Source organism: Pseudomonas sp. D3-10, assembly GCF_051132175.1.
In the GTDB taxonomy this organism is placed as follows: domain Bacteria; phylum Pseudomonadota; class Gammaproteobacteria; order Pseudomonadales; family Pseudomonadaceae; genus Aquipseudomonas.
In genome coordinates this window covers 1,937,344-1,991,884 of record NZ_CP071668.1, presented here as the reverse complement: position 1 = coordinate 1,991,884, position 54,541 = coordinate 1,937,344, and the positions used below count along the sequence as shown (strand labels likewise).

The following is a 54,541-nucleotide window of genomic DNA, read 5'->3' as shown; positions in this document are numbered from 1 at the left end:
GGCGGGAATATTTCGCATCTGGCGAGACGGCTGGGAGTCAGCCGCAATACCTTGTACAAACGCCTGCGGCAGCTGGAAAGCTGATACAAATCCTGTGGGAGCAAGCTCACTCCCGCAGAGGGAAATGCGCTACCCGAGAACACCTGGAAAAAATGTGGGAGCGAGCCTGCTCGCGAAGGCGTCGGGTCAGCCAACCTCAATGCTGAATGACACACCGCTTTCGCGAGCAGGCTCGCTCCCACAGGTTTCATTTCCTAACTGGAAGCACCGGCTCAGTCGAACGCACCGTTGAGCACTTCATAAATGATGCCAGTGGCAATCGCCACCAGGATCAGGTCCGAGCCGACCTGCTGCCATTCATAACCGTCATAGTGCGGCAAGCGTCCCAACAGCCGGCCATCGAGCTTCTTCGCAATGCCGGGGGGCAACGGCTTGCCTCGGGCCAGGTTTTTCTGAATGCCCGGCGGCAATGCCGGGCCGGGGCTCCAATAATCGCGATAACCGCCAATCACACCCAGGATGCCGCCACGATCGATGCTGGGGCCGTTATGCCAATCGCCACCACCTTGGTTGCCCTTGTTCCCAGGATTCCCTTGCCGCCCCTTGTTGCCTTGCCCGCCCTTGCCTCCTTGCCCTTGACCGGGACCTTGATCAAATTGAGCGTTTCCCTTGCCGTTTCCCGGGTCCGCGACAACAATGCCAGGGCTGGCCGCCAGGGCGAAACAGGTCACTGCGGCAATCAACGAGCGCGATTTGAACATGGCAGTTCTCTCGAAGAAGGGACATCCCCTGTAAAGATATAGAGACTGACGGTGATATTAGTTCCATATCACGCCGCGCGTCGCTTGCCTGGACCGGACAACCCCTGAACACCGCAATCAAGGAGCTTCATGCGCAAGGATTACCTGGCTTTTTTCGTCTCGATGTTCCTCTCGCGGTTGGCCGATCAGATCTTGCTGTTCATCGTCCCGCTGATTGTCTTCCAGACCACCAACAGCGTCTCCTGGGCGGGCCTGGCGTTCTTTGTCGAATCCTTGCCACGCTACCTGGCGTTCCCGATCTGCGGCGCGCTGTGCGACAAGTTTCCGCCGATTCGCATCCTGCACATCAGCCAGGTCTATCGCGCCGCAGCCTGCGGCGTCGCAGTCTTGCTCTATGGCGTCTTTGGCGGTGTCTATTGGATCGTGGCCCTGTCGGCCCTCTGTGGCGTGTTGACTACCCAAGGCATCATGGCCCGCGAAGTGGTCATGCCTTACATCTTCAAGCACTACACCTACACCAAGACGCTGTCCTATTCGCCAATCGCCGACCAGACCGGCTTGGTACTGGGCCCGCTGGTCGCAGCGCTGCTGCTTGAAGTGTGGGCGTGGCACTGGGTGCTGCTGGCGATCGCCGGACTGTTCCTGCTGGCAGACCTGGCCATGTTGTACTGGCAACGCACCAGCTCGGTCACCCTTGAGTCCTTCGAGCAACACCACGACCTCTGGTTGAACCCGTTGCGCATTGCCCTGGGTCACATCCGCAACTTGGCGGAACTGAAAAAAGTCATCAGCCTGGCGGTGGGCGTCAACCTGATCATCGGCGTCACCCTCGCCACGTCGGCGGCCATGGTCATCGGCCACTATGGCGCCGGAAAAGATGATTACGCCGGGCTGCAGGCGGCCGGTGCCGTGACCACCATCGTCATCCTGTTTCTCCTGGCCCGGGTCACCTTGCCTTTGAAACTTCTCGGCGCCCTCTCCTACACGCTGATTGCCCTCGGCGCTTTCATCACCGCGCTCAGCCCGAACATCTGGGGCTACGTCGTCGGTTTCCTGCTGATCGTCGGTTTCGACAAGATGTTCAACGTGTACATGCGCAGCATCCGTCAGCAGGTCATTCCCCCACAGGACTTTGGCAAGACCGTCGGCGTGATTACGCTGCTCAACAACCTGTCGCAACCGTTCGCGGGCTTGCTCGTCGCGGTGTTGGCGGCACCGGTTGGGACGCAGGAGGTGATTGTGCTGCTGGCGGTGGTCACCAGCCTGATCGGCGTCGGTGTGGTCGTGATGAACAGGCAATCAGCACAGGGGACAAGCGTCTAGCGCACCGATTCAGATTAACCCCGCCGGAGCCTCGGCTTGTATTATCAGTGACTTATTCTTGAGGCATGGTTGCATCGTTGCCAGCGTCGATGCGCGTCTACCCACCATTCGTCACCTGTTAAATGTTGGAATCTACAGGCGGCCATGTCTGGCTCAGGGTTTGCACTGGCCTGTCTCAGCAGCCAAGAACGACATGATTCTGACGCGGCAGCACATTTATCAATGCTTGGTCAGCAAACGGAGATGTACCGTGTCAACTCTCAACGAAATCGCAGCGAACCACGCGAGAATGGCAAAGTTAAAGGAAGAAGAGTCGATGCGGTTGAGTGCGCTTCAGGGACAGGTGGTGGGAAGTTTTGAAATTCCGCCCATCGAGGCGCCACAGGAGATGTCGCTGCACTTCATTACGGGTATACAGGATCACTCGTTCGGGGAAGCGGCTGCGCTGAGTTTTTGACTGTTGACAGGGCGGAGTCGCCCGTTTGTAAGCGGGCGACTCGGCCGTTCAAAACTGTCTGGCTAAAGCCGCTGCAAGTATGCCGGCTGCAATTGCCGGCAGCGGTTTTTTCAGTGTCAGCATGACGATTGCCGTGGCCAGCAAAGCCAGGCGTGCGCCGTTGTCACCTTTAACCGCCAGCGGAGCCAGCACCGCCACCAACACCGAGCCGGACATGGCCGTGATGAACTGCTGCACCCGATAGTTGATCGGCACGAACGACATCACAAAAACACCGCCCCACCGAGTGGCCAAGGTTACTGCGGCCATGATCAAGATGACAAGCAAGGTGCCATAACCCGCCGTTTCAATGTTCATTGTTGTTTCTCCATCCACACTGCGCCCAGAACGCCCCCCGCCAGAGCACCCACCACGACATGGCTGTTAGCCGGCAAATACCAGTAGGCCAATAGCGATGAGCATGCCGCCACGGTCCAGATGATGAACATGCGCAGGTTCTTCTTCCCACCCACGACCATCGCCAACAAGAAACAGCCCATCACCATATCGAGCCCGAAACTGACCGGGTTCTCGATGACGCTGCCAAAATGAAGTCCCAGCCAACTTCCCAGGATCCAAGTGATCCAGAGTGCAATGCCGCCACCGAATAAAATCCCCAGTCCCGGCTTGCCCCGGTTGAACGCCTGCATCGCCATGGCCCAGTTGGCGTCCGAAACAACCAACATGACACCGTATCGTTTGGCAACGGGTAGCTCCCGTAACCACGGATAAAGCGTCGCGCCCATCAACAAATGCCGGGCGTTGATGGCGAAGACAGTGATCATCAGCGGAACGACCGGCACCTGCTGGCCCCACTGATCCAGCGCGGCAAATTGAGAAGCGCCGGCAAAAACCAGCGTGCTCATGAGCACGGCTGACGTGTCACTCAGGCCCGTTTGTGCAGCCGCCAGGCCGAAAGCAACACCGAACACGACGACAAAAAGAGAGATGGGGATCAGTTGCTTGAAACCGTCATAAACTTGCTTCAGCGTCAGCTCATACAGATGGGATTGATCGTTCGACAAAACATCGCCTCTTCTGGTTTTCCACGGTGTAAAACTGGGAGTATGAGGCTGATTTTCTATGCCGAGAACTTTTTAGCGGGCAATCCAGCAAATCAATAGAGTGAAGCCCGTCACAGACCAGGCGACCGCATAAGCGGCCAGTGCGGAATGTTCCACACCTCCAGCCATAAAGCGGCAAAATTGGCGCCCTGAAGATTCACACGCGTTCTTCGACAAAAAACCAAAGCAGCCAATGCTCTAAACCAGAGCACAGGATTTCTTGGAAGAAAGAAAAATTAATTATGGAAAACAGGAGCCTTGAAAATGAGCACGACTGAACAAGTACAAAGCACTGGTAAATACAGCACCAAGTGGCAGGAACGCTTCGACTTCTTTAACACCTACGGTGCGCCAAGCGACCCGCGCTACAAGGAAGCCTTCAAGGCGCTGCCTGGCTTCAAGAGAAAAATACTGATCAATGCAAACGTGATCGCATTTTTCTTCGGCCCTATCTACCTGTTCGTCCTGGGCCTCTGGAAGAAGAACCTGGCCCTGCTGGGTATTTTCCTGGCGATCAACATCGCCTTGAGCGTCATTTTCGCCATCATTGGGATGGAATTTCCGCGGCCGTTGAGCACGGGTCTGAGCATCGCCATGTCGATGATGTATGCGCTGATGACCAACTACGCGTACTACCTCAAGGAAGTGAAAGGCGAGCAAGGCTGGAACCCGTTCAAAGGCATGCGTCTCTGAATGCAGGCTTGGGTCTCAAGAGCCCGCGCCTCGTTATGAGTGTGCGGGCTCTTTGTTTCCGAGTCGTGGAAATTTGGGCAATTTTATTGCGCAGATAGCGCCTCCCAATTGTCTACCCCATGTCGCCTGGCGATACCAGGCCTTACATAGGGAACTCGACAATGGCAGATGACCTGAGCAACCGCGGGCCGCAGGACAGGAACCGCATCAACATTACCGAAGCTTGGGAGTTGAAGTACTGGGCGAATGAGTTCGGGGTGACTGAAGAAGTACTCAAGGCAGCGGTGAAGGCTGCTGGGCCGATGGTGGCCGATGTTCGCGAACAACTTAAAAAATGATGCATTGGCCCTACGGTGCTCCGTAGGGCATGCGTTGGCTACATATTGAGTCTGGTTAACACGAGTCACTTTAAACCACAGGCTGATGCCCAACCATGCGCCAATCACCGGCGTGAGGATCAGCGTCAAGCCGCCTTCAAATCCAAGGGAATGCAGCAACCGCCGCTGCCAGTTGCGATGGCGGCTGGGTTGGCGGCGCTCCCACTCCGGACTACCTCTCCTACAGAAAACCGAGACCGAACGAAACTCAATCGGTGGCCTTATCAACGGCCAAAGCAACCAACGCAAACGGCAACAGGGCGATGACGAACACAGTCATCCCGACGGCCCCGTAGGCATCGTGGATCTTATCGCCCAGGCTTCGTTTCGAGGGAGCGGCGACGGTGTCCACGGACACGATCAGGGCATAACGATAGGTTTGGGATTGATCATACCGGTCAACATTGCATTGCGTGGTGCTCAAGCTGACATAACGATCACCCATCACTGGCGTACGGTCTTCGTGACTGGCAAGGAGCTGCTTCAACTGGGCGACCTGTACCTCAAATTCAGCCTCACATTCAGGCTGACTGACAAAAGCACGACTCGCCTTCGTAATGAGATCTGGGCGAATCTGATGATCGAGGAAGACCTCGTAGGTATCGCCTTGCTCATCGACGCGCTTGTAAATCTTGGAGCCCGTGAGCGACTCGCCTCCGGTAGCGGAAAGCGCCTTGAACTCATCGCTGGAAAGCGGCTGACCCAAGGTATAACCGTAAATCTGGGGCGCTTTAAACGGTTCCTTTACAGCTTGTGAGGCGCACCCGGCAGATGACGCAATAATCGAAAGACTCAGTGCGGTACAGAGCGTCCTGTTCATGTCTCTTCCTTGAGTTGCGTGGGTGATCCGGGTTCCGGCGTGAAAGATTATCGGAAATAGACAGCGACCGCCGCTATTGAAGGCTTTTTTCATACGCGCTGGCGTAGAAAGCAGAAACCGCAAGAACGATCAAATGTTCTCCCCATGCATTTGATAACGTCGCTCCAGCATTCATGGAGATCGTCATGCTGAGTATCGAGAGGGCCCTGTGGTACATCGGATTGGAGCTGGGATCCCAAAGACCAGGTAGCGGCCATTCGTGTAGTTGTACGGCATTAACGGTCCTCATTCCGAATAGACATCGGAACACATGGTTTGCCCATTCAAACGGCCCATTCATGGCCCTTTTACACGACGCTATCAGATCACGGACGTCCCTTGTTTATGCTTCTCACGACCTGGATCGCCACGGTGGGAGAGCCCCTTCGAAAAGTGAAAAAGCTCGATGCACGAAACGGTTGAAACGAGCGGCATCGCGCCGCAGCCCTGCCTGTTGCCCCCCGATCAGGCACAGGTGGGCCACCTGCCCCATCACTTCTGCTTCGCCTGGCCTATGGGCCAAGCGACGACACGTCCGTATCGCGAAGTCCAATCGTCGTGTGTCTACACGCTGCTGAAACTCGGCCACCAACGGATCGTGCAGCGACCAGGCTCGGATGGAGACTTCCCGCCCAGGTTGTTTCTCAGCGGCAATATTCAAATAGCGTTTCAAGATTTCGCCCGCGCTACGACCCTGGGCCGCAAAAGCGAGCATGCGCTCCGTGTAGTCTTCTTCCCAAGCGGCCAGCAAGGTGCGGACAAAATCATCGCGATTGCGGAAATGGTGATAGAACGATCCGCGGGTCACATTCAAACGGCGCGATAGACTCTCGGCTGACACGCCAATATGCCCTGTCTGATCGAGGGCCTCGAAACCTGCCGCGATCCAATGGTGACGCGTTAGTTTTTCCATTCGTTATTTCACTCCCTATTTAGCACCATACAGACTGTGTATGGCGCGCAACCGATAGATACCCTGCGAACACCAGCAAAGATGGCCGTTGCGTTTTGCACGCCAGCACTTTTCATGGAGCTCGCCTTGAAGAAAATCGTCCTGGTTGCTTTCGACCAATTCACCGATATCGACCTATTCCTGATGTGGGACATCTTAGGCCGCAACACCGAGGACTGGCACGTCCGAATATTGGGTTCCAGCCCTGTCGTACGATCGGCGCATGGCCTGCCTGTTTCGGTGCACGGTCCGCTTTCCGAGGCCAATAATGCCGACGCGGTATTGTTCGCCAGCGGCAAGGAAGGAATACCCGCCGCACTGGCCTCCCCGGATTTCCTACCGTCGTTTGAACTTGACCCGAAACGCCAGCGAATCGGCTCCATCTGCGCCGGCGCTTTCATTCTCCAACGGCTTGGGCTGCTCAGCGGCCGAGCAACGACACACCCGGATGCACGATCGGGCTTGCAAGCCCTGGGACTTGAGCCCGTGGACCAGCCTCTTGTATGCCAGGGCAACGTCGCAACCGCTGGCGGATGCCTTTCGGCGCTCTATCTGGTGGGATGGTTGGTTGAGTCCTGGTTCGATGCCGACAAGCGCCGCGCGACGTTGCTCCCTGTCCTGCCCGCCGGGCAGCAGGCGCTGTATGATGCGCTGATCGGGCTCAGTATCCGACAAGGAGAAGTGGCCGCCTCCCAACAAGAAACGCGACAAGGCATGTCATCTAATTGGTAGTTAGCACTCAGGAAGATATCTCCGATGCCCCGAGAATTTGAGCTCATTATGTCCGTGCCCGTCCCCTCGAGGTCCGGCGTCACCCACCTTTACAAGTCGACGAACCTGGCGGACGCTTTTGCGATTCGCCTCCCTGCGGGCACATCCAGCGATCCAGAGGTGCTAGCTCGATTCATCCTTTCCCACCAGCCATCCTGGATCGGATGGCTCATGAAAGTCCGAGACACTGTCGTTGCCCGTTTTGGGCTCAAGACAGCGAGGCATTTGGCAACACTTGCTCATCGGATTCAAATCTTCAAGGTCTACAGCACCGACCAGACTGAAATCGTGCTGGGAGAGGACGACAAGCACCTCGACTTCCGGATATCGATCCGTGCTCTGGAGAGGTAGAGCAGGAAGGTAGTCGCCAACTGGTTTTCTCAACCGTGGTCCAGTGTCACAACCGTCTGGGCCGAGCCTATATCTTCGTGATTGCGCCATTTCATCGCTTGGTTGTTAAGGCGAGCCTGCGCCGCGCAGCGCGCATTGGTTGGCCTTTGGCTGCCTGAGCCGCGACACCACAAACCCCGTGGCGAGGGAGCTTGCTCCCGCTAAGTGGCGAAGCCGCCCCCAAAAAGGGACGGCGAAAGACTAGGAACAGACCAGGGTTTTGAGCTAAGAAATTGGCAAAGGGGATTCATACGGCGCGAATGCCAGGATCATGTATCGGTCTTCGTAAAGCTCGCCCTGTACGTAGACTAAAGCGGCATCCAACTGCGGCCGCTTTATGTCGCATTTTCTTTAGGCTTGCCGATCGGAAGCCCTGAACTTTTGGGGTGGTAGAGCGATATGAATATGGCGAAGTTGGCCGGATCGAGCCGCTGCCGGCTCGTGATATGGCTGATCACACCCCATGTAACTCGGAAGTGTCTGACCTTTGCTAACCATGCAGACGGTAAAAACTTTAATTATCCGGTCTTAGTGCAAAAGGATGGGCTGCGAGTGCCAACTCGATATCAGCCCGCAATTCAGGATGGATTTCGACTCGAATAACCACTATCCGACTTGATCGATCAGACGCTGTGTGTTGCGGGTCGCCAGGGTGGGCCTGATTAGCGCGCTTGAGGACATTTTCAGAAATCTCCTACATCGAAGTTTTACAGCAGCGGCAAAAAAAACCGTCCCCTTTTCCCTTCCTCGTCGGCCATCGGTGTGCCCTCTCGCTCATTGATATGGGGTTGGGCAGACCATGGCGCTGGCACTTCAATCAGAACGCGGTTCGTCCCCCTGCACATCCCCCAATCTCACCTCGCGTATACCGCCGTCTGCAATGAACCGAACCACGACACCCTCTCCCCGCGTCAAGGCAAGAACATGATCGATCAACTCGCCTTGGCTGTCCGCTTGGCGGATCGGTTTGTAGCCATGGGATTTATAAAGTGTCCAACGGTCGTTCTCGAACTCGATCCTGTACACATCCACTGCCGAGCACTCCGATTGTGCGTTTTTCGGTAGATGCGCGACAGTGCTGGTGTGTTCCGGCCATGTGCTGATTGGACTGTTCGGTAACGCCCTGATCCGACTGAGCCGAAAGCGGCACGTCGAACGCTCGATCAAATACCCATTGGAAAACCAACGAATAAAAAAAGAAAAACACAAATAATCCAAGATTCGTCACCAGCGCCAACCACAGGCCGATACCCAACCAGGCTCCAATTACCGGCGTCAGAATCAGGGTCAAGCCGCCCTCGAACCCAAGGGAATGAAGCAGTCGGCGCCGCCAGTTGCGATGGCGGTTGGGTTGACGACGCTCCCACCATTCGAACAGGCCGTTGAAAAGCATGTTCCAGCCCAGCGCAACGGCGGAAATCACCAAGGACAGCAGGGTTGAATAGCCCATTCCCTGCTCATAGATAAGCGCGAGGGATGGCGCGACAAAAAGCACACCACCGGCCTCATAGAGCACGGCCTGAAGAATTTTGCGAGAGGCGCCTTGCATCGATTGTCTCCACGAATGGCGGAAGGGAACCACAGCCTGGCAAGTTGAGCGCCGGCCCACAATTGAGCTAAATTGAGCCTCGCTCAACCTGAGTAACTTCCCCGCCCATGTTCGCCAAACTGCCCCTTACCGCCTTGCGCGGCTTCGAATCCGCCGCACGGCTGGGCAGCTTCAAGGCGGCGGCCCAGGAACTGAACGTCAGCCCGGCGGCGATCTCCCATCAGGTCAAAAGCCTTGAAGCGTTTCTCGGCGTGCGACTGTTCGAGCGTTCCAGTCAAAATGTGCGCCTGAGCGCGGACGGCGAACGCCTCCAGCCCTACATGCACCGCGCGCTGCTCGATATCCAACATGGCCTGCAAACGCTATCGCCATCATGTACCGCGCAATCGCTGGTGGTGAGCACAACGCCAGCGTTCGCCAGCCTGTGGCTGATACCTCGGCTCGGAGATTTTCATCGAAGACATCCTGAGATCGACCTCAGGCTGCACAGCAGCAACGACGTGATCGACCTGCGACGTGACGCCAGCATCGACCTGGCGATCCGTGCGCTCTTCACCTCGGATCCTCAACTGCTCGAGCAAACTCTACTGGAAGAATATTTCGGCGTGTATTGCCACCCCGACTGGCAACCACCCGCAGCGGGCTCGCCCATCGAACTGATTGACGTCCCCTGGCTGAGCAGCACAAAGGTCACGGTGGACTGGGCGGCATGGTGCGCCAAGTCCGGCACCCTGGGTTGGCTGCAAAACGCGCGCCTGCGCCGCTATGACGAGGAACAGCACGCTCTGCAGGCAGCGGTCGCCGGGCATGGGCTGGTGCTTGCCAGTAATGTGCTGGTTGCGGAAGCGGTTGCACGCGGGCAACTGGTTGGTTATCAGCCTGAGATTCGCTTGGCGGGTGCGCGATATACGGTGGTGTGCGTGCCGGCGCGGGAGCGGCAGGTTGAGGTGAGGGCTTTCAGTGAATGGGTGTTGGGGCAGGATGTTGATTGAGTCGGAACGCACGAAGAAAGGAGCTATTGGCGGGTAAAGCCTGAACCAATGGGCGGACGAGGTGTTTGAACGAGCGACTCACGCCTGACGATAAAACAAAGTAGCCCGGCATCACATCAGGCCTTCAATGGAGCACTCTACGGCTTTCCCCGATTCTTATACGATCAAGGGCGAGGTTTAACGCATCCAGAGCCTTTAACAGCGCCTGTGCTTCAGCTTCCCGGCCATCTCCCCACAAGCGCTCAGCCATCTTGTTGAGCGCCTGGATAGATCGCTCGATTTCGGCAGCGCTTGCTGTCGTTTTGTTATCTGGCTGTTTCTTTGGCATGTTCATGGACGCTTCTTTCAGGGTGGTTCGAGGCCTTTTGCGTTGCGGCCTATACCACCTGCTAGCCGAAAGCGCGCATAAGCATCGAAGAGCGCGCCACTCAAGCCCAGATGGCCGTCTCTGTGTTGATCTCGGCGACAGAAGTAGCATTAAACTGCCGCTGACGGTGAAGGTCATCGCGCATTTTAGAATAATCGAACTTCTTGTTCTCCAACTCTTTGAGCACAAGACTTGAAATTTTGTAGGTGCCGCAGTCACCGCAGTCGACAAGCTCTCCACTTTGATCCGCTTCGGACCGCTTCGCTTCCATCGCGCACAGATAGCACTTCATGACTGATCTCCTGTTCAATGATGTTTAGGAGATCGTCTCGTAATGGCGGAAGTTTCAACTGGCTGACCTTCGCTCAGTAACTACGCCAAATCAATCGTCCACCCGTCAGATGATAAAAACCCGGCTCCGTGGCCGGGTTCCATGGAATCATCAGCATCCGCTGTAGCTTACTTCGCACCGCCGTTGCCACGATTCGTCTGGGCATCCTGGTCGGATCCGGGGTTCCCAGGCGGCGGATTCCAATCCTCTGGCCTCTCGCCAGTGCCCTGCTTTGGCTCAGACTCAGCCTGATCAAGACCAGATCCATGTCCTTTGCCTGTATCAGGCGCTTCCTCACTTGGCCCTGGGTATGGCGCTTCCGGACCGTTATTGTCAATCACCATAATCTCTCTCCTGTCTGCAGCGCAGTTCTGCGCATACATTTGAGAGGGCTTGCTTGGGCAGGAAGTGCTATGTCTGCGACGAGCGGATGAGCGATCAGGCCAGGACACCTCCGCTCAACTTCTTTCTGTTGCTCGCCAAGCGGCATGCCTTGGGCCCGCATCCTGGAAGAGGTCGTTCGGAAAAGGGGAAGGCTCGATATAGGAGACTGTTGAGGCAAGCGGCATTACGCCGCAGCCCTGCCTGCTGTCCTAATAAACGCTCTATGATGCCTTGACCGGGCTCAGTATCCGCCAAGGACAACCCATCCCCGTGGCGAGGGAGCCTGTTTCCGCTGGGGCGTATTCATACTCTTCCTTGAACTAGCCAAAAACGGCTTCAGCGCAGCTAAATAAATCGGCCCACGTTCCCGTATTCAGCACGTGAAAAATACATTACACCGGCTACACCACCCTTCAGCTGCGCTCCGGTTCATTGGAAAACGCAAGAGAGGATGACTCGTATCGGCAACCGTCAGGATTAGCGAGAACTTTATGTATCTGCGCCGAATTTCGTCGGCTGGAACGCTCATGCCTGCCCCATCGACTATTTGAAGAACTCCGCCTGTCACCCTGCTGTCGATCCGTTGCCACTCAAAATGCCAGCCCGTCACCCACATGAAGTCTCGAATTTGATAATCGCCGGCGGCGCTTTGGCATTGAGCGAGTTTTTTGTTAGAGACGTCAAAGACGAAAAACAGGGGGCTGGGATAGCCGAGCAGCTGAGTATCGTCCAGGCTCAAGCCTTCTTTTAAATTGATGGATGCTACAAGTGCTTTTGCTCGTCTCTTGCGCCGTATCAGATACCCTGTGGCGAGGAAAAAAATAGAAAAAGAAGCCAGCAAGAGCTGACGGCCTTCGACTGTAAGCTTATCGGGCGAAAACCGTATCATGCCCCACAAGAGTCCTATCGTCGTAAGCCCGGACACCCAAGCGGCGGGGATCACTATCCTGCGGAATATGGCTATTTGCCGTCTGCTCATTCGTTAGTCGCCGGAAAAATACATCCACCCCTACGCAATAGCGTCTTCACCTCTTCGATCGCCTGTACGGGGTTTAGGCTCAACTGTTCAAAAAGCCTGGAGCCCGGGCGCACGTACGATTGCGAATAGTGCTTGGCGCTCCACATGACGATGTTGAGCAGATTCCCTCCTCCGATTTTAGGAATTGGCCGTAGGTCTTTTTCCCAGTGAAGACGATGTCGCGGATGATCCCCGGCCAACTCACATGTCGTCAAGGCGTTCAATACCCTGTCCGGCCACGTCCTTGCGAAGAATGAACGTCTGGACGCGTTTATCGCGACGGACGATGCGAACCCCAAGGCGCTCGTTTCAGCCCTTCTCACGAGCCTCGGCCTGCGTCCGTTGGATGTCGGTGGCTTGCAAGTGGCCCAGTCGCTGGAGTGGCTTGGACTGATGATGATCGGCTTGGCAAAGAACGGTGCTGGAAGCTGGGATATCGCTATGAATGTGGATATTGGGGTCAGGTCGGCATCGGAACCAGCGGTTACATGGCGGCCATTCGCGCCATCAAGGCTCATGTCATAGATGATGAAGAAGCCTCAACTACCTGAGGTAGAGGAGCACTAATGATTAAGGAGGGGTCCAGGCTACGAATCCTGTTCTCGATATGGTAGGCCCCCCTCTCGGTGTAGCGTAAGAAACAGCGACCGCAAATAGAGCACTCAGAAATCTTGCATAGATTGTAGGGAAAGTAGAGCGGTGCAATCGGAGCATCCAACGACCAGTAATTAGTATTGCTCGGATGATACTCGATGAGTGTCATTTCTTCCTCGACGTCATACATGAGCGTACCAATATCGACTAATAACGTCTCCGGCAGGGAAATCAGAGGACTTTCCCACCCTACCAGTGCCTTTTTCGTGCAAATGCAGACGTCACGAACGGAATGGGAGCGTTCTGCTAATGCATAAAGCTCTGAATGACTTAGATATTTGAGAGTATTCAAGCTCGACCCTTTCCTAGCAATGGTTCAAAAAGCCAACGGCTACTTATTACTCAGCGACGGTGATTTCGAGAGGCCAAATGTGCTCCAGGCTGTGCAAACCAGTGCGGTTAGAGTCATGATTATTAATACGCTCCACCCTGGCAGATAACTATGAGACAAGTCCTTCAGGAAACCCAATGCGGGTGGCATTATGACAATCGCAACTTGATTTATCGCCATGGCTAAACCTAATGCGAATCCAGTCTTATCCGGTGGTGCAGAATCAGCAACGTAGGCTACCCAAGGACCATACCAGCCAAAACCGAAGAATCCGAGCCAGCCGACTAATACGCTCAACATCCAGAAAGAACGCATAGGAGCCCAAGCGAGAATGATCAAGCCAAAAATAACTGCGAGCATACAGATCAACACAGGGAAATAGCGGCCCGATCTACAGCGATCACTCCATGCAGCCAAGATGATACGCCCCGCTATGCCCGCTCCCTGGGCAATCAACAGCAATGTGGCAGCGGCAGTGATGCTCAAATCGAGCAAATCATAAAGATAAAGTGCGGTGAATATCAAAATCCCATACTGGACCGAAATAAGGCTAACCCCCGAGAACATAATATTCTTCATCGCAGGATCGTTTAGCATGGATAATCTCGAAGCCAAAACTGCTTTTAATTGCTTTCCTTCAGCTTTCACCGGCGGGGGCTTGTTAGCATTGGCAGACCGATAAAAACTTAAAAAAGTCAGAGCTCCAAACAGCGCAACAAGTCCCCCCGCTAAAAAGGAGTACTGCCACCCCCAATGGGTGGCAATGTAGGGGAGTATCGCCGCTGAAAGCGCACCACCCAAAGGCAAGCCAGCCTGGCGGATACCCATAGCAAATCCTAACTGGCTTTTTGGAAACCAGCTAGAAACGGATTTGCTGCCGCCAGGTTGCGCGGTGCTGTAGCCAGCACCGACCACAATCAAAAACATAAGCAATGACAGGTAACTGCTAGCAAGCGTTGATGCGCAAAGTGCAACCGCAACGATTAACGTTCCCACACCTACAACTTTGCGCTCTTCAAATCTGTCCAACAACTCCCCAGCAACTAGCAAGCCGAGAATGGGGACTAACTGTGCAGCTGAGACCAATAATCCTATTTGCATCGTGGACAGGTTCCAATCCTGCTGGATGAAAATAGCAATAGCACCGATACCTTGTACAAAGAAACAGGCGCTCGCTTGGGCCACCGTGGCGATCAGAAGAATAACCCAGCGATAACTGGCTTTTGGGTGCACACCGTTTACATCAGTCATTGAAAAGCTCCGGCATTTTCTGGTACGCCGAGAGGCCTTTGACGTTGTGCTGTGAGATGTTCATCCCTGACAATATCGAGCCCCATACGGTTGATGATAACTTCTGGATTAAGCTCTGGCGCCACACCATTATAGCTCATCTCTTCAAGCACATACTCCATAAGCTGTCGGTTATCACACATATGCACCTCTCCCTCCGTGCCTACACCATAGGGTGTATCTTCCATGCCTACACGCAAGATATCTACGCCACTTCCGGGTTGGCAGGCGTACGTGGCAAGCCGTCTTAAAGCGCACATCTTGGTTCCTTTCCGCAGGCCAATATCCATCTCTTGGTAATGCAAATGAGCTTGCTGGGGAATAATCGCAGCGCCGACGGTGATAGTTATCTTACGCTTCTTAATATCCGGATTGGAAATATCAGACTCCAGACTCTTGGCCACCTCTATTATGTTGCAAAACTCTTCATATGATGACGGAAACGGAAGGCGGCTGGAAAAACCAAATAACAGAATTATATTTAGCTGACCAGAACTGCCCAGCTGAAGAGATGGGTGTTCAATGGCAAACCGAGTCATGCCGTAGCTCCGGGCAAGTTGTACCCATTCGACTTCATGGAACAGCCCTAGTTGCCGGCGAGCCGAAATCGCATTCTTATATACTTGGAATTGTATTGACGGTGAAGTACTACCGTAGTCAGCCCACTTACTCGTGGAGTTTGTTTCCATGGTCGCCTGTACAACACGGGCAGACGGCACGTATTTTTTTTATATCGTCAAGAAAAGCAGAGCTGTACATATATTCAAAGTCGAGTTTTTGCGTTTTCTTTTCCAACTCACATATGATCTGCAGTTCTATCGTGGCTTGGATGGTGACGAAATGAGCTCCGCCGAAATGTAAAGGCAAAGCACATTGGCTAACCCGTTCCCATTCCCCAAAAGCCCTGATGTTTTCTTGAACCTCTTTACCGTTGCGACTAGCCCCGAAGCTCAATAGAATGTCTTTGCAGGAGCGCTGTACATTTCGGCTCACCGCCTGATAGATATCATTATCGGTGGTTTGCTCCTGCGTGATTGGGTTTCGAGCATGATAGTGATAGTAACGGCACCCGAGATCATAAAGTTCGATCGCTTCGTTAACGATGGCGTCTTGGCCTCCCTTAATAGTCATGCCTGTACAAATAGAGTCGAGAAGCTGATCCCCAGTAAGATAATGGTTGCGAGGCGTAAATTTTGCGCCCGTGGATGCGCACCCTAAGATAAGAGTGTTCTGTGGATTATTCATATTACTTCCCTGTCAAATGGCCAGATACCCTCTAATCGACTGTGCCGGTAGGCTGACTAGTACCTTGTCAGTATCGGCGTCGGCTGGGCCTTGACGTTTTATCAGTTTGCCACTTTCGCACGTTGCGGATTAAGCAAGGTTTTTTGATAAAACCTCATGCCAGAGGGTTTTTTTTGACTTTCAGACCCTGGGTTGCGCATGTCATGATACGACCACCAAAAAATTGCGAGATCAGCAACATGACGGATTTTCGGACCTTAAAGGATTTTATTGTGCTGGCCCGCGTTCGAAGCTTTTCCCAAGCCTCGATACATTGCAATGTAACAACCTCTGGCTTGAGCCGTAGGATCACCGCTTTAGAGGAATGGTTAGGTGCTTCGTTGTTTGATCGTGCACGTCACCAGCTAGAGCTTACCGATGCGGGTGCCGAGTTCCATATCGCTGCTGTCGAAATTGTAGAGCTGTTAGAAAAAACGAGAAACTCGGTTATCCGTACCCAAGAGAAGTTCAGGCGGCAAATTTCTATTGTTGCGCCACATATCATGTCGAGAGCGTTTTTTCCGGCTTGGTTGCCGAGGGCGAGCAAGCAGTTAGAGGCCACTCGTTTTTCCATAGACTTCGCCAATCTTCCTGAATGTTTCAAGCAACTAACCAATCGCTCAGTGGATTTTGTCGTCGCTTTTGATGACAAACATAATGGCATTAACGAACATCTTAATAAAACATTACCACTAGGGGAACTCGAATGCTTGAAAATTGGCCGCGAGTGGCTAGTTCCTGTGAGCGCACCTAATTTGCTAGGAGAACCTCTAAATAGCCTTGGTTCACCTAGAGGTGAAATCTCATATCTTCATTACCGCCAGGATTGCTCTTTAAGTTGGGCGCTTGAAAAAATGTTAAAAGTCGCTCCAAACTTACCAGCACTTCGTAAAATTCATGATAGCTCTCTGGCCGATGGTCTTCGTTCTATGGCGATAACCGGATTAGGCGTTGCATGGCTTCCTTTGGAGATCGTTCGGAACGATCTGGAAAGGAAAGATTTGGTTCGGGCGGGCACTGCCGATTTTGATATAGCGTTAGAAATTAATATTTATCGTCGCAAAGAAAAGCTTGGCGCGAATGCTGAGATCTTATGGGACAATCTAAGTAGCATGACAAATGATTCCAGATTTACCGTAGCGAGCCCCGGCACCTCGTACACTTCACTAAGCTAGCCAATTCCTATACGCCATTTATAAGATCAATCATCGCGCCATAAAAACGAAAAGCTGATCCACAGGTCATTAGCTGTGTCAGCACCAAGCCTATATGCGAAATGATTGCCCAGGCAAAAGCTACCGTCCCTGAAGAGCCGTTTTGAGCTTGAAGCGGCTCTTTGGTAGCTTCAGCTGCCGGCCCACCAGGGCGAGCGCCATCAGAGGTGCCAAAAACGAGTTCATAGGTCAAACCTGACTCGAGAAATGATGCTCGCCCATCCAAGAACCCTCAGCGTCTCTCGTCGACTTGCCAGTGCTAACCTCAGCCTAATTAGATTAAAGACTCCAGCATTGATCTCAACCGCGCGAGCGCCGGCATTCATCGATTTTCTTGTCGATACGTTTGGCGGTGAGCCGTTCTGGGGGATTTCGGCAGCCGGCTGAGCTCGTCAGTTTTTGCAAACCACCTGCGGAGGCGCTGCAGGCTCTAACTTTCGGGGGATCACAATTGAAGTACCAGGCAAAGTGGTAACTTCGAGAACCGCTAACACGCAGAGAAGCGCTTGCTCGCCATCTTTGTTTGGCCTGGTGCCCACCCCGACAAAAGGGGTCGGATTTATTTTCTAGCCGTGCAGCCGTTGATCCAAGCTAATCGATTAATAGCGACTCGTAATGCAGCGAAGCTAAAATAAATCTGTAGTCTTTTCTGTCGTCCCCTTTCTGCCTTTTTCTGTGTCCCTTTTTCTCCAAACCTAACTGTCAAGCAGATCCCGATCCCAGAATGGCTCACCGCCAAACGTATCGACAAGAAAGTCGATGAATGCCCGCGCTCGCGCGGTTTGATTACGCATTGACGGATGCACCGCATACATTGCGATTGGTGGTCGCATATATTGCGCGAGCACAATAGAAAGCGCTCCGCGCCGTACCGCGTCATGGGCGATGAAGGTTGGAAGTACCGCTACGCCAAGCCCTGCGATGGCCGCTTCGCGAATGGCATCGCCGTTGGCGAAGTCGAGCCGGCTGGTCACTGATGGCACGACGTTGCCGGTGAATTTCCAATAGTGAGCGTTCTCGACATTAGAATAAGTCACGCCCGGAAAGCGCGACAATTCAACGGGACTTTGCGGTGTCCCGAGGCGCTCTAGAAGTGCCGGACTGGCGACGCACACGTGCCGGATGGTAACGAGCCGCCGAGCCACGAGAGATGAGTCTGGAAGCCGCGCGATGCGGATCGCGAGATCGAAGCCGTTGCGTATCAGATCGACCGTTCGATCATCGGTGTCGATGGAGACCGAGACTGCGGGATGGCGGTTCAGAAACTGGCCTATTGCCGGTGCCAGGCAGTGCGCTGTGAATGAGACCGGAGCGGCGATACGGATACGCCCCCTCAACGCCTTGCTTGCGCTCGAAGCGGCTTCCTCGGCCTCTTCAAGCCCCGCAAGCAACTCGACGGCGCGATCATGAAAATCACGGCCCGCTTCCGTGAGCTGGACACGGCGCGTCGTCCGGTCAAATAGCCGCGCCCCAAGCCTGTCCTCGAGGTCCCGAACTCGGCGACTCACCGCCGACTTGACGATGCCGAGGCGTTCCGCGCCCGCAGCAAACCCGCCGGCTGAGACGACAGCAACAAACGCCCGCATATCTTCGAATCGGTCAGCCATTGGCGGATTGTGCGGGCCGCAGCATCAGGAATCAACTGACAGCCCGTTTATTGAATACTTCCCGATTGTGCTCCAAACGAGAACAGTCAATCCTTGGATTGGTAGTTTTTCGAGAACTGGAACTGGCGTACTTTTGCCGCAGTTCGATTTCTGCCGTCGCAAGGCACGTCGGGCAATTCACGATTCAGGGGGCTTCGTTGTTTGCCCTCGGTCAGACCGTTACGTCCACTGCTAGCGCCATATTCCTAGGACTCTCATGCCACATCCGAACGTCGCCGCGAACACCACTTCTCGACTCGCCCAAGCGGGCGCTTTGGCGTACATCATCTGGGCTCTGCTACACGTCAATGCCGCTTGGTCCATCTATCAGCTCGGCCAATCCATGGCTGAAGGCATGCCTCGGGGGCGCGTGCTGCAGGACGCCTGGAATCTCTTCTGGCTTTCAATTATCGCGCTCATCGTCGCAGTCGTCTTGAACTGGCGTAACGACGTTCGCGGGTGGTGGATCAACCTCTTGGTCATCAGCGTGGTCGATCTCGGTTTCATCTTTTACATGCTCTTTCCCGGCTATGTTTCGATGTGGCCCGGCCTGTCGGGCCCACTGTTCTGGGTTCTGGGGCTCGCACTGTCGAGCCTGGGGCTATACCGCCCGATGCGCCCCGCATAAAGCCTCGCTTTACCTGATCGCTACACCCTGAGCCGCACGGATCCAAACCGCGACCCGCCCCTTAAAAAAGCTAAAGCACTCCAAGGCATTCGACATATGTATGTCGAGTTTGGACCGGCTTCGCCTAAAGAAAACAGGCATGAGCTGATCTTCCATTTCACCCAACAAGGATAGCTATCCATGACAAGCGAAACGATGCGTAATCCACATACCGACCATCTCATCACGCCTCAGAACTCAGCACTTCTGATCATTGATTATCAGCCGATTCAGGTCTCCTCCATCCGCTCGATGCCGCGCGAGGAACTGGTCTTTAACATCACCAGCCTTGCAAAAGCGGCGGTGAGTTATGGCGTTCCAGTCGTTCATACGACGGTGAATGTCTCGTCCGGCCTCAACAAACCACCGATTGAGCAATTGCAGGACGTCCTCGGTCACCTTCCGATCTACGACCGCACCACCGTGAATGCTTGGGAAGATGTCGAATTCAAACAGGCTGTTAAAGCGCTCGGACGTCGCAAACTTATCGTGACCGCGCTGTGGACAGAGGTGTGCTTGGCGTTCCCTGCGCTTGATGCGCTTCTGGAAGGCTACGAAGTATATGTCCCCGTGGACGCAGTGGGCGGTACCTCGGTGGCGGCCCACGAGGCTGGGCTCCGTCGTATTGAGCAAGCCGGCGGCAAGATGACCAGCCGCGTCCAGTTGTACTGCGAGTTCCAGCGCGATTGGGCTCGTAAGGAAACCGTCCCGGGCTTCATGGAAGTTTTCCAAAGTTATGACGGGTTCAACCCGGAGAAACCCGTCGCAAAAGGCGCCAACTAAGACCGGCCTCACCTTCGGGTGGACAGTAGCGGCGGCTCGAGCAGCCGCCGCTACCCTGTGTCGAGGAAATCCAAGAGCCAGTCCTGATTCGCCCCGTCCCCCCAACGTACTGCAAACAATAGTTAAAAACGGAGAACGCACATGACCATGTCTGAGACCAATTTGTCACCTGACGCTTCGACTGCTAACGCTGTGGCGGCACCGTCCACTAGCGAAGCGAAGGCTGCTGCTGCGCTATCGGTAGTCATGGAATTTCTGGCCAATACCGCGCCCGATAAGGTTGAAGCCGCTGCAGCGAAGCTGGCAGCTCCGGACGCAACTTACGTTTCTCTCAACTTCGACAATCCAGAATTAAAAAAAATCATGCCCTGGACCGGAACTAACAAGGGCCCGAAAGCCTTTAGTTCCTTATTCATGCAGGTATCGGATTATTGGAAGATTGAAGACTTCACCATCAGCACTAAAATGGCATCCGGTGAGGATGTTGCGGTTTTCGGCAAGTTCACCTACCGATCCGTGGCAGTGGGACACGTATTCACATCGCCGTTTTCCATCCATGCCAAGGTACGTGACGGCAAGATGATTTATTTCCAGTTTATGGAAGATACCTATGCATCGGCGAGTTCGTTCAGACAGTCGGGTTCGTGGATGGTAAAGACATCAGCGGATTCAGCCCCTTTTACGGTGAAGGCAGATTAATCATCCGCGAGCACGCGAAAACCATTTGATAGGAAAAGCGGGACATGGGCCGAGTTTATCTTCTAGCCGGCTCCTGATCCAACCAAGCGAATCCATTTGACGGAACTCACAGCGCAGCGAAAGTAAATCTGTCCCCTTTTTCGTCTTTTTTCCTAGGGGGATTTCGGCAGCCGGCTGAGCTCGTCAGTTTTTGCAAACCACCTGCGGAGGCGCTGCAGGCTCCAACTTTCGGGGAATCACAATTGAGGTTCCAGGCAAAGTGGTAACTTCGAGAACCGCTAACACGCAGAGAAGCGCTTGCTCGCCATCTTTGTTTGGCCTGGTGCCCACCCCAACCAAAGCCTCGTAATCCTTCCCTGGCTCCAGCTTATAAACGAGTGCCTGGCCACCGCAGGACCAGTAAGTGCTGCCATTGCCACCTATGGTCGCGCCCAGGGTCGCAAGTTGAAATGGAAGGTCAGTCCTGACGCGATACTCGGCTACGACCTCTTTGTATGCCCCTTCGCCCATCCGAATGGCAGGGATGTACTGGGCAAGAGTAGGCGAAACTCGTTTCGGCATGCCAATGCTTGCCGAATTAAGAAGGTACTGCGGATAGTTGATGTTCGCCGTCCCGTCACGCCCGAAACGTCCGGCTTGAGCCATCTTGTGCCGGGTAGCAGGAGCACAACTGCCAACGATGCTATCGCCGTACACATCGGAGTTGGTGATGACACGAATACGCGCAATTGCCTCGGATTGAGCAGGCTCTTCGTATGGAACTGAAGGAATTCCAGAACAACCCGCAAGTCCGACACCAAAAAGCGTTACGAGAGTGACTACTCGCATGACCATATCCCTATGTATTCGAAGTTCGCTGATTGGAAAGAAAACAAACCCAGCCGCAACAGACAACAAAAAAGGGCCCACCTTTCGGTGAGCCCTTCTAGACCGCCCAGCAGAGCGGATTTTGTTTGGTAGGCGCGATTGGACTCGAACCAACGACCCCCACCATGTCAAGGTGACCGTACTTCCATACTAACCTATTGATTTAAAAAGAAAAACCTTTGTCTAATGCACAGCCAAAAACGGCTATAGACCCCTTTAAAATCAATAAGTTAGCGTTGTATATTCCTACAGTATTTTCCTCCCATGGTCCAACTGGCCCCCATCCCCACGCGCTGCTAAACTGACCCATGAGCCAGGAGCTGCCGATGCCAAATCACGACCTAATCCCTTCGCTGCTACACAAAATAAATGAAAATCAGCTTGCCCTGGAGGCAGCCATTCTTGAACTGTCCAACTGGGTGGAGGCGCGCGGCTCAGTTGAAGTTGCCGACAACGTACGGGGAGCTCTAGACACGATCGAAATGAACGAGGAGTTCATCAAAATGGCGCTCGCGGTTCTAATGACGCCTGAATGATCGCTTTCGGCCGATTTTGTTGGAATAGTCGGTCTGCCCAAGCTGCTGCTCAGGGGAAAAAAGCCTTTTTTCGCTGCTGCGTGAAATCCGAGTCCTGGAGCATCTGCCAAAAATAAAAAATCAATCTCGGAAGCGTACTTTCCTGATGCGCAAACCATAGGCGACTTTTTCAACACAATCGGCCAACCGAGGCCGTTTCGCACGAAGATTGTCCTCTGTCACATTGCGCTCGCTAGCGGCTACCAGATATCGCCTGCACGCCTTCAGACCTATGAGCAGAATTCCTGGCTCAAGGCAATACGCTTTCAGCCATAAGCAGCTGAGGAACAGCATTGATTCAACGAAGATATGCGCCAGAGCTGGTTTTTTTGTCAAGCGTTTGCTCTGCGGCCAGCTTCATGAAACAGGCAGCATTGAGGAAAAGCAGAAGTATTGGACTATCGAGGCTCAGCGCAACTAGCTCTCATAGATTTTCCCTGTGTCAATGCCAGCGCAACAGCAATTCTTTCCTTCAGTTCTTCTTGCGAAAACGGCTTTTGCAATACGGGCCGCAAGGCAAACTCGCCCTGGAGTGCGGCGCGACCGTATCCCGAACTAAAGAGGAAGGGAATTTCGCGGTCGCGTAAAATCTCGGCGACAGGGAAGACTAACTGGCCGGCCAGGTTTACATCCAGCATCGCCAAATCCACCTCAATCGAGCGAGCGACGTCGCACGCCTTCCCGAGTTGGGCAACGGACGCAACGACCACGCATCCGAAGTCCTCCAACATATCCTCGATCAACATGGCGACTGCGCCCTCGTCCTCGACAACGAGCACCCTGATTCCATTTAAAGCGTTCACAGGTAGTTCGCTCCGATAGGGAATGAGATGCGGCTAACCATCCCTGCAGCAAGAAACGGGAGCTCAATCCTTTTGTCCTGACGACGCTCTATACAGCGCGTCATCAAACGCAACCCCAATCCATGCCGCGTTAATTCAAAAACTTCACCCAGAATTACACCGTCACAGCTGACGCCGTGCAGGCATACCGTACCGTTGTTGAAGGAATCTTTCGAATCGGTGTCTTTACACACCAGCTCCTCCGTCACGGCATGAAGCGCGGAGGCGTCCTGCAAATAATCGATCACTTCTTGTATTTTGCCATGCCTATCTTCGAATGCGCGCATATTAACCATAGCCACCAGCCGCGTGTCGTCTGGACCTATAAATTTACTGCCAACATGCCTAGATTCAACGCAGTTTAGAGCACCGTTGCCACCGGGTCTTCGTCAGCCGGGAGCGGCGCCCCTTCCGGCAAGAGCAGCTATACGAGCCGCGGTCACGATCTCCATTACGCCTGAGTCCGAGCACACTGCGCCACAGCCGAGGCACCTCCGTGATGTATCTGAGGATCCAGCCGTCGCTGTCGCACGAATAGACGGCGCGAGGAAACGTATCGAGCGTGTGCTCATCAAGATTAGCATGTCGTACTCCTGAGCGCTTCGGGAAACTCTTGGAAACCGAAAGCGCATGACATCAGCTCTTCAAGCAAGTTATCAACGTTGACGCCTAGTCACACATGGTGTGCTCCGGATCCCCAGCCTGCGAGCTGCGGGTCTCATTCTAGATTTTAGTAGGAGACTGGTCGCAGGGAAACAATAGGAGTGAGTCGTGTTGACTATTCATTCCTGGTATCGGTTTCATACGCTGGTTTCCGGGGCGCCCCTACAAGCTAAACATCCTTGGTCTGGGCCACTCCCGCGAGCGAATCTGACGCTATCGGGCTACGGTGCGAGCGTCCTGCTGGTACAACCGCCCAAACAGGTTATCTGCCAGCGCCTTTGATCGTGTTGGAGGAACAAGCTATCGGTGCGGTAGAAAATTACCCAGGTCGCTGGGGTACGTACAGCCGCCGCGATAATCTACACCCGACCCCGTGGCCAAACCCGTACCACAAAGGCCAGCGTCTATATCAATAGCCCTTCGCGGACGAGTGCTCGATGAACTTAATAAATGACCTATCGACCCTGCCTATATACACTCCGAGGGACTTGGTCATTACCTTGTCTGGAAATGCACATGGATCTTAAACATCGCAACAACCTGAACGTGATGGGCGAAGGTCCAGCCACGCTGATTTTTTCCCATGGTTTCGGCTGCGACCAAACCATGTGGCGTTATCTCATAGGCCATTTCGTGGACCATTTCAGGATCGTCGTGTACGACCTCGTCGGCGCCGGCCGGTCAGACATCAGCGCGTATGACCGGACAAAGTACAACTCGCTGGACGGATACGCCTTAGACCTTAACGAAATCATTGACCAGTTCGCCATCGGGCCAGTGATTCTGGTAGGCCATTCCGTAAGCGCGATGATTGACGTCTTAGCTGACCGGCAAGTACCCGGTCGCATCGCTGCTCATATCATGGTGGGCCCATCTCCATGCTATATCGACTCCGACAATTATGTGGGTGGGTTCACGCTCGAAGACATCCAATCACTCCTCGACACTCTAGATGACAACTACCTCGGCTGGTCTAGCAATATGGCACCGGTCATCATGGGTGCGCCTGGGCAGCCCGAGCTGGGCGCTGAGCTAACCAATAGCTTCTGCCGTACCGACCCTGAGATCGCCAAGCACTTCGCAAGAGTGACCTTCATGTCGGACAACAGAGGAGACGTTGCTGGCTTGGCTACGCCGACCCTGATCCTTCAGTCTACCGACGACCTGATCGCTCCCGTTGTCGTCGGCGATTATTTACGCGACAGCATGCCCAACAGCACGCTCGTCCTAGTGGATAATGTGGGTCATTGCCCTCACATGAGCGCGCCGGGCGCCTGCGCTGATGCCATGGGTAGCTTTGTACAGCCTTGGAAAGGGTTAAATGCACGGTAAGCCTCCACTGCTCGACCCGCTAAGACTCTATGAAGAGGCGCCATGCGGGCTGGTAGTGACGACAGAGGACGGGGCCATACTGCGCTCCAACCTTACGTTCAGGCACTGTATCGGTTTCAGCGCACAAGAGCTTCGGAACAAGCGCTTTCAAGATCTGCTCACAATGGGCGGGCGCATCTTTCATCAGACGCACTGGGCGCCACTGATGAAGTTGCAAGGCTCTGTCGCCGAGGTGAAACTCGACCTGCTGCATCGTGATCGGAGCAAAGTCACGATGCTCGTGAACGGGATCAGGCGCGACGGGACCAACGGTGTAGAGCACGAACTTGCGCTCTTCACATTATATGATCGAGACAAGTACGAAAGGGAGTTAATTAAAGCCCGGAAGCTCGCCGAAGAGCTACTGCAGCAGAAAACGGCTGCCGAAACGGAGCTCCGTCTGGCTCAAGCGGAACTGAGCAGGGCTTTCGAGAAAGCCCAGCAACGTGCATCATTTGCCGAGCAAATGGTCGCAATAGTAAGCCACGACCTGAAAAATCCACTGACAGCAATCAAAATGGGCACAGACGCGCTCGCACGCGGCGAGAGCCTCCCTAAGAAAATCAAGATACTCGGCTACATAACGCAGTCAGCTAACCGTGCAGAACGCTTAATCGCGGACCTGTTGGATTTGGCCCTGGCCCGGGTCGGACAAGGAATCATCGTCTCTCCTCGTGCCGTGGATTTTCATGATCTTATCCGCCGATGCGTCGAGGAACTGCGCGTTGCGTTTCCCAACGCCAAACTTGTTCACCACGCAAATGGGACAGGCTCTGCGCAGCTTGACGCGGACCGAGTACACCAACTCCTCGGTAACCTTATTGGGAACAGCGTGACCTATGGTGACCTGGAGCGGCCGATCACGATTACTTCAACTGTGGATGATGACACTGCCCATGTATCGGTCAAAAACTATGGTGTTCCAATTGCGCCATCACTGATGACCCGATTATTCGAGCCGATGATCCGAGGCGCGGACCCCGAAGATGGCGTACGCAGCGTCGGTCTTGGGTTGTTTATAGTCCGGGAAATCGCCAAGGCACATGGCGGCCGGGTATCGATCAGCTCCGATGAGAAGGACGGCACTTCATTCACTGTCGCCTTTCCGCTCAATTAAGCTGCACCCTCCCGCAACTTGACCGCGCCTCCTAGCCCCGCTCGGTTTATCTCCGCGCTGTCCTGCTGTACTGCAGCTTAGCTGTCCACGTTCAAGGACGATAGGACAATGGTGCCATGGCATTGGCTGCTTTCCCGAAAGTAATACAGGAACAGACTTGTCTGGTTGGAAGGGATTGTATCGTTAAGTTCAAGGACGCAGCCCTGCCCCTACAGAGTCGCTCATTGATCGCGGAGGCGACAGGCAGCTCCCGGCCAAAAGCTGTCATTCATCTGATCTCCAAACCAACGGAAATCATAGGGAGGACGATAACCGAGAATTTACAAGGCACCAGCGGTCAGACTCCCCTCAAGAACCGCTCTGGCACGCCGATGACGCAGATGTTAGTTTGCGCGGCTCCGGCCACGAACCGGAACCGCAGACAGGGATGTTTGGACGTCTTTTACGCCTAACCAGGCGTACTTCATTCCTGTCATGAGTATCATCCGATGCTGCAAAAATCCCTGAGAACTCAAATCCTCGCGCTGCTGAGCGGCAGCCTGTTGGCGATGTTGCTGATTGCTTTAGCATGCTTTCATTTCCTGTCCAACGGCGTGCAAAACTACGCCAACTTGATCGAAGGTCCGCTACACACTTCGCAATTGATCGACGAGGCCAACCTGCAATTCAAGGTGCAGGTTCAGGAATGGAAAAACGTATTACTACGGGGCAAGCAGCCGGCAGACCTGGATAAATATTGGAAGCAATTCGAAGACCGTCAGCGCGACGTACAGGGGATTCTTGGTGAACTGGCTAACCAGAAAGGACTGGATGGCCAACTCAAGACCCGCATCGAACGCCTGCGTGACGAACACCGTCAGTTGGGCAGCGCTTACCAGAAAGGTCGCGATGCCTATATCGCCGCGGGTGCAGACCCCGCTGCAGGCGACGCCGCCGTCAAAGGCGTTGACCGTACCACCAGCGATCAGATGAGCGAACTTGTTGGCGAACTGCGCAAGCAGGGCACCGAGCAATCTACACTGATCAGCGCCGCTGCAAATCGCACGGTGATGCTCGGGATTATCGTGATGCTCGCCTCGGGTCTGTTGATCGGCCTGTTGAGCCTTTGGCTGATCAACCACAACTTGGTTGACCCCATCCGCAAGCTGATCGACTACGTGGCGCAACTGAGCCAAGGGAAATTTGCCGAACGCGTGGCCAGCAGCCGTGAAGACGAGTTGGGCAAACTAGCCATAGCCGCCAACACTTTGCGCGACTTTCTCGCCGAAACCTTCAACCGCTTGCAGCGCAGCGCCAAGGATCTGGACGGCGCAAGTGGCGAGTTAAACGCCATCGCCGGTCTCATGGCCAGCGGCACTAACGAGCAGTTCAACCGTACCGATCAGGTGGCTACGGCGATGAACGAAATGTCCGCCACCGCCCAGGAAGTGGCTCGTCACGCAGCCGATGCCGCACGCGCCGCCAATGATGCCGACCAATCCGCGCAGCAGGGCGAAAAAGTCATGCGGGGCACCATTCACACCATCACCCAAATGCGTGGCGAGATCGCCAACACAGCCACGGTCATCCGTCGCCTGGAAACCGATAGTGGCCGCATAGGCAAGGTGCTGGAAGTGATTCGCGGCATCGCCGAGCAGACTAATTTGCTGGCGCTTAACGCGGCGATCGAAGCGGCCCGTGCCGGTGAAGCCGGACGCGGTTTTGCGGTCGTGGCCGACGAAGTGCGAAACCTAGCCCAGCGTACGGCGGCGTCGATCATCGAAATCAACCAAATCATCCAAACGGTGCAAACCGGCGCGGTGGACGCGGCTCAGGCCATTGAAAGTGGCCAGTCGCGCAGTGAAGAAAGTGTCGCGCAAGTGAATGAGGCCGGAGCGATGCTGGAGCGCATCACCCATGCTGTTGAAGCCATTCGCGACATGAACCGCCAGATTGCCACCGCTGCCGAAGAGCAAACCTCGGTGGCGGAAGACATCTCGCGCAACCTCACTGAAATCACCACGATTGCCAGTACCAACCTGAACAACATGCAGCGCACCGAAGCGGCAAGCCGGAACCTTCACGAGTTATCAGGGCAGTTGAATGAAGTGACGGCACGTCTGAGTGCTTAGCCGGACCGTTAGTGATTAGATCGGCTTCAGAGCTGCCATGTTGGAAGACCGAGCCCCGTATTTAGTCAGAGCCTTATACGGGGCAGATGCTCTGACCAAAGATTCTCAGCATCTGTGTAGCCTTCCGGCGGTGATACTTAATCTACTAAACGTATGCTTTTTTTGGGTGCCACTTGGGGCAGTTTTTTTGCCAGGTAATTGTGGCAGCAACTGCGCCAGGTCCAATAATTGGGTCTCCGCTTTTTCAAGCGCTGTAACTGCGTAGTGCTGCCAAACCTTTTCAAGTGGCCGCAGGTCAGATTCCGTCAAGACTTTCTGGTACCATTAAAAATGGTCATGCCAGGCACCCAAAGCCAACTGCAGGGCCTTCAGAGAACTCGCCGCTTTACGCGAGAGCGGTGACAGTTTGGGAAACGCTTCTGTGAGATAGCGAGTCCTCTTTACCAGAATGCGCAACTCGCGGCGATCAAGTCCAGGGTCGTCCAGCGCAGCATGCAAACGGTCAATCTGCTTTTTAAGCGATTTTTCAATTTGGGGCTGTAGGTGTTTTAAGCCGCCTTTAACTTCAACTGAGCGGAAGGCGAAAGGCCATTCATCCAATTGAGTATATAGATTCTTGAGGGCTGGGCTCCCCAATATATTGGAGTAGCCTGTTGCCAAGCGTGCTTTTCTGAGCTGAGCCTGATCAAGAAAGCTTCTTTCCTCCAATTCTTCAATCATTACCTCAAGATCGCGAGCGGGTGTGGTAAGCCTCCCCACGTCCGCTGCAGCATTATTCAGTCGCCGCGACTTCGCTCAGAGAGCGCATCGGCCGGAGCAAGCTTCGGATTCGCCTCACGGCTATCCTAAGGTCGTGCAACGCCTCGCTATCAGTCCCTGCTTCCAATCGAGCACGCGAGTAGTACAGCGCAATCTGTAGAGACAATATTTCAGCGACAAACCTGTCTACGAATGACATTCGGTCATCTCTTTGAAACGGTATGGTCACGACCATAGCAGAAGTGTGGACCGTCAATTTCTGACTGAACTCCGAAGAAATTACGCGCATCCACCAGGGGAAAGCCACCAATCACAAGGTGATGTGGGAATAGCTTCTTTGGGTCGTTTCCTGCCCCTCAAGAGGCAGCAGTCGACCAAAAGCGGACGTTCGTAAGCGGTCGCTCACGGCCAGGTGCGGTCGTTCAGAATAGAGAATAAATTTGCTCAGTTTGGCTTTGCGTAGCTCTGCGCCAGGGAATTTCTCTAGCGGCACGCCCAGTCTGCCCGCCGTATGCCAGTCGCCTGCCACTTACGTCTGAAGCTCATCAACAAAGTTGACCCGCGCCTAGACAATACCTAGAATGTCACATTCCTACCGACCGGTAGGCAGCAAATTCGGAGAGGTTGAGAGATGGACGCCCTGCAGCAAGAACGAGTCCCCGTGAAGTTGGCTATCGGGTTAGGCGTGATCGGAGCCTTGGGCCCTTCCGCAGTCGACATGTACCTTTCAAGCCTTCCTGAAATCGCCCGAGATTACGACACCAGCTTCGCAAGCGTTCAACTCACCTTGACGTTTTTCCTGCTAGCCATGGGTGCAGGGCAGCTATTGTTCGGGCCGCTCGTGGACGCATATGGGCGCCGCCAACCGCTCTTGATTGGTTTGGTGGTGTTTATCTTGTGTTCCTTGGGCTCAGCGTGGGCGCCGACCCTGTCAGCATTGATCGGTTTCCGCTTCGTGCAAGGCTTGGGAAGCGCAATGACGCTTGTCGTGATCATGAGTACTGTCCGGGATGTTAGCCGAGGAGCGACGGCCACTAAGCTGTTCGCTCTGTTAATGACCATTGAAGGCCTGGCCCCAATTCTGGCACCGGCATTGGGTGGGTTTATTGACTCATACTTTGGCTGGAGGGCAGTGATGCTCACGCTCGCAATCTTAGGCGTTGCAGTGCTGATCAGCAGCTGGCTGAATCTCCCGGAGACATTGGCAGTTAACAACCGTGAGCCTCTGCGCCTGGGTGCTGCGTGCCGTACTTACCTAACGATCGGCAGCGACCGTCGCTTTTTGCTACCAACGCTGGCAGTCGCTGCGGTGTTTTTTTTCCTTTTCGCCTACATTGGTGGGGCAACGTTGGTGTACCAAAAGTTTTACGGATTAACGCCGCAAGCCTTCGGCATCATGTTTGGTGTAACAGGGTTTGCCATTCTGGGTGGCGCGATGATCGCCGGTAGACTCATCACAACATTGGGCCTCAACCGCCTGACGTGGATCGGCGTGGGCTGCATAGTACTAGGCGCGTTCGCTACATTAGTGGCCACAACAACGCAGGTCGGGCTACCCGGGATTGCGGCAGGTATGGCAGTAGCGTTGTTCGGGTTGGGCATTGCAGAGTCGACATTGATGTCGCTCGTCATGGCCTCTCAAGAGCGTGCATTGGGTTCAACGGCTGCGCTGCTGGGGGCCTTCCAACTGTCTGTTTCCTCGAGCGCTACGCCAATTTCAGCAATAGTGCTGGATCACGGGGTCATCGCCTGGACAGCGCTACTGACTCTCAGCGCGCTGCTGGTTTGCTTGCTGACGTGGGTGAGCCTTCCTAAGAACGGCGACGCAACATTCAGCCTAGCTAGCCATTGAAGGAAGCAACTGATGACTACGAGAAACCTAACTCCGGCGGCTGAGCGAATCGTTCAGCTTGCCTTGCTGCACTTTGCAGATCGCGGTTACGACGCGGCGTCACTGAACGATATTGCCGGCAGCGCCGGCATCAAGAAGGCCTCGCTGTACGCACACTTCACAGGCAAGGATGAGCTGTACACCGCTGTGCTCAATCTCGCGCTGCAAAGCGAACGAGACTATGTCGAGGCCCAGTTCTCAGCAGAGCAAGCCGGCCGAATGCCCGGTGAGCGTTACGTCATTAACCTTCAACTCAGATACGCCGAAAGCAGCGCATTGCGCTTTTTGTTGCGGGCGGCTTTTTACCCTCCTGCACCAATTGAGCGGGACGTGAAATCAGGTTTCGAACATTACCTTGTGGCCGTTCGAGAGCGTTTTCAGGCCTCCCTTGAACTGACGTCTCCGGCGATCACGTCTCAGTATGCCGATTTGCTTGCCGAGGCCTACCTGGCGTTGATCGACAGTCTTCACGTCGAGCTTATTTATGGGAACGATGCGGCCTATTCACGCCGTCTCGATGCGTTACGGCAACTGATCAGCCTCACTGGCATACCGTTGGTTCAGGGCGTTGCGCCTGCGTAGGCTTAAGTTGAACGGCGCTGCGCCTGGTGGCGTGCGTGTTTGGCTTTATGCCTTTTTTTCGCGCAGTGCTTAATGGGCATTGCGCTTGTTTCGGATACACATGATGACTCCTAATACTGATCTCATCGCGACACTCTCCAGCCGGGGATTCATCCATCAGTCCACCGACCTCGAAGGACTTCGCGCGCACTTGGCCACCGGCTCGCGCACAGTTTATCTGGGCTTCGATGCTACGGCAGACAGCCTGCACGTTGGCCATCTCCAGGGTCTGATGCTCATGCGCTGGCTGCAAAAGGCAGGGCACCGCCCGATCCTGCTGATTGGTGGTGCCACCACACGTATCGGCGACCCAAGCTTTCGGGATGAAAGCCGGCCCGTGCTCACGAACGAGCAAATCGATGAAAATATTGCCGGCATCACCCGTACATTTGGGCGCTACCTCACCTTGGGAGAGTCAGCAGGTGAGGTCGTGGACAACGCCGAATGGCTGGATAAAATCGGCTATTTGAAGTTCTTGAATGACGTCGGACGCTACTTTTCGATCAACCGTTTGTTGACCTTTGACGCCGTGCGTCAGCGACTGGATCGCGAAAATTCGCTGTCCTTTCTAGAGTTCGGTTACACACTGCTCCAAGCGCATGACTTCACTGAACTGGCCAAGCGTTACGACTGCACCGTACAGTTGGGCGGCGCTGATCAGTGGGCCAATATCATCAACGGTGTAGAGCTGGGCCGCCGTCGTGACGGGCGTGAGCTTTTCGGATTGACCATGCCGCTGCTCGCGACAGCCGACGGCAAGAAAATGGGTAAATCGTTGAACGGTGCCGTTTGGCTTGATGGCAATCGTCTGTCGCCTTTTGACTTCTGGCAGTTCTGGCGCAACTGCGACGACCGCGATGTCCGCCGTTTTCTTGCCCTCTTTACGGAATTGCCGCTCGACGAGGTAGATCGCCTTTCCAGCGTCGAAGGCGCCGCGCTCAACGCAGCAAAGATTGTTCTGGCAAACCACGTTACCGGGCTTGCCCACGGCGTAGAGGCTGCTGCACAAGCCAATGCCGCCGCTCAGTCCCTATTCGCAGGTGGCAAGCAGGCAACTGACCTGCCTGTATTCACTATTGAGCGGTCGAAGCTGAGTCAAGGCCTTACTATAGCCACAGCGCTAGCGCAGTGTGGTTTGGCGCCTTCGCTGAGCGCCGTAAGGCGTTTGGCTAAAGGCGGAGGTCTGAGGCTGGAAGGAAAAGCACTCCAGTCTGGCGATGAGGTTTTGGACGCCACCCAATCGCGGTGGCATGTCAGTCTCGGTAAGAAACGGCACGTTTATCTAGAAGTAACGGACTAATTACGTTGCGATAGGCGACGGTCTACAACGACGCCTTTTTTGAAGCGTTTGGTAGATGATCGTTGCGTTGATAAACGCACACCGAGCGTCCGCTCTTGGCCGAAAGCTGCCGTCGACGCAGCTCGTCGCCTAGCCCTCGTAAGTATTGCCTTGCCTTGGATGCTGTGCACATACAGAACCAGGCAAGCGACCTCCCACGAATCTTGAACAAGCCAAAGCGCTGAGAATCAAGCAATGGCGCGATACGCTCGGCGATCACGACTTCTGGTCACAGAACCCCGAGGCGTATCGGTCCAGCCTGCTTTTTGCAAGCGCAAGGCTGGCCGAGGAGCGGTTGATTGATCGAGACGAACAGTTTGGCATGGATGAACTAGCGAACTCCGCATACTGGCTCGCAGTTGAAGAGCTGCAATCGACGACGGTCCTGTATCACGGCGCGTCTCAATACGACGTCGTCGCGCGAGACGGCTCCTCGAACCTTGGCACGATTCATCAATCAACCTTTTCGGAAAAAAGCGAGGGCGGCTGCATCCGCCCCTACGACGGAAATGTGTATCGCCAAGCTGGAGAGTTGAAGCTGATTTACAGCGCGGCGCCAACCACGGGCGTGATTGAGAGGTTTTTCCTTACCTTGGATCATGGTCGCCAGTTTGACTTGGTTGAGACAGCCAGAATGATCTTAGGAGTTGTCTATACGCCCGTTGAAGATCCAGACGTCTACCGGTGGCTTGTCGATGCCCTGCAAACCGCGCGCGAAAATCGAAATTTAGTGCTAATGGAACAGCTTAGGCCGTTTGCGGAACTGGCAAGGTTCGTCCTGTGTTCATCGTGCTTGGATCGGTTTGGCGAGCGCGACGATTGCCTATCTTGCAACGGCTTAGGGTTCGTCGAAAGACTGAAATGCCCAGGTAAACTTCCCTTGGAGCGTCGAGGTCCACTGGAAATAACCAGCGAACCCGGGGTGCAAGATGTGCGGCGGAGTTGAGGCAGCGGACAAAAACAGAGCGTATGAACGGGTCAGGGTGTATTTCCCGAACCCCAAGGCAGCAATTCCCGTGGTACTGCAGGACGGGACGGATCTTGGCTGGGTGCGATGGGGGCGCCGTCGAGAGGAGAAAGGCACAGGCCCATCAGGTGGGTGGGCAAAACTAGAGACGGTGGAACGAGGGGGATGGGAAAAGTATCACCCGCAGCGAGCGCTGGGACTTGTGCAGCGATACATGGAGAAAGATGCGGATCGCGTGTCGCACTGGTTCGATATGAACGAGGGCTTTGGGCTTGAATGCCTAATATTAGGTGAAGGCGATGCTCGGCGCGTGTACATAGTCACCACTTCCCCTCCTCCGGAATATGCATTCATACACGACCGCTGGCCGATGATCGGGCGGATTCCCGGCGGCACCGGCTGACCCCAGAGAGGCACGGCGCCACCATATTACTAACTGTTTTTCTGGCTTATCCTCTGGACCCTACGAACCCGAGGCTGCGCCATGGATAGACTAAGTAGGGCTGAAATAGAGGATGCCTTGGGACGCTTGCTACCAGGTAGCATGGTCAAATGTGTTTTATGGGGTGACGGTACTGCCTCTCTTACGGTAACAGGTGAAACCGGGGAATCATTTGCAGTGGTGGGTCTGGTGAGAAGTGACTATCGAGGGGAAGCCGGATTGAAAAACCTCGCTACGCATATCTTTGGGGACATTCAGCTAGCCCGACAGGGCTTGAAAACCCACAGAGCACAACCACTGGGAAATATTGGCAATCAATTGAGCATCACCACCCCACCGCAATACAAAGCCCGCCACTAGGCGGGTTTCTGTTTTTGGTTGCTAACACTCGTTCGATTCATCCTTGATGGACCGGGCGTACAACGCTAGAACTTTCTCAACAAGCCTGCGCCATTCTGCGTTATCGATTATCCCCTTCTGCCTATATTCGTTCAGCAATTCGGAGGAGAAGATGGTACTGTTTTTCAGCATCGGGACGGCTATCCGGCCGCCTGAGGAGCTCTCTCCATGCACTCAACGCCTGCTCCTTATCCAGCTCAGCCATCGTCCTTACCTCCCAAACATCATCACGTTGTTGAGCCTAGCATCACGGCAACGTTCCAATTTATGGGATAGGCTATGGGAATTCGGCCTTAGCTCCGGTAGGGCAGCAAGCTGTAGGCTACCGTCCGTCGGTAACCAAAGCGTGGATCCCATTACCGGTCCATCGAGGGGGACCTAAAAGGAGATAACCTTGAAGACTGAACAGCGTTTGCAACAAAAAGTCCTGCGATATGCGGAGGCGGAAATCCACAGCATTTTGATCGGTCACGGATCCGCGCTGTTCCACTATCACCAGTTGATCATGATGCTCAACGGTTACGTTCACTGCGACATCATCAGTCAGCGCGAGGCAGATGCAATCACGGCTGATGCCAAAATGGCACTGGATAATTCTCTACGTCATTGATCATATTGCGTGAGCTCTTTCAAATATGCCTGTCAAGCAGCAAGCTTCATTATTGCTCCGTCTCCATCGTCGGTAATGGAGATAATTCGTTGAGCATGCGCTCGGTCAAGTTGGGCTCTTGTTCCTCCATGAATCCTGCCGACGGCGCCGCGGCATGTCGACATTCATGACCGGCACCCCGTCGTGATCCCGCAGAAACCGCCCGTGGTGGCTTGACTCAGCTACGCCGCAGGAGGGCGCGGAGCAGATTGTGCTGCACAAGGGCGAACCGGCCGAAGCCTTCGAGTGGCTCAAGGTTAGCCACGTTATCGGCAACGCGCGCAACCAAGGGGGCCGAGCTAGCTCGCCCTGTCGCTGGTTTACCCATCTGACACTCGTCGCCATAACACCCAATCGATCAACCTTGGCTCTAGCAGCGACTACGCTACAAAAGGCCTGATGGCCTGCAGCCTATTTCAAGGAAGATCAAAATGAGAATCGCCACTTTTTTTTTAACTTCTTGCCTAACGTTCCCTTCAGCTGCAGGTATGCAGCTGGATTACAAATGGTCGTATGATGATGATTCAGAGTACTCCATCATTTCCTCTATTGAGACCGGGCCTACCGTCCAGGCAGTTATTCGCCGCGTAGGCTCTTACTTTACCTCCTACACCATGATTGAGATCGACTGCACTACTAGGTACGTACGCCAAATGGGATACCACAGCAGCGTTGTAGGTGCTCAAGCTGCTAAGTACGACCTTCACAGCCGCTTTATCGAGGGAATGCTTGCCCACAAAGTACACGCGGTGCTGTGCAGAAGCTCACCTATGACGGAGGAACACTTAACAAACCTACCTGCCGAATAGGTCCCACCTAGTCGTCAGTGATATTAACCCGTTACCGACACGCTAAAACTGCTGCGACAAGCTCCCGCTCATAGCCCATGCGCTGCCGGCGCTCAGCCAGCAGCGCCCGGACTTTCACCTCGAGCGAGTCGGACTTCTTAAGCCCATCAGCTGCCCAGAGCGGTGCCGCCACCTCCTCGGTCTTGCATGGCACCTGCACGGGAATCTCCACCCGGACCGTTCGAATCTCAGGCTCACGACCGGCGCATCCCGCCAGCGCCAGCACACCAATCAGCAGCATCGCCTTCATAAGCCAAGCTCCCGATCGATGATGGATTCAGCCGCGGTGCACTGGGCGCCGCCGGTTCGCTCCTGCAGGAGGCGATTGGCTACCGCGTAGTCTGGCTGGGCCTCTTCCCTGGCCTTATCCTGCGCCAATGCGGCATTCCGCTCCCGCAACTCAGCCGCCAGAACAAGCTCACCCAGCTTCCGGCCTTGCTCGCCGGCCAACGATTCTAGGTTGTCACGGGCCAGAGTGGCCCGGGATAGGTCTTTGTTGGATGCGTCCAGCAGTGGCCTATAGTGGGCAGCAGCCAGCCACCCACCGAACCCCGCTCCTACGGAGAACAGCAGCAACGCCAGCGCGCCCAGGACCAACAACTTCAGCGTGGCGGGACTCATGGCACATCCTTGAAAAAGATGTGGTGCCGGAGGCGGAAAGTCTGGGTGGCGTCCTTGGCCCAGATCGGAGGATTCGGCAACGTGGTCGCGTAATAGTGGGTCGCGCCATTGGTGATATCAGGCTCCGCGCCGGAGATCACCAGATCCGCCGCCCGCTGTGCCTGGGCGAACTGCTTCGGCGGGATTGGCTTGGCTCCGCTCAAATAGGGATAGTTCGGGTCGTTCTTGTTCCAGCAACTGAACTGGTAGGGTTTAAGGCAAACCCCTGCATAGCCCTCTCCCCACCAGGAGCGGTCCTTGCGATCATTCACGCGATTGCGGATTACGCAGCCCACGGCAACCTGGCCGGCCAGCCCCTCCCCGCGGGCTTCGGCCCACAGCGTGCGCGCGAGGATGTCGCGATCCTTTTCTGTTGTAGTCATTTACATTTCTCCAGGCAAAAAAAATCCCGCTCTCGGCGGGCTTGGAATTGGGTTGAGCGAGATGAACGAGTTAGAAGCCGGTAACGTCTGCGACCATAATCACGGGCATTGGCCCAATCGGTGAATTGGCAGGCGGGCTGGTTGTCGGCGGCCCTTGATTCGCTAGAAGCCCCGACGTGACAGTTCCACCTGACACCCTGACCGACCGAATCATCACCATGAACGCGAGATTTTGTCCTACCTGATTCTGGCGATATCGCGTGTCATAGTTGCTGATCCCACAGGCGTAGGTACGGCCAATCACGACCGGCAATGAGAACGACTGCGTGTCCGAACTGGTTTCATACACTGCGGAAATCCTGAGGATTTTGTTGTTCGAGTCGAAGGTGAGGTTTCCTGCCGAGTCAAAAAGCTGCAAGCCACAACGCGACGGGACAACAGGAGCATCGCCAAAGCAGTAGCACACGACGCTGTCGGCAGTATTCGACCAGAACTCGTAATCAGCGCTGCTGGCAGTAAGAACAACGCTCCTAACTGCAATGGACGATGAAGCCGCCGTCTCACCGAAGAGGACAAACTTGGTTGCCTTGGGCAGGCTTAAAGCAGCCCTATAAATGGTCGAGCCACGGGTCCAACCATATATAGTGAATTTGCCCAAAAACGAAACCGTCAGGACATCTGAATCGATCTGAAGGGTGTTGGTGTCCCTGAATACCTGAAGCCCTATTGGCATCTACCTAACTCCATAGAAAACCTGGCACCCGACCCTAGGGGCATTCGCAGTGGTGCCCTGCCCCCTGAAGTCGGAAAAGCTCCACGAAATGGTGGTCCCATTAATGGTGATGAATGGCACGCAAACAACCGTGGTGTCACCTCCACCTACCCCTTTTGCAGAGAAAAACCATGGGCTTCCCCCTGCAAACCCAGGCACAAAAACAGAACCATTTGCCGTTCCGGTGAAAAACGATCCTAGGTATCGCCCCGTGACCGTGTCGGTTGTGAAGGACACCGAGCCGTCAGCGTTGTAAACCTCTAATCCTGCTGGCATCACCAGATCCCCAGACGCACTCGAAGCTGCCCTGCCTGATCGAAGACCTGAACAACTTGGTTATTGATCGTGAGCTTGCCTCCACCCGAGACCGCTCCATTGAACTCAATTCCCCCCGTCTTGCTGAGCCTCCAACCCGACACCCCAGGGACATAATTGGTTGATTGAATGGTGTCTCCAATCTTTGCATTGGTGATCGATCCGTCCTGAATAAACGCTGCCTTGATGTAAGCGGTGTTGTTCTGCACCACGAACGGATAAAAGACCTCCGAAGCGTTGGGATCGACTATCGCAAAGCGGCTGGCTGCGATGAGGACTTGGCTGGTGATGATCCCTTCGTCGTTTTCTACTCCAACCCCGATCCCGGCAAGGTAGGGTTTCCCATCAACAGTAAGCTGGGTCTTGATGCTGTACATCGCGGCAAGCTCGCTCTTGAGAGCCTCAATCTCTACCTGGGCGCCGCCGGAATCGATTTTCTCAAGCAAGTGCTTACTGAGCTGGGTTTCCGTGATCTTATCGTTCAGGTAGTCCAGGATTGGCCCGGCATCAGCCGACGACTGTCCAAAGACTGGGCCGAAGAAAGCGCCCATATTTCCAATTCGATCAACCAGGCGTGCCCAGAAGAAATAGGTTTTTCCGGGAGCGAGTCCCATGATGGTCAAGTCAGTCTGTGGGTAGGTGTAGTCACCGAATTTGGTGGCATCCACGATCTGGTTGGTTTCGCTATACCAAATCTCCGTCCGTTGCAGATCCGCAGTGTTTACGCCCTGAGGAATCTCCCACTTCAGTTTGATACCGAACACGATCGACTCGGCAATGAACGAGGAGACTTCTGGTGGCGGCGTAGTCTTTCCGTTCAGCACCGTCTCCGCAGAGGTTGCGAAAACAGAGCCGATATCGAGCGCGTTGATCGCTCGCACCTTCGCCGTGTACCTGCCGGCGTAGATCCCACTGACGTCAATCGATGTCGTCCCGGTACGGCCTGCAAAGATCCAATCACCTTCGTCCTTGCGCCAATACACCTCGTAAGCGATTGCCGCTTCTGGCCTCCCCCAAGTAATTGTCATGACGCTGATCGCGCTACCCTGATCGACGAAATGGTCGTTAGTGAGTGTCACGTTCGTTGGCGGCTTCTGAACGCTCGGGGGAACGACGCTGATTGCCGGACGCTCGATACGGCTGCCGTTGTCGATTGCACCGTATTTGCTCGAGTTGTGCCGTACAGCATTGATGGTGAACTTGATTTCCGTGTCCGAAAAATCTTCCGCTACGGACATCACGCGAAACTGTTGCACCGCCAAGGCAGGTGAGTCGATTGCCCACATGGAGTGAAGCGGCGGCAACGCCTCGAGGCTTTCCGACAGCACGACTTGCTGTACCTCAGCCGGAAAACCCGTGGTATCAAAAGTGATGTTGCCGTTGTCCCACGTGATGCCGGAGCTGTCCCAAGTCAGGGGATAGCCAACGGACTTGATGGCTCGAGAGACAGCCTTACCGTTGGGCATAATCAGGGTGATGGTGTCGCCCGGAAAGGCGGTTACATCCGCGTCGAGCACGAGAGTGTCGAGCGTTGAAGAACGTAGCCGGCCACCGATTCGGCGTCCAGCCCTGTCGTTATCCGCGATGCGGATAATCTGACCAGGCCGCGCCAAGGTGCCATCCAAGCCAACGGAGAAGCTGACGCTCTCCGTCTCCAGGCGGTTAGTAAGCAATGCCCATTTACCAACGCGCTGCGCCTGAGCCTGAGACGTGCATCCGGTAGCTGTGATTTCGGTTTGTTGGATGCCGTAACGAGCGATTCCGGGCTGGTCGTCTACGTACTCAACCTTCTGCCGATAAAAATCCGAAGGATCGTTCCAGCTCACCAGCGCAACGGTATAGCGCGTCTTCTTGGCAGATCCGGCGTAGTTGAATTTCCCGTCGATGACGTTGGCATTCGAGTAGGTATAAACAGGATCCTCTGGTATATCGGCCACGGCCATGACGGAACCAGCAGCCCAGTACGCCATCCCACGGAACGCTGTCGCCAGATCCTGGAGCACGCGCAGCGCATCAGCGCGAACCGAAAGGTACAGATTGCAGGTGAAACGCGGCTCGGTGCCGCCCTTCCCGTCGGGGATTGGCTGATCGCAATACTGACCGATCCGATACAGCTCCCATTTATCCACCTGCCCCGCGTTCAGCAGATGGCCGAGCCCATAGCGGAAATGCAGCAGTAAGTCGTAAAAAATCCAGGCAGGATTATCTGTCCAGGCGCTTTTAAAGGTGCCATCCCAGACTCCCGTGTAGGTGCGCGTCTCTGGGTCATAGTTGCTTGGAACCTTGATGATGCGGCCATACAAATCGAACGAGCGAGTCGGAATCGATTGAAACTGCGACGCATCGAATTGCAGGCCGACGATGGCCGAACCTGGGTATCTCAGCTTCGCGTCGATGATCTCTGTAATTGCCTCAACGTTGGTGGTGTCTGATATCGCGGAGCTGGTGGCATTGGCCGTCAGACGGATCACGCGCACGGTCCAGCCGCTGGTCGCGCTAGGAAGATCGACGCGGTGTGATCGTTCGTATTTTGTCGATGTCTTTCCGCTGAAAGCCGCGTCTAGCACGGACACAAAGGGACCGCCGTCGGTGGACAGCTCAATCCTGTATCGGACCGTGTATCCGTTGGTGTCGCCATTTGTGGTGTTTGTCCGTGCAAGACGTGGAGTGGAAAGTCTGATCCGGACTGCCGAGAGTTGAAGATTGGTTACCGCGCGCACCCAAGGCTGGTCGGAGCGGAGCTCAACACCGACGGCAATTTCGCTCTCCACCGCGGGGAAGCCCGAGATGTGTAGTTGATCTTGACTGCCGGTTCGCACCTCTTGGCTGACGCCGCTGAAGTTCAGCGTTCCATCCGGGTTTGCCAGCGGTGTTTCATCAAGAAAAATGGACTGCATGCCGTTCACCAAGCCTCGAATCTCACCTTCACTCACCAGGTCGAGAATTCGCGCGAAAGCGGTGCTTTGCAGGTTGTCCGGAGCCTCAACGGAAGGACGCGGCTTCGACTCACCACCCTTGCGTCCGGCTATGGCTAGCTGGGTCATGACTTTCCTTTGGGCGAAAAAAAAGCCCGCTCAATGGCGGGCCTCGTGATGGATGCTTCGGTTACATCTGGTCTTCGGAGTAAATACCCGCGCTGATCACGGCGCTGCCGACGATCATGCGGCCATACAGCAGCGGGACAGGGTTGCCTTGGACGCTGGTATTAACCGGGCCGTTGAAGCTGTAACTGGGTCGGTTGTTTGGGCTGTCTTGGGTGCCCAGACCTTTTGCCTGGGGACTGAGCATTTGCATCACCCCACCGGCAACCATGGCAATGCCGACCGGCAGAAGCGGGCTGTAGACGAGGCCAACCACGATAAGTACGGCACCGATTATGGTTTGTAGTGCCCCGGCACGCTTTGAACCCTCAATAACTGGAACGATTCGGATGACATCCCTCCCCGTAGGCTTTCCGAGGTCGTCCTCTCCAATGTTCCTATTGCCGTTAAAAATGGCAAAACGAAGGCCCTTATCCTTGCTCTCAAGCATAAATTTTTCGAAACCAGCAAACTGCTTGAAATAACCGATGATATCGCGCCAGCCTGCTCCGGTCGTAATACGGTGCTCGCGCTTGCCAGTGATTTCAGCTAACTGCTTGGACACAATCACCGTTTGCATCTTCTCAAGCAACTGCGACATTTTTCCTCCGAACGAAAAAAACAGCCCAAGGCGGCTTTTTATTATTGCGTGGTGAGTGATACATCCATGCTCATCATTTAGTCTTTGAATATCCTGAACTGCCGCTCCTTATGGTGGAGTCAAGTTCATTCAGGCCGCTTCCGCAGGACGATGCCGAGACAATATATGGTCACCTAGAGCCACACGGAATTACGCGGTCTCGCCTGAGCCGGTTTCTGCAGCTCGGCGTCCGTTGATGTTCACAGGAGTCTTACAGCCAGTGCTAACGCAGCCCTCACCGTGCGTCACTACCAACACAGATTTACCACCAAAGGGCGTCTGAAATGCGAAAAAGCTTAGACGGCGGCACCGGATCGGCTTCGGTTGATCGAAGTCTGCCTGCTAGCGCAGGCAGACAAGACGACCTAACGGAGCATTAGGGCTAATTTCATCTCTCCTTCATAGAAAGACACGCCCTAGCACTATGGCACGAGCGGAGAAACAATCTCATCGGTGATTACTAGAGGGTCGTAATAGGAATTCGGACTGAACGTGAAATAAGCTGCACGCTTAGTATTTTTATTTAAGAGATTGTCACCTTTGTTCGGCCAAGAAGGATAGAGGGCCTCAGGGTCAGGTTTTCCGAAAATTTTGGTCAGATATTTTTCTCCAGAAACATAACTAGCCTTAGTCCCGGGAATGATGACCGCACTGTAGAAAATGCCATTAAAGAAACAGAGGGTTGCCTTATTTACCGGTTCCGCGCTGAATAAGCCAGTAAGGCCCTCTCCTTCGTAGCATACGTCTAGACCGTTCGCCTTAACTTTTTTCAGCGGCGATGGAACGTCAGAATATTTGCGGCCCAACTCGTACCCTAGCAGCTTTACCGAAGGAGTTCGATCTACGGGGATATCAAGGTCGCCGACAATGAATTTGTATTGACGAGTCCCAACTCCCTGCAACTCCACTTCTATAAACAATTTTTTTGCGATCGAAACTGACCCGGCGAACGCCACTACCTGTGATGGGATCAGTTGTTTGCCATCTGTCGTCGCGAAAAGCTCCTCGGTGATTTTTCCCTCGTCAAATTTGACATTCACGTTACAAAAGGAGTTGTCGGCGGCGGGGCACCCCTCAGTTCGACCACTATTCAAGTTAAACACTACACCCGGCTTTCCATCTTTATCATCTAAAACCATTAAAGTAACGCTAGGTCCGTCGCCAGCCAGAGGGGATGATGTTTGGCTGAAGACTATAGTGCTTGTGCCGCGCATTTCGTCTTTGATTTCTGACTTCATCCATTCCGCATGGGCAAGAGATGCAATCATCGACCCCAACCCCAAAATAACCGACAGCAACGTTGCGCCTCTGTTCATCAATACCACTCCTGTGAAAGATGGCACCAAGATATCACCGGTTGGCCGGTGTACGAATCCCAGCACCGCAACGAATCGCGATGTAGTAACGCGATGCTTCGCTCACATGATTGGAAGATGAAGCGAAATGCCAAGCTATTTGACAGCTCACGAAAAATTTGCAATCAACCCGGGCAGGTGGGTCGATGACCTTTAACCATGTCCTGCCATGGCCCACCATAAACGATGACCTCGTTAGGATTTCAGGGCTGTTTTAGCAAAGGTTTTGCGTCCCGGTGACGCCAGTAACCAACGGTGACTTCAGACCAGTACCCGCCGTACACATCCCGCTTGCTGTCGCGGTTGTAGAGGTGATGAAGAATCGATCCGGGCGCCGGGTAGTGCTCTGGCTCACTCCTCAGCACACCGTCGGCCAGGTATATCCCCGCATGGTTGGGCACCGGTGAACGGATCTGCATCAACACGATGTCGCCATGTTGCGGTACGGGTATTTTTTCGAAGCCCGCCGCGGGCAAATTTTCGAGATAGAGATTGCCGCCCTTATCCCACCAACCGTCTTCCCGCTCATAGCTGCCAAGATCGATACCCATCTCACGACGGTAAAAGTCCAGGATGATGCTGAGACAATCATGCACACCGTGGACAAACTTGCGGCCAATCAGAGGTGCCTGATACCCAACCGGCGCGAAGCTCATCAAATTCCCAGCTCGCACTACACCGTCATCGCCTTTTCGCACTTCGAGAATGTGCCAGGGCAAGCCCGACGCTTCGCAGGAGACGCGATCAGCCTCACTCGGTGTGGCAGGATAATCGGGATGGCTGTGTACCACCGCGAAAATGTCGCCCCTGTCTTCAGCGGCTGCGTAATCCTCAGGCGCCAAGCGGAAATGCTCGTTCGGCGTCGAGGCGATGTTGCGGCATGGAACGTAGATCTCTTTCCGGCCTACCCTCACCAACAGCCCACACGCCTCGCGCGGATACTCGTCGATGGCGTGTGCCTCGATTGCCGCTCTGTTTGCTTTGTTCATAGATCATGTCCGGAGCAGCCCCGCAGCGGGGAAAGAGCCATATGGGAGGGGGTTATTTTCGCCGAAACGTAGCTTGCAGCTAGTCAGGCGACCGCCGCACTTATCCTTGGCGGCGTCAGTGACGATGACATCGTTCTCGTCCGCGACGGGTGGCCCGTTGTAGCCGCAATATGGACCTCGGTACCCGCCACAGGAAAGCCACCAGCACACATTGGCTACGATCTGTCGTCGAGGCAGTTGAACTCCAGCGAAATCCAGGGCCGTCGCCAGTTCGAACTGGACGACTTCGTTGTCCTCGGCAGCCTTGCGCTCGACATACCAAATATCTGGTGGAAGTTCTTCCTCTGGGTCCGCTTCGGGCTGCCCATCGAGATACCTGCCCAAGGTTCGATGGCGAATCAGTTTCGCGCCGACGAGATCTTCGAAATACAAAACCAACGCTGTGATAAAGCCGCCAACGTTGCCCACGGAAAGAGTCGGCGTCGGTTGCGTCCCCTGCCCCGTCATCTCGAAGCCTTCAGCTTTGATCGGCCAAGGCGAATACTCTTTGCCCTGCCAAAATATCGAGGACTGCTGTGGGTAGCCATGGAAGCGGTAAAGCTCAGCGCCCAGCATCGTTGCATCGAGCTCAAAAAGCTCCACCCAAGCGCCAGGCTCCAGCGTCTGGATATCAGCCGTAATCGGCATAGAGTGTCCTCAGGAAAAATTCAAATCAGGCGAGTGGAGATCAGATGGGCCGTTTTGGGCGCTTTGCTTCGTCTGGGAAGTCAGGGTGCCCTTCCTTCCAGGCTCTGAGCGCGATTCGATAATCCCGCCATTGGCGATCTGTCCCAGGCAAGGCGGCAGGGTCAGAGTCTTCAAGCATCACGAGTTGTTCGGCCACAACGACCATCTCGGACGATGCCCAATCCGCTTCCCTTTTCATCCGGATCTCTAGCAGCGTCCTATCGGAGATAACCCACTCGCCTTTCTCCGATGCGGTGTAAAGCAGGGTGTTTTTGTCATCGGGACGCTGACCATTCATTTGAATCCAACCATTAGGGCAGTCCCCACCCACCTGTTGAAAATTGCTGCCAATCTCAGCGTAAACGCACAAGGTCATGCATGGACTCTCCAGACTTTTAAGCGACAAGTCGCGGACGTCAGTCCTGTGGCTGTTTGTCCAAAGGGGTCGCCACTGGCGTTGGATGTGTAGCTCACCCGGGTAGCCCCCGTCTGAACGACCAAGGTGTTCAAGTCCAGTTGTGAGCCCTTGGTGCCGTAGCCGCCAGAGCTGTAGAACCAACCAGCATCGCCCCACTTGCCTCCTATCAGGATCTCCGCCTGTACGATAACTTCATGCCCAGGGAACGGGTTGGCTACCGTGTAACGGCTGTTGATTGTCACCGTTGCGGGAGCTGCTTCTGTTCCGCCGTTCGGGTAGGCATAGGCAAATCCCACAGTCGCGTCAGTGATGGTCAATCTCCAATCGCTCCAGGCAGCTACGTACCTGGACCGCACGTATTGCTCACCAGTGTTGTACACGGTGTACGTCTGAGTGGTGATGCTGCTTCCGAGCTGCACGCTGATAAGTGATCCTGCGGCTGCGACAGGGTAATTCAGGGCCAACGTCGCGTTAGCGTTCGCCTGCTGCATGTAGAAGCCTGTGGCCTGAATATTGTTGAGGTTCGTCCCGGTAGGAAGATTGATCGCTGAGTTGATCCCAAGTGCAGCTTGAGCGGCTGCGAGCGTAGTCGCCCCTGTACCGCCCTGGGCAATAGAGAGCGCCGTGGTTAGTCCTGATAACGAGGTGATATCGCTATTGGCCCCTTTCGCGGCCTTATTCCCGAGCGAGGCTACTGCATCGCTGATTTGCCGTTGCAGCTTTCCTATGGCGGCAAGGATAGTGTCTGTTGCAGCCACCACAGCCGGGTTTGTCGTGAGGAGTCCGGTGAGCACGCTCGCAACGGTTCTGGCATTGGTCCAATATTTATTGACGCTACCCTCCGGGACGGCATCAGTTGAGCCGGGCGATGCGGAGAGGAGAATGTATTGGGTGCCGCTCCAGCGGTACTGATCATTGGAGTCAGCGGCGACATAGATTTTCCCTGTTTCGCCTGTAGCTGGAAAAGCGGACTCGCTTTCGAACTCCAGTACATCATCGACGTAACTGGGCAACTGTCTGGCAGGGACGGTGCCGCTGTCATCCAAAGTGGCAATCCCATTGGGTTGTCCCTTTTCGGCAGCGACTGCGTCAGCCTTCGCCTGGGCTGCGTCAGCTCTGGCTCTGGCGTCCGTTGCTGCTTCCCCAGCGAGCGAGGCTGTCTCACCCGCTTTATCAGCGGCCAGCTGTGCAGCAGTTGTCCGAACATCGAGTTCTGCAAAATTGGAATTGATGGTCTCCCCGCCCGAGCGGAGACTCTGACCTGCCCCGTCGTTAGCGCCTCCACCGATGTTGATCGGGACAATGCTCATGGGTGAAATGCCTGTTCAAAAGTTGCGGCCAGCCGGTAAACACCACCGCCTGCATGCCGAGGTTGATACTCGCTGCACCGCACCAGCAATGACTCCCCGAAAGGCTCCGTCCAGCTAAAAGCCGTAGCGCCTTTATGCGCATCCAGGAATGCCCTGATCTCAGCGATCCGTGACTTTGGTCCGGTGAATGTCAGCGGCCAAGACTGGGTTTTATTGTTCATCCCGTCCTCAGCGACCTGCTCGTATCCGTCGCCAAATTTTGCTGACTTGCGGCGAAAACTCACCGTACCGGAAGGCTCTTTATCCGGAGCCCAGGTGAAAGTTTCCATGCGGTATGTTCCTAAAAAAAACCCCGCCGAAGCGGGGATTACCGTTTGTTGATGGCTTGCCAGATTTGGCCGCCAGGCCTCAAGTCGCGAGCAATTTGCTCTTGAGCGCCCTGCTTGGCCGCCCGGGCGTAAGCTTGGGCAACGGCCTGACTGCTGGTCTCATCAGCGCCTCCAGCACCCTGCCCATCCGGCACGGCGATGTTTTGCTGAATTACCACTTGGTTGGTGCTGGAACTCTGGCCGCGACCTACCGCCATCACGGCGAGCTTGCCACCTGCTGTCCTAGTCAGCGGCATGATTGCCTCCGGCCCGGCTTCACCCATGATTCCGGTCTCTCCGCCAGCCATACCGAAGGCGGTCGGCTTGCTGACTACCGAATTGGTGAAAGCCCCACCGTCGGCAAACATCTGCACGCCCCCAGACCACGCACCACCCTTGGCCTGAATGCTTCCCGGAGTGAAGCCCGACAGATCACCGGAGTAACCAGCCTGCGTCGAGCCGGCGGAAGCAGGGCCGCCGAAATAGGAGCCAACAGCGGATGCAGCGATGCCAAACAACGAACTGAGCGCAGAGGACGTAGCCGCTCTGGCAGCCATACGAGCCATGTCAGCCAATACCGACTTTGCGAAGTCCGAGAATGACAGCTTCCCAGTCATGGCGAAGCTGACCAGAGCATCTTCCATGGAGCTAAAAGCATTGGTGAATAGGCTTTTGGTTTGCCCGGCCACATCACGCGCGCTGTCCAGATAGTTGCTGAACGCAGATGTTGCGCCGTTTCTCCAGTTTCCCTGAGCTTCAGACAACTGCTCGTAGTTGCTGAGCACGGTTTCGCTCATCTCCCGTTCGCTTCGATTGATCGCGTCCAGCTTGGCTCTGTATTCCTCAGCGCTCATGTTTCGCGCCTGGTCGGCCTTATCTCGAGCCAGATCTAAGCGTTGCTGATTCGCACGATCAGCGATGCCGTTCAGCTCGCTATTGATCGCATTCTGGCGGTCGCCAAGCCCGACTCCGTCTGCGGCACGGCTTCCAGCACGGCGCAGGGCGGCGTTCTGCTGATCCAACGCGTCGGTATAGGATTTGATGGCCTGGGCCTGCTTCGCAAGCCTCCCCTGCTCATTCGTCGCGATCACCTCAAGCTCGCTGTCAGCCTCCTTTTGCGCCTTGATCATGCTGGCTTTGGCATCGGCAATTTTTTGGTCCAACTGAATGCGCTGGGCGGCTGTAGTGCTGGCTTGGCTCTTCGATGCCTCGAGAGCTGCGATCTCCGCCTGGTAAGCTGCGGTTACCTCATCCCGCTCATTGCCGATAAGGGCTTTACGCTTGAGCAGATAGTCTTCCTGTGTGAGCAGGCCGGCTTTCTGCGCTGCTTCCAGCTCCCTCTGAGCGCTCTTGTATTCGCTGAGGATCAGCGTTAGCTGATTTTTCGAGTCGTTGAAGTCGGTGAGGTTGATGGACGACGTCGCGGTTTTCGGGTCTTTGTTCCGGTCCCGAATATTCTGGATTGTCTTCGCTACGACGGCTTCCTGAACCAGCGGGTCGTCGGGGTTTGCCCTGCGCAGCGCCTCGACCTCCCGCTTGTACTCCTTGATAAGGTCGTTGCGCTTCTCCTCGCTGGAAAGGCTGGAGTCACTGATAGCCTTCACGCGGATTCTCGCGTCGATGCCTTCACGCTGTCTCTGTGCGCTCAACCCCTGAGCTTTGGCGATGGCGTCCTGGGTGTTCTTCTGCTGGATGAGAAACTCCAGTTCCAGCTTTGAATTGGTCAGCTTGGCCTGGGCATCGGTGTCGTCCGGCATGCCATTTAGGGCACTCTGGGCCGCTGCCACACGTTGCTGCGCCTCGGTGATCTGGCTAGCCAGGGTCTGATCACGTCCGATGTTTTTTATGGCATCAGCCGTGGCCGAGATTTCTCCCTTTAGGCTTTTCCATCCACGCTCCCAGATTGAGAGGTTTTCCGTGACCTCACTGCTACGACTCTTGATGGTATCGACATAGGTGTCGGTCAGCAGTTTGGCCGCGCCGATAGTGTCGCCCTGCTCTTTCAGCGCGACGATTTGCGCATACGTCGTTGCCGTCAGGAAGTTGTATTGATCGTTGAGCTCTTTCGCGGCTGCGACTGGGTCTTTTCCGATCTTCACGAACTCGGCGATCGTTTCCTCCACGGCCCGGCCAGTGGCCTTTTCCATTTCCAGCGCCGCGGTCGCAACCCCTTCAAAACTGCTGCTCGCAATCTTGCCGCTGCTAGCAAGCTTTGCCAGTACCTCCGACGCTGCGCCAGTTGTGCCGACGGTTGCGGCCACCTGTTGCGCCATGTTGGACAGAGTGTCAGCCGAAGTGCCCGCAGCGTTTCCGGTAAGGATGATCGATTTCTGAAACTCGACCGCCTCTTCACTGCCTGAAACGAAAGCGTATCCGAGGGTAGCAACAGCCGCAGCGGCAACCGTGAAGGGATTAACAAGGCCAAGGATGTATCCGCCTAGGGCTCGCGCGGCGGGACCAATGCCGCCGAACATATCCTTGAGTTGGCCGCCTTGCTGGAGCAGGACAGTCATCGGAGACTGACCGCCCTGGAGCGACACGACGATATCAGTGAATTGAGCAGGGACTCCACGCAACGCAGCAGCCGTCTGCTTAGCCGTGTTACCGGTGCGAGTGAGCGAGTCGTCGAAGCCCCCGAGGCTCGCCCGAGACTGCTCAATCTTGGCCTGATACTCGCTAAAGGTGGCTGCATCGAGCGCGCCGAGCTTCTTCTGCTTCGCTAGCCTGCTTTCAAGCTCGTCCAGCCGTCCTAGGGCCTTCACCGTCGGATCAATCTCGCCGAGGAGCTCGCTCAGCTCATCCTTCTGCTTCTTGATCGATTCCGATGCCTTGTCCGCGCCCTTGGCAACACCCTCAGCGGCTTTTTCTGCGCGGGCACCCGCAGCGGTGAGCTTATCGAGATCGGAGCTCGCTTGCGCAGCATCAGTCGAATCAACCTTGATGCCGAGTTCAGCAATAGAAGTCATTCAGGCTCCGTTATTTCGATTCGCTCATCACGAGCATGGCTTCTGCTTCCATGACACGGATGTCGTGGAAGGCTTCTGATAATTCGCGCCGCGTTATGCCCAGCATGCTTGCCACTGGCGGGAGTGCGCTGTAGTCCAAGCCAGAGGCTCCGCCCATTCCCGTTCGCCACTGAGTCGACATTGCCTCGAACAGCAGGAAAGCCCGCCAGTTGTCCGGCCAAACCTCGTATTCAGTCTCGGGAATGTCGTCTAACGTCATGCCGAAGGCTGCTAGGGCTGCCTCGGATGGCCCCGGCTCGTACATGACGCGAGCGGCGCCGGTCAGTTTCCCAAGCGGGCCGACTGATAGGCGTTTTGGTAGGCAGAAAGCACCGCCTGCGGTGCGCCAACGCAGGTGGTGACAAGCGCTGTCAGCGACTCATCCGACAGCTTCTCGTCAAAGGCCCAATCGGCAATGATGTCCTTGAGCTGGCCGACCTGGATGTCTATTTCTGCCACCGTGGCCTCATGCCAAGAGAGACCGTCCTCCTGGACCTTCGTCGCATGATCCTCACGGACGGCGTTCCACTTGTCGAAGTGAGCAGCCAGGGCCAGGCGATCCAGATACTTAAATTCGAACTCAACGCTGACCGGATCAGCGCCCACGCGCGGGATGGCGACCTTCGTTTTGAAGGTCGGGTTTTGAGCAATCTTGATCTTTGCCATGGCTTATACCGCCGCAGCGTATCGGGTTGGGCGAGCGGCCAGAGACAGCGTGACAGTCCGGGTCATGATGCTGTTCCGGGACAATGTCGGAGTAGACGTGATCGACACGTATGCGTGGTAGTAGATGACGGAGCCATTGGGCAAAGTCAGCCGCACAACGCGAGGCTCGCGATCTTCATCAGCCGCCTCACAAACCGCAACGTAAGGAAGCGATGGGTCATCAGCAACGGTGATAGCCATGCTGATCGGAGACTTCGTTGTCGGCAGTTGACGGTCGTCCGACTCTTCAAGGAAGCCGAAGGTGGTGAACTGCTGTTCACCGCCAGAGCTGTTGCTGTCGGTGACTTGGCTGATTTGCGCCCAACCACTCGCAACACGGACAGCCCCTGCCCCCGCTCCAGCGGTATAGACCGTGGTGTTGGTGGTGTTGATGCCTTCCAGTTCGAACGAGCCGGCATCAGAACCGGCGACACGAACAACCTTGTCGTTCAGGCGAGTCCAACCCGAAGTAACCACCAAAATGTCGCCATTCGACAGGCCGTGCGCAGCGGCATTTGCCACCGCAGGGTTAGCGTTACTGATGGCGGTCACTGGAGTCGGTGGGCTGAATGTGGCAGCAATTTCAAGGATGGAGCCGTTGGGGAGAATGGCGCTCATGTATTTCCCTCTGTTTAGAAATGACAGAACCCGCTCAATGGCGGGTTCAGGGTTTGCCCAACGGGCGAATTTGGATGGACTGCTACTCAGGAATTCGACAGCTCTCGTATTCCTCAAGGGGCAGTCCTGATGCGGAGCCAACGACGACACCGGTCAGCCCACAATGAGGACAACAGGCATGTTTCTCGTTGTGCCACTTCGTGATTTGGTCCGGTTTCGACCATTGGCCGCAGGCGCTGCAAATGCATTTTTCGCTAGCGTTGATCTCCTCACGGTTGTTCCAACCATGATCGTCGGCTGACTCATCCAGCCACTGCAGGCGCGCCTTCGTTGCATCATCCATGGAGGAGTCCCGATTACGTCTATTCAGAGATGATTCTAGCGCGACGTCGCTCAGTTGGTGTCGGACCGATATTGGAACGAAGCAGATACCGTGAAACTGTTGCCGTCTGGAATTCCTGGGCCGGGCGCAACCGGCGTCATCACTGACACGACTAATCCGGCGCGAGCAACTCGCAGATTCAAGGGGAACAAAGCCGCCAACTCATCCACGATGCTGCTTGCCTCGGTCCGGTACTTCCCGGACGGCGTCACGATATTCACCTGAAACACGCCGGTATAGAGGCGGTGATCGCCGCTTAGCGTGTTGCTGGCCGTGACTGACGGCAGCGTGAAGGCTCGGAGATACGTCTCGGCGGCGCCTGGCGTATATGCCTCGTTCTCCACCACGACCTTCATTGGCTTGGCTCTAGCCTTGGCCCAGGCAAGCAGGCGCGACTCTAACGCTGCAGCGATGATGTTGTGGCTCATATTTTATGGTTCCTGATGGCCTCCAGGACAATTTGCTGGAAACGCGCCTGAGTGATTCGCACCATTCCCCCCGGAGCTTGGTCGGAATGGCCGTACTCTAGCGGTATCGCATAAGGCAAATTGTTCACAATGAACGCCGTGGTTCCTGCCCGGAAGAAAATCGACCCTTCTGCGATGCGTGCTGTTGCTGCCGCTCCGGTCGGATCAACCACTCCAAGCGTCCCTTCCGGCGGCGCATCGATGGACATCTGCCAATTGCCACGGAATCGCCCGGTATCTACCGGAGACATTCGAATCAGCGAGTTACCGATTTCAATGATGATCTCGCGAAGGCTAGCGTCCACCGCCTCTTGGGCCTGTTTGGCAAACTCGGCCAGTTGGAGCGAAAAGCTGCCTTGCCGGCCTGCGTAAGTGTTCATGAACGGACCTGCAATTCGTATATCAGCGGCGTGCCGGCTGGGTTGACCTCCTTAACGTTGATTACCGTCCAGGTATTCCCCTGGATCTCGGCAGTGATCATTGGCTTCGGCTTCCAATCCAAGCCCAACGCCGCAATCTTCAGCTTCTTGTCGCCACGCACTATCAGGGTGTCGGCTTGAAACTCGAAGCCGGTGAAATCGAGCAGGATGCCCTGGGCTATTTGCTCGAGGATGACCTCCGCGCCTTCCGGATTGTCAGGATCGTATTCGCCAGGCTGAACATCGCGCAGCGTAACTGCTTGGCCGTACTGTGTGATCAGCCGTAAGGCCGTTGCTGCCATCCGGTCGTAAAACTCGCTCATCGGCTAAGCCCTTACGGCGAACAACCCACGTTTGAGAAGGTAGTCCGCAAATTGCGTGCGGCTTGGCCTATCCGGAGCAGCCGGAAGCAGCCTGCCGCTGGTATTAGAAATCGTCGCGTACTCAGTCTCGACGGCGCCTTCGACCCGCTCCCGAATAACCGCGCCCTTGCGCGTCTCGATAGGATCGATGTCGTCGCGATGAATCTCCGCTGCGAGAGCCATTTGGCCGTAAGGAATGCGCGCCGGAAGGTAGTCGTTCGGCTTGATCTCACAATCCAGTTGAATACCCCGGCGCGGCCACGCCAGGGCCTGATCGCTAGACATCTTCTGCCCTTTCCAGGCCATGCCATTCATCGCCAAGGCGGCCCGGCGAAGCAGTGCTTCTTGCGCGGGGGTATCCGCAGGGATGGCGACGCCGAATTTCGCGGCGTAACGGACTAAATCCTCAGCGCTCGAATAGCTTTCGGCATCAGGCTTACCAGTGCCGTCCTCGATGATGAGTGTCATGGAATCAGCTCGCAGGAATGTGTTTTACGATTTCAGCCTTCGGCGCCTTCGGATCAAACTCAATGCCCTGGGCAGTGAGCCAATTCCTCAGATCCGCCACTCCCATTTTGGCCGGCTCTGTTTCCACTGCGCCACCGGCTTCGACAACATCCACTTGAACCTTGGCGGTCCTGTAGGCATCGACGACGACCGGCCAATCGCCGATCACTGTGACCTTCGTTACGCCCGACTCCGGCTTCTCGAAATAAACGGGGTTGCGATAACGCTTGTCCAGATCGAAGTCCCTGGTTTGTGCCGAATAAGTAAGTTCCATGTCGCTCTCCAAAAGCGGCCCGTTACAGGCCGCTGGCTAAAGGTGAACGCCTTTAAGGCGCGGACAGGTCGATCAAGACGCCTGCGGTAACCTTGTCGCTGGTGGCGTACTTGATCCAGTTAGCTCCGGTTCCGATAGCAGCCAGGTTAGGGTTCACACCACCGGTAGAGTCATTCCAGCTGTAACCCAGAAGGTCCAGGTTGAATGTCCCTTCGGCGCGGAAGCCCATCGCCAAGTTTTCCTGGGTGTTGATCGGGTACGAACGGAAGCCCGGAGCTTGAGACTCGGTGATTTTGATCGCGCCGGCTTGCAGGCCGAAGATGGTTTCCGCTGGGATCGTGTCCGAGACCAGAACGGGCTTGCCCATGGTTCCAGGTTGGCCGCCGTAGATGACCACACCCGCCTCTTCGTAGACCTTTTCGGTAATGGC

General features: G+C 55.2%; 62 protein-coding genes and 5 pseudogenes (2 of these 67 running past the window's edge). 24 read left to right on the top strand and 43 right to left on the bottom strand.

Annotated elements, in window-relative coordinates; genetic code table 11:
• Together J3P90_RS08990 and J3P90_RS08985 are read left to right on the top strand one after the other, a co-directional pair.
• On the top strand, nucleotides 1–84 hold the end of the coding sequence (locus J3P90_RS08990; RefSeq protein WP_434606715.1) for a sigma-54-dependent Fis family transcriptional regulator. It extends 1,773 nt beyond the left edge of the window; 84 of the gene's 1,857 nt are visible here — the last part of the coding sequence; the start codon falls outside the window, past its left edge; its stop codon occupies nucleotides 82–84.
• A gap of 40 nt (nucleotides 85–124) precedes the next feature.
• Nucleotides 125–256 (top strand): annotated as a pseudogene (locus tag J3P90_RS08985) (metal ABC transporter ATP-binding protein); the annotation flags it as partial.
• Nucleotides 257–272: 16 nt separating this feature from the next.
• On the opposite strand, the gene J3P90_RS08980 reads toward J3P90_RS08985, so the two are convergent.
• Nucleotides 273–761 (bottom strand): anti-virulence regulator CigR family protein, encoded by a 489-nt coding sequence (locus J3P90_RS08980; protein ID WP_434606717.1) that lies wholly within the window; start codon nucleotides 759–761, stop codon nucleotides 273–275.
• Between the two features lie 129 nt (nucleotides 762–890).
• Here J3P90_RS08980 and J3P90_RS08975 point away from each other — a divergent pair, with 129 nt between their 5' ends.
• Together J3P90_RS08975 and J3P90_RS08970 are read left to right on the top strand one after the other, a co-directional pair.
• Nucleotides 891–2,084, top strand: a complete 1,194-nt coding sequence (locus J3P90_RS08975; RefSeq protein WP_434676157.1) for an MFS transporter — start codon at nucleotides 891–893, stop codon at nucleotides 2,082–2,084.
• A 250-nt stretch (nucleotides 2,085–2,334) separates the two neighbouring features.
• Complete coding sequence (locus tag J3P90_RS08970; RefSeq protein ID WP_434676156.1) at nucleotides 2,335–2,541, top strand: hypothetical protein; 207 nt, start codon at nucleotides 2,335–2,337, stop codon at nucleotides 2,539–2,541.
• Between the two features lie 48 nt (nucleotides 2,542–2,589).
• Here J3P90_RS08970 and J3P90_RS08965 read toward each other — a convergent pair whose 3' ends face one another.
• Complete coding sequence (locus tag J3P90_RS08965; RefSeq protein WP_186707518.1) at nucleotides 2,590–2,898, bottom strand: AzlD family protein; 309 nt, start codon at nucleotides 2,896–2,898, stop codon at nucleotides 2,590–2,592.
• A complete protein-coding gene (locus J3P90_RS08960) occupies nucleotides 2,895–3,605 on the bottom strand; it encodes an AzlC family ABC transporter permease (RefSeq protein ID WP_434676155.1) in 711 nt (236 codons plus the stop codon). Before J3P90_RS08960 ends, J3P90_RS08965 begins: the two co-directional genes overlap by 4 nt.
• Nucleotides 3,606–3,908: 303 nt before the next feature.
• On the opposite strand from J3P90_RS08960, the gene J3P90_RS08955 reads away from it, so the two are divergent.
• The gene (locus J3P90_RS08955) at nucleotides 3,909–4,337 is read left to right on the top strand and encodes a DUF2628 domain-containing protein (protein ID WP_434676154.1); all 429 of its coding nucleotides are present in this window, start codon (nucleotides 3,909–3,911) and stop codon (nucleotides 4,335–4,337) included.
• Between the two features lie 161 nt (nucleotides 4,338–4,498).
• A complete protein-coding gene (locus J3P90_RS08950; RefSeq protein ID WP_434606722.1) occupies nucleotides 4,499–4,675 on the top strand; it encodes a DUF3606 domain-containing protein in 177 nt (58 codons plus the stop codon).
• Nucleotides 4,676–4,750: 75 nt separating this feature from the next.
• Here J3P90_RS08950 and J3P90_RS08945 read toward each other — a convergent pair.
• From J3P90_RS08945 to J3P90_RS08935, 3 genes and pseudogenes are all read right to left on the bottom strand, one after another.
• Nucleotides 4,751–4,879: pseudogene (locus J3P90_RS08945) on the bottom strand (chlorhexidine efflux transporter); the annotation flags it as partial.
• A gap of 43 nt (nucleotides 4,880–4,922) precedes the next feature.
• Entirely contained in the window at nucleotides 4,923–5,534 is a 612-nt protein-coding gene (locus J3P90_RS08940; protein ID WP_434676153.1) for a hypothetical protein, read from the bottom strand.
• Between the two features lie 391 nt (nucleotides 5,535–5,925).
• Nucleotides 5,926–6,486, bottom strand: a complete 561-nt coding sequence (locus J3P90_RS08935; protein ID WP_434559731.1) for a TetR/AcrR family transcriptional regulator — start codon at nucleotides 6,484–6,486, stop codon at nucleotides 5,926–5,928.
• 126 nt (nucleotides 6,487–6,612) lie between these two features.
• On the opposite strand from J3P90_RS08935, the gene J3P90_RS08930 reads away from it, so the two are divergent.
• A complete protein-coding gene (locus J3P90_RS08930; RefSeq protein WP_434676152.1) occupies nucleotides 6,613–7,257 on the top strand; it encodes a DJ-1/PfpI family protein in 645 nt (214 codons plus the stop codon).
• Between the two features lie 24 nt (nucleotides 7,258–7,281).
• Nucleotides 7,282–7,805: pseudogene (locus J3P90_RS08925) on the top strand (DUF2867 domain-containing protein).
• Nucleotides 7,806–8,818: 1,013 nt separating this feature from the next.
• Here J3P90_RS08925 and J3P90_RS08920 read toward each other — a convergent pair.
• Nucleotides 8,819–9,235: pseudogene (locus J3P90_RS08920) on the bottom strand (PACE efflux transporter); the annotation flags it as partial.
• A gap of 107 nt (nucleotides 9,236–9,342) precedes the next feature.
• On the opposite strand from J3P90_RS08920, the gene J3P90_RS08915 reads away from it, so the two are divergent.
• The gene (locus tag J3P90_RS08915; protein ID WP_434676151.1) at nucleotides 9,343–10,227 is read left to right on the top strand and encodes a LysR substrate-binding domain-containing protein; all 885 of its coding nucleotides are present in this window, start codon (nucleotides 9,343–9,345) and stop codon (nucleotides 10,225–10,227) included.
• A 124-nt stretch (nucleotides 10,228–10,351) separates the two neighbouring features.
• Here the strand turns inward: J3P90_RS08915 and J3P90_RS08910 are convergent, their stop codons facing one another.
• The 6 genes from J3P90_RS08910 to J3P90_RS08885 form a co-directional block, all read right to left on the bottom strand.
• On the bottom strand, nucleotides 10,352–10,555 hold the full coding sequence (locus J3P90_RS08910; RefSeq protein ID WP_434676554.1) for a hypothetical protein: 204 nt from the start codon (nucleotides 10,553–10,555) through the stop codon (nucleotides 10,352–10,354).
• A 100-nt stretch (nucleotides 10,556–10,655) separates the two neighbouring features.
• Nucleotides 10,656–10,886 carry a hypothetical protein gene (locus J3P90_RS08905; protein ID WP_420765760.1) on the bottom strand — a complete coding sequence of 77 codons (231 nt, stop codon included), beginning with the start codon at nucleotides 10,884–10,886 and terminating at the stop codon, nucleotides 10,656–10,658.
• A 796-nt stretch (nucleotides 10,887–11,682) separates the two neighbouring features.
• Nucleotides 11,683–12,288, bottom strand: coding sequence for a hypothetical protein (locus tag J3P90_RS08900; RefSeq protein WP_434606733.1), 606 nt, complete (start codon nucleotides 12,286–12,288; stop codon nucleotides 11,683–11,685).
• 1,024 nt (nucleotides 12,289–13,312) lie between these two features.
• The gene (locus J3P90_RS08895; protein ID WP_420765757.1) at nucleotides 13,313–14,563 is read right to left on the bottom strand and encodes an MFS transporter; all 1,251 of its coding nucleotides are present in this window, start codon (nucleotides 14,561–14,563) and stop codon (nucleotides 13,313–13,315) included.
• On the bottom strand, nucleotides 14,560–15,141 hold the full coding sequence (locus J3P90_RS08890) for a hypothetical protein (protein ID WP_434676150.1): 582 nt from the start codon (nucleotides 15,139–15,141) through the stop codon (nucleotides 14,560–14,562). The genes J3P90_RS08895 and J3P90_RS08890 overlap by 4 nt, the downstream gene beginning before the upstream one ends.
• A 127-nt stretch (nucleotides 15,142–15,268) precedes the next feature.
• Complete coding sequence (locus J3P90_RS08885) at nucleotides 15,269–15,847, bottom strand: 3-keto-5-aminohexanoate cleavage protein (RefSeq protein WP_434676149.1); 579 nt, start codon at nucleotides 15,845–15,847, stop codon at nucleotides 15,269–15,271.
• Nucleotides 15,848–16,086: 239 nt separating this feature from the next.
• Between J3P90_RS08885 and J3P90_RS08880 the strand changes: the two genes are divergently transcribed.
• A complete protein-coding gene (locus tag J3P90_RS08880) occupies nucleotides 16,087–17,061 on the top strand; it encodes a LysR family transcriptional regulator (protein WP_434676148.1) in 975 nt (324 codons plus the stop codon).
• Between the two features lie 7 nt (nucleotides 17,062–17,068).
• Here J3P90_RS08880 and J3P90_RS08875 read toward each other — a convergent pair whose 3' ends face one another.
• Nucleotides 17,069–17,293, bottom strand: coding sequence for a hypothetical protein (locus J3P90_RS08875; protein ID WP_434606740.1), 225 nt, complete (start codon nucleotides 17,291–17,293; stop codon nucleotides 17,069–17,071).
• A gap of 502 nt (nucleotides 17,294–17,795) precedes the next feature.
• Nucleotides 17,796–18,707 carry a LysR family transcriptional regulator gene (locus tag J3P90_RS08870; protein ID WP_434676147.1) on the bottom strand — a complete coding sequence of 304 codons (912 nt, stop codon included), beginning with the start codon at nucleotides 18,705–18,707 and terminating at the stop codon, nucleotides 17,796–17,798.
• A 256-nt stretch (nucleotides 18,708–18,963) separates the two neighbouring features.
• Here J3P90_RS08870 and J3P90_RS08865 point away from each other — a divergent pair, with 256 nt between their 5' ends.
• From J3P90_RS08865 to J3P90_RS08855, 3 genes are all read left to right on the top strand, one after another.
• A complete protein-coding gene (locus J3P90_RS08865) occupies nucleotides 18,964–19,374 on the top strand; it encodes a hypothetical protein (protein ID WP_434559749.1) in 411 nt (136 codons plus the stop codon).
• Between the two features lie 180 nt (nucleotides 19,375–19,554).
• Nucleotides 19,555–20,196, top strand: coding sequence for a hydrolase (locus tag J3P90_RS08860; protein ID WP_434559751.1), 642 nt, complete (start codon nucleotides 19,555–19,557; stop codon nucleotides 20,194–20,196).
• A gap of 141 nt (nucleotides 20,197–20,337) precedes the next feature.
• A complete protein-coding gene (locus J3P90_RS08855) occupies nucleotides 20,338–20,895 on the top strand; it encodes a nuclear transport factor 2 family protein (RefSeq protein ID WP_434559753.1) in 558 nt (185 codons plus the stop codon).
• A gap of 183 nt (nucleotides 20,896–21,078) precedes the next feature.
• On the opposite strand, the gene J3P90_RS08850 is transcribed toward J3P90_RS08855, so the two are convergent.
• Complete coding sequence (locus tag J3P90_RS08850) at nucleotides 21,079–21,723, bottom strand: hypothetical protein (RefSeq protein ID WP_434676146.1); 645 nt, start codon at nucleotides 21,721–21,723, stop codon at nucleotides 21,079–21,081.
• A 365-nt stretch (nucleotides 21,724–22,088) separates the two neighbouring features.
• Here J3P90_RS08850 and J3P90_RS08845 point away from each other — a divergent pair, with 365 nt between their 5' ends.
• Entirely contained in the window at nucleotides 22,089–22,298 is a 210-nt protein-coding gene (locus J3P90_RS08845; RefSeq protein ID WP_434606744.1) for a hypothetical protein, read from the top strand.
• 437 nt (nucleotides 22,299–22,735) lie between these two features.
• Here J3P90_RS08845 and J3P90_RS08840 read toward each other — a convergent pair whose 3' ends face one another.
• Both J3P90_RS08840 and J3P90_RS08835 read right to left on the bottom strand, forming a co-directional pair.
• Nucleotides 22,736–23,140 (bottom strand): response regulator, encoded by a 405-nt coding sequence (locus J3P90_RS08840; protein WP_434606746.1) that lies wholly within the window; start codon nucleotides 23,138–23,140, stop codon nucleotides 22,736–22,738.
• The gene (locus J3P90_RS08835) at nucleotides 23,137–23,466 is read right to left on the bottom strand and encodes a hypothetical protein (protein ID WP_420765752.1); all 330 of its coding nucleotides are present in this window, start codon (nucleotides 23,464–23,466) and stop codon (nucleotides 23,137–23,139) included. The genes J3P90_RS08840 and J3P90_RS08835 overlap by 4 nt, the downstream gene beginning before the upstream one ends.
• A gap of 892 nt (nucleotides 23,467–24,358) precedes the next feature.
• Here J3P90_RS08835 and J3P90_RS08830 point away from each other — a divergent pair.
• From J3P90_RS08830 to J3P90_RS08815, 4 genes and pseudogenes are all read left to right on the top strand, one after another.
• Nucleotides 24,359–25,174 carry an alpha/beta fold hydrolase gene (locus J3P90_RS08830; protein WP_420765751.1) on the top strand — a complete coding sequence of 272 codons (816 nt, stop codon included), beginning with the start codon at nucleotides 24,359–24,361 and terminating at the stop codon, nucleotides 25,172–25,174.
• Entirely contained in the window at nucleotides 25,164–26,330 is a 1,167-nt protein-coding gene (locus tag J3P90_RS08825) for an ATP-binding protein (protein ID WP_434606748.1), read from the top strand. The genes J3P90_RS08830 and J3P90_RS08825 overlap by 11 nt, the downstream gene beginning before the upstream one ends.
• 488 nt (nucleotides 26,331–26,818) lie before the next feature.
• Nucleotides 26,819–27,508, top strand: a pseudogene (locus J3P90_RS08820) (methyl-accepting chemotaxis protein); the annotation flags it as partial.
• 165 nt (nucleotides 27,509–27,673) lie between these two features.
• Nucleotides 27,674–28,441, top strand: a complete 768-nt coding sequence (locus J3P90_RS08815; RefSeq protein ID WP_434635637.1) for a methyl-accepting chemotaxis protein — start codon at nucleotides 27,674–27,676, stop codon at nucleotides 28,439–28,441.
• Between the two features lie 324 nt (nucleotides 28,442–28,765).
• Here J3P90_RS08815 and J3P90_RS08810 read toward each other — a convergent pair whose 3' ends face one another.
• Nucleotides 28,766–29,200: a CHAD domain-containing protein gene (locus J3P90_RS08810; RefSeq protein WP_434606750.1), complete on the bottom strand. Its 435-nt coding sequence runs from the start codon at nucleotides 29,198–29,200 to the stop codon at nucleotides 28,766–28,768.
• Nucleotides 29,201–29,213: 13 nt separating this feature from the next.
• Nucleotides 29,214–29,399 (bottom strand): CHAD domain-containing protein, encoded by a 186-nt coding sequence (locus J3P90_RS08805; RefSeq protein WP_434635527.1) that lies wholly within the window; start codon nucleotides 29,397–29,399, stop codon nucleotides 29,214–29,216.
• A 432-nt stretch (nucleotides 29,400–29,831) separates the two neighbouring features.
• Here J3P90_RS08805 and J3P90_RS08800 point away from each other — a divergent pair, with 432 nt between their 5' ends.
• The 6 genes from J3P90_RS08800 (at nucleotide 29,832) to J3P90_RS08775 (ending at nucleotide 36,317) form a co-directional block, all read left to right on the top strand.
• The gene (locus J3P90_RS08800) at nucleotides 29,832–31,052 is read left to right on the top strand and encodes a multidrug effflux MFS transporter (RefSeq protein ID WP_434606754.1); all 1,221 of its coding nucleotides are present in this window, start codon (nucleotides 29,832–29,834) and stop codon (nucleotides 31,050–31,052) included.
• Between the two features lie 12 nt (nucleotides 31,053–31,064).
• Nucleotides 31,065–31,673: a TetR/AcrR family transcriptional regulator gene (locus J3P90_RS08795; protein WP_434606757.1), complete on the top strand. Its 609-nt coding sequence runs from the start codon at nucleotides 31,065–31,067 to the stop codon at nucleotides 31,671–31,673.
• A gap of 94 nt (nucleotides 31,674–31,767) precedes the next feature.
• Nucleotides 31,768–33,012 carry a tyrosine--tRNA ligase gene (tyrS, locus tag J3P90_RS08790; RefSeq protein ID WP_434676553.1) on the top strand — a complete coding sequence of 415 codons (1,245 nt, stop codon included), beginning with the start codon at nucleotides 31,768–31,770 and terminating at the stop codon, nucleotides 33,010–33,012.
• Between the two features lie 361 nt (nucleotides 33,013–33,373).
• Entirely contained in the window at nucleotides 33,374–33,997 is a 624-nt protein-coding gene (locus tag J3P90_RS08785) for a hypothetical protein (RefSeq protein WP_434606760.1), read from the top strand.
• A gap of 1,256 nt (nucleotides 33,998–35,253) precedes the next feature.
• Nucleotides 35,254–35,469: a hypothetical protein gene (locus tag J3P90_RS08780; RefSeq protein ID WP_434606762.1), complete on the top strand. Its 216-nt coding sequence runs from the start codon at nucleotides 35,254–35,256 to the stop codon at nucleotides 35,467–35,469.
• Nucleotides 35,470–35,939: 470 nt separating this feature from the next.
• Nucleotides 35,940–36,317: a hypothetical protein gene (locus J3P90_RS08775; protein WP_434606764.1), complete on the top strand. Its 378-nt coding sequence runs from the start codon at nucleotides 35,940–35,942 to the stop codon at nucleotides 36,315–36,317.
• A 31-nt stretch (nucleotides 36,318–36,348) separates the two neighbouring features.
• On the opposite strand, the gene J3P90_RS08770 is transcribed toward J3P90_RS08775, so the two are convergent.
• The 23 genes from J3P90_RS08770 to J3P90_RS08660 all read right to left on the bottom strand — a co-directional run.
• Nucleotides 36,349–36,606 (bottom strand): hypothetical protein, encoded by a 258-nt coding sequence (locus J3P90_RS08770; protein WP_434606767.1) that lies wholly within the window; start codon nucleotides 36,604–36,606, stop codon nucleotides 36,349–36,351.
• A complete protein-coding gene (locus tag J3P90_RS08765) occupies nucleotides 36,603–36,977 on the bottom strand; it encodes a hypothetical protein (RefSeq protein WP_434606769.1) in 375 nt (124 codons plus the stop codon). The genes J3P90_RS08770 and J3P90_RS08765 overlap by 4 nt, the downstream gene beginning before the upstream one ends.
• Entirely contained in the window at nucleotides 36,974–37,399 is a 426-nt protein-coding gene (locus tag J3P90_RS08760; protein WP_420765740.1) for a cell wall hydrolase, read from the bottom strand. Before J3P90_RS08760 ends, J3P90_RS08765 begins: the two co-directional genes overlap by 4 nt.
• 70 nt (nucleotides 37,400–37,469) lie before the next feature.
• Nucleotides 37,470–38,132 carry a hypothetical protein gene (locus tag J3P90_RS08755; RefSeq protein WP_420765739.1) on the bottom strand — a complete coding sequence of 221 codons (663 nt, stop codon included), beginning with the start codon at nucleotides 38,130–38,132 and terminating at the stop codon, nucleotides 37,470–37,472.
• 314 nt (nucleotides 38,133–38,446) lie between these two features.
• Nucleotides 38,447–41,530, bottom strand: a complete 3,084-nt coding sequence (locus tag J3P90_RS08750; protein ID WP_434676145.1) for a host specificity protein J — start codon at nucleotides 41,528–41,530, stop codon at nucleotides 38,447–38,449.
• A gap of 61 nt (nucleotides 41,531–41,591) precedes the next feature.
• A complete protein-coding gene (locus J3P90_RS08745; protein WP_420765737.1) occupies nucleotides 41,592–42,167 on the bottom strand; it encodes a tail assembly protein in 576 nt (191 codons plus the stop codon).
• Between the two features lie 461 nt (nucleotides 42,168–42,628).
• The gene (locus J3P90_RS08740; protein WP_434676144.1) at nucleotides 42,629–43,522 is read right to left on the bottom strand and encodes a hypothetical protein; all 894 of its coding nucleotides are present in this window, start codon (nucleotides 43,520–43,522) and stop codon (nucleotides 42,629–42,631) included.
• A gap of 242 nt (nucleotides 43,523–43,764) precedes the next feature.
• Nucleotides 43,765–44,550, bottom strand: coding sequence for a C40 family peptidase (locus tag J3P90_RS08735; protein WP_434676143.1), 786 nt, complete (start codon nucleotides 44,548–44,550; stop codon nucleotides 43,765–43,767).
• Nucleotides 44,551–44,553: 3 nt separating this feature from the next.
• The gene (locus tag J3P90_RS08730; RefSeq protein WP_165887413.1) at nucleotides 44,554–45,237 is read right to left on the bottom strand and encodes a phage minor tail protein L; all 684 of its coding nucleotides are present in this window, start codon (nucleotides 45,235–45,237) and stop codon (nucleotides 44,554–44,556) included.
• Between the two features lie 40 nt (nucleotides 45,238–45,277).
• Nucleotides 45,278–45,652, bottom strand: coding sequence for a hypothetical protein (locus J3P90_RS08725; RefSeq protein ID WP_434676142.1), 375 nt, complete (start codon nucleotides 45,650–45,652; stop codon nucleotides 45,278–45,280).
• The gene (locus tag J3P90_RS08720; protein ID WP_434676141.1) at nucleotides 45,649–47,004 is read right to left on the bottom strand and encodes a hypothetical protein; all 1,356 of its coding nucleotides are present in this window, start codon (nucleotides 47,002–47,004) and stop codon (nucleotides 45,649–45,651) included. Before J3P90_RS08720 ends, J3P90_RS08725 begins: the two co-directional genes overlap by 4 nt.
• Nucleotides 47,001–47,333, bottom strand: a complete 333-nt coding sequence (locus J3P90_RS08715; protein ID WP_434676140.1) for a phage tail protein — start codon at nucleotides 47,331–47,333, stop codon at nucleotides 47,001–47,003. The genes J3P90_RS08720 and J3P90_RS08715 overlap by 4 nt, the downstream gene beginning before the upstream one ends.
• 38 nt (nucleotides 47,334–47,371) lie before the next feature.
• The gene (locus J3P90_RS08710) at nucleotides 47,372–50,338 is read right to left on the bottom strand and encodes a phage tail tape measure protein (protein WP_434676139.1); all 2,967 of its coding nucleotides are present in this window, start codon (nucleotides 50,336–50,338) and stop codon (nucleotides 47,372–47,374) included.
• Nucleotides 50,339–50,348: 10 nt separating this feature from the next.
• Nucleotides 50,349–50,597: a DUF1799 domain-containing protein gene (locus J3P90_RS08705; RefSeq protein ID WP_030141964.1), complete on the bottom strand. Its 249-nt coding sequence runs from the start codon at nucleotides 50,595–50,597 to the stop codon at nucleotides 50,349–50,351.
• A gap of 62 nt (nucleotides 50,598–50,659) precedes the next feature.
• On the bottom strand, nucleotides 50,660–51,043 hold the full coding sequence (locus tag J3P90_RS08700; protein WP_434676138.1) for a phage tail assembly chaperone: 384 nt from the start codon (nucleotides 51,041–51,043) through the stop codon (nucleotides 50,660–50,662).
• Nucleotides 51,044–51,046: 3 nt separating this feature from the next.
• Nucleotides 51,047–51,700: a phage tail protein gene (locus tag J3P90_RS08695; RefSeq protein ID WP_434676137.1), complete on the bottom strand. Its 654-nt coding sequence runs from the start codon at nucleotides 51,698–51,700 to the stop codon at nucleotides 51,047–51,049.
• A gap of 82 nt (nucleotides 51,701–51,782) precedes the next feature.
• Nucleotides 51,783–52,043, bottom strand: a complete 261-nt coding sequence (locus J3P90_RS08690; RefSeq protein ID WP_434676136.1) for a hypothetical protein — start codon at nucleotides 52,041–52,043, stop codon at nucleotides 51,783–51,785.
• Between the two features lie 50 nt (nucleotides 52,044–52,093).
• A complete protein-coding gene (locus J3P90_RS08685; RefSeq protein WP_030141967.1) occupies nucleotides 52,094–52,510 on the bottom strand; it encodes a phage tail terminator-like protein in 417 nt (138 codons plus the stop codon).
• Nucleotides 52,507–52,929, bottom strand: a complete 423-nt coding sequence (locus J3P90_RS08680; protein WP_030141968.1) for an HK97 gp10 family phage protein — start codon at nucleotides 52,927–52,929, stop codon at nucleotides 52,507–52,509. Before J3P90_RS08680 ends, J3P90_RS08685 begins: the two co-directional genes overlap by 4 nt.
• The gene (locus J3P90_RS08675) at nucleotides 52,926–53,291 is read right to left on the bottom strand and encodes a hypothetical protein (RefSeq protein WP_434676135.1); all 366 of its coding nucleotides are present in this window, start codon (nucleotides 53,289–53,291) and stop codon (nucleotides 52,926–52,928) included. The genes J3P90_RS08680 and J3P90_RS08675 overlap by 4 nt, the downstream gene beginning before the upstream one ends.
• A gap of 3 nt (nucleotides 53,292–53,294) precedes the next feature.
• On the bottom strand, nucleotides 53,295–53,798 hold the full coding sequence (locus tag J3P90_RS08670) for a DnaT-like ssDNA-binding protein (RefSeq protein WP_030141970.1): 504 nt from the start codon (nucleotides 53,796–53,798) through the stop codon (nucleotides 53,295–53,297).
• Between the two features lie 4 nt (nucleotides 53,799–53,802).
• A complete protein-coding gene (locus tag J3P90_RS08665; RefSeq protein ID WP_434676134.1) occupies nucleotides 53,803–54,111 on the bottom strand; it encodes a hypothetical protein in 309 nt (102 codons plus the stop codon).
• Nucleotides 54,112–54,163: 52 nt separating this feature from the next.
• Nucleotides 54,164–54,541 carry the 3' portion of a major capsid protein gene (locus tag J3P90_RS08660; protein WP_434676133.1) on the bottom strand. It continues 570 nt past the right edge of the window, so the window shows 378 of its 948 coding nt (coding positions 571–948); its start codon lies beyond the right edge, outside the window — the gene reads right to left on this strand; it ends in the stop codon at nucleotides 54,164–54,166.

Bases quoted from the DNA above. Each gene is read 5' to 3' on its own strand.
- J3P90_RS08800 (WP_434606754.1), top strand. From the start codon at position 29,832: ATGGACGCCCTGCAGCAAGAACGAGTCCCCGTGAAGTTGGCTATCGGG.
- J3P90_RS08905 (WP_420765760.1), bottom strand. From the start codon at position 10,886: ATGAAGTGCTATCTGTGCGCGATGGAAGCGAAGCGGTCCGAAGCGGAT.
- J3P90_RS08850 (WP_434676146.1), bottom strand. From the start codon at position 21,723: ATGCGAGTAGTCACTCTCGTAACGCTTTTTGGTGTCGGACTTGCGGGT.
- J3P90_RS08940 (WP_434676153.1), bottom strand. From the start codon at position 5,534: ATGAACAGGACGCTCTGTACCGCACTGAGTCTTTCGATTATTGCGTCA.
- J3P90_RS08885 (WP_434676149.1), bottom strand. From the start codon at position 15,847: ATGAATAATCCACAGAACACTCTTATCTTAGGGTGCGCATCCACGGGC.
- J3P90_RS08855 (WP_434559753.1), top strand. From the start codon at position 20,338: ATGACCATGTCTGAGACCAATTTGTCACCTGACGCTTCGACTGCTAAC.
- J3P90_RS08720 (WP_434676141.1), bottom strand. From the start codon at position 47,004: ATGAGCATTGTCCCGATCAACATCGGTGGAGGCGCTAACGACGGGGCA.
- J3P90_RS08950 (WP_434606722.1), top strand. From the start codon at position 4,499: ATGGCAGATGACCTGAGCAACCGCGGGCCGCAGGACAGGAACCGCATC.
- J3P90_RS08895 (WP_420765757.1), bottom strand. From the start codon at position 14,563: ATGACTGATGTAAACGGTGTGCACCCAAAAGCCAGTTATCGCTGGGTT.
- J3P90_RS08955 (WP_434676154.1), top strand. From the start codon at position 3,909: ATGAGCACGACTGAACAAGTACAAAGCACTGGTAAATACAGCACCAAG.
- J3P90_RS08785 (WP_434606760.1), top strand. From the start codon at position 33,374: ATGGATGAACTAGCGAACTCCGCATACTGGCTCGCAGTTGAAGAGCTG.
- J3P90_RS08745 (WP_420765737.1), bottom strand. From the start codon at position 42,167: ATGTCGCAGTTGCTTGAGAAGATGCAAACGGTGATTGTGTCCAAGCAG.
- J3P90_RS08825 (WP_434606748.1), top strand. From the start codon at position 25,164: ATGCACGGTAAGCCTCCACTGCTCGACCCGCTAAGACTCTATGAAGAG.
- J3P90_RS08750 (WP_434676145.1), bottom strand. From the start codon at position 41,530: ATGACCCAGCTAGCCATAGCCGGACGCAAGGGTGGTGAGTCGAAGCCG.
- J3P90_RS08835 (WP_420765752.1), bottom strand. From the start codon at position 23,466: ATGCGCGCATTCGAAGATAGGCATGGCAAAATACAAGAAGTGATCGAT.
- J3P90_RS08880 (WP_434676148.1), top strand. From the start codon at position 16,087: ATGACGGATTTTCGGACCTTAAAGGATTTTATTGTGCTGGCCCGCGTT.
- J3P90_RS08670 (WP_030141970.1), bottom strand. From the start codon at position 53,798: ATGACACTCATCATCGAGGACGGCACTGGTAAGCCTGATGCCGAAAGC.
- J3P90_RS08680 (WP_030141968.1), bottom strand. From the start codon at position 52,929: ATGAACACTTACGCAGGCCGGCAAGGCAGCTTTTCGCTCCAACTGGCC.
- J3P90_RS08865 (WP_434559749.1), top strand. From the start codon at position 18,964: ATGCCACATCCGAACGTCGCCGCGAACACCACTTCTCGACTCGCCCAA.
- J3P90_RS08700 (WP_434676138.1), bottom strand. From the start codon at position 51,043: ATGGCAAAGATCAAGATTGCTCAAAACCCGACCTTCAAAACGAAGGTC.
- J3P90_RS08980 (WP_434606717.1), bottom strand. From the start codon at position 761: ATGTTCAAATCGCGCTCGTTGATTGCCGCAGTGACCTGTTTCGCCCTG.
- J3P90_RS08860 (WP_434559751.1), top strand. From the start codon at position 19,555: ATGACAAGCGAAACGATGCGTAATCCACATACCGACCATCTCATCACG.
- J3P90_RS08735 (WP_434676143.1), bottom strand. From the start codon at position 44,550: ATGAACAAAGCAAACAGAGCGGCAATCGAGGCACACGCCATCGACGAG.
- J3P90_RS08830 (WP_420765751.1), top strand. From the start codon at position 24,359: ATGGATCTTAAACATCGCAACAACCTGAACGTGATGGGCGAAGGTCCA.
- J3P90_RS08935 (WP_434559731.1), bottom strand. From the start codon at position 6,486: ATGGAAAAACTAACGCGTCACCATTGGATCGCGGCAGGTTTCGAGGCC.
- J3P90_RS08730 (WP_165887413.1), bottom strand. From the start codon at position 45,237: ATGCCGATTACGGCTGATATCCAGACGCTGGAGCCTGGCGCTTGGGTG.
- J3P90_RS08845 (WP_434606744.1), top strand. From the start codon at position 22,089: ATGCCAAATCACGACCTAATCCCTTCGCTGCTACACAAAATAAATGAA.
- J3P90_RS08760 (WP_420765740.1), bottom strand. From the start codon at position 37,399: ATGACTACAACAGAAAAGGATCGCGACATCCTCGCGCGCACGCTGTGG.
- J3P90_RS08690 (WP_434676136.1), bottom strand. From the start codon at position 52,043: ATGGATGATGCAACGAAGGCGCGCCTGCAGTGGCTGGATGAGTCAGCC.
- J3P90_RS08890 (WP_434676150.1), bottom strand. From the start codon at position 15,141: ATGACTCGGTTTGCCATTGAACACCCATCTCTTCAGCTGGGCAGTTCT.
- J3P90_RS08725 (WP_434676142.1), bottom strand. From the start codon at position 45,652: ATGACCTTGTGCGTTTACGCTGAGATTGGCAGCAATTTTCAACAGGTG.
- J3P90_RS08675 (WP_434676135.1), bottom strand. From the start codon at position 53,291: ATGAGCGAGTTTTACGACCGGATGGCAGCAACGGCCTTACGGCTGATC.
- J3P90_RS08910 (WP_434676554.1), bottom strand. From the start codon at position 10,555: ATGCCAAAGAAACAGCCAGATAACAAAACGACAGCAAGCGCTGCCGAA.
- J3P90_RS08710 (WP_434676139.1), bottom strand. From the start codon at position 50,338: ATGACTTCTATTGCTGAACTCGGCATCAAGGTTGATTCGACTGATGCT.
- J3P90_RS08740 (WP_434676144.1), bottom strand. From the start codon at position 43,522: ATGAACAGAGGCGCAACGTTGCTGTCGGTTATTTTGGGGTTGGGGTCG.
- J3P90_RS08805 (WP_434635527.1), bottom strand. From the start codon at position 29,399: ATGTCATTCGTAGACAGGTTTGTCGCTGAAATATTGTCTCTACAGATT.
- J3P90_RS08815 (WP_434635637.1), top strand. From the start codon at position 27,674: ATGGCCAGCGGCACTAACGAGCAGTTCAACCGTACCGATCAGGTGGCT.
- J3P90_RS08795 (WP_434606757.1), top strand. From the start codon at position 31,065: ATGACTACGAGAAACCTAACTCCGGCGGCTGAGCGAATCGTTCAGCTT.
- J3P90_RS08870 (WP_434676147.1), bottom strand. From the start codon at position 18,707: ATGGCTGACCGATTCGAAGATATGCGGGCGTTTGTTGCTGTCGTCTCA.
- J3P90_RS08770 (WP_434606767.1), bottom strand. From the start codon at position 36,606: ATGAAGGCGATGCTGCTGATTGGTGTGCTGGCGCTGGCGGGATGCGCC.
- J3P90_RS08715 (WP_434676140.1), bottom strand. From the start codon at position 47,333: ATGGAAACTTTCACCTGGGCTCCGGATAAAGAGCCTTCCGGTACGGTG.
- J3P90_RS08765 (WP_434606769.1), bottom strand. From the start codon at position 36,977: ATGAGTCCCGCCACGCTGAAGTTGTTGGTCCTGGGCGCGCTGGCGTTG.
- J3P90_RS08975 (WP_434676157.1), top strand. From the start codon at position 891: ATGCGCAAGGATTACCTGGCTTTTTTCGTCTCGATGTTCCTCTCGCGG.
- J3P90_RS08965 (WP_186707518.1), bottom strand. From the start codon at position 2,898: ATGAACATTGAAACGGCGGGTTATGGCACCTTGCTTGTCATCTTGATC.
- J3P90_RS08755 (WP_420765739.1), bottom strand. From the start codon at position 38,132: ATGCCAATAGGGCTTCAGGTATTCAGGGACACCAACACCCTTCAGATC.
- J3P90_RS08915 (WP_434676151.1), top strand. From the start codon at position 9,343: ATGTTCGCCAAACTGCCCCTTACCGCCTTGCGCGGCTTCGAATCCGCC.
- J3P90_RS08685 (WP_030141967.1), bottom strand. From the start codon at position 52,510: ATGAGCCACAACATCATCGCTGCAGCGTTAGAGTCGCGCCTGCTTGCC.
- J3P90_RS08665 (WP_434676134.1), bottom strand. From the start codon at position 54,111: ATGGAACTTACTTATTCGGCACAAACCAGGGACTTCGATCTGGACAAG.
- J3P90_RS08705 (WP_030141964.1), bottom strand. From the start codon at position 50,597: ATGACGTTAGACGACATTCCCGAGACTGAATACGAGGTTTGGCCGGAC.
- J3P90_RS08695 (WP_434676137.1), bottom strand. From the start codon at position 51,700: ATGAGCGCCATTCTCCCCAACGGCTCCATCCTTGAAATTGCTGCCACA.
- J3P90_RS08900 (WP_434606733.1), bottom strand. From the start codon at position 12,288: ATGAGCAGACGGCAAATAGCCATATTCCGCAGGATAGTGATCCCCGCC.
- J3P90_RS08775 (WP_434606764.1), top strand. From the start codon at position 35,940: ATGAGAATCGCCACTTTTTTTTTAACTTCTTGCCTAACGTTCCCTTCA.